Source organism: Paenibacillus sp. NPDC058177 (assembly GCF_042883835.1).
GTDB classification, from domain to species: domain Bacteria; phylum Bacillota; class Bacilli; order Paenibacillales; family Paenibacillaceae; genus Paenibacillus_AQ; species Paenibacillus_AQ agri.
The window spans coordinates 57,672-98,877 of the sequence record NZ_JBHVVB010000004.1; the positions used below are offsets into that span (position 1 = coordinate 57,672).

The window sequence follows — 41,206 nt, forward strand, 5'->3', positions numbered from 1 at the left end:
CCCTATTGTTCCTTCTTGCGTTTCTGGTGCGCCATGTGTGCGCCCTGCTGATGAGCCGGGTATCCTACCGGTTCGCGGAAGCGACCGGAAGCAGCATGCGGCAGCAGATGATGGATAAGCTGTTCCAGCTAGGGCCGAGATTGGCAGGCGACCGGGGCACCGGTACGCTGGTTACACTGGTATTGGAAGGCGTAACAAAGTTCCGCACTTATCTGGAGCTGATCATTCCGCGCATGGTTGGAATGTCAGTCACACCGCTAATGCTGCTCGTCTATGTGTACACACAAGACACGACAAGCGGCGTGATTCTCACCGTGACGATGCCGATCATTATTGCCTTTATGATTCTGATCGGAATGACGGCTCGCAAACAAATGGACCGTCAGCTCAAGTCCTATCGGACACTATCGAATCACTTTGTCGATTCCCTGCGGGGCTTGGAGACACTGAAGTTCCTCGGCCGCAGCCGTAGTCATAGCGAGAGTATCGCTCATGTCAGCGATCGTTATCGCTCAGCTACGATGCGCACCTTGCGCGTCGCGTTCCTGTCTTCCTTTGCTCTGGATTTCTTCACAATGCTCTCGGTAGCATCCGTGGCTGTCAGCCTCGGTCTGCGGTTAGTCAATGAGCAGATGACATTGGTCACAGGGCTGACCATTCTGATCCTGGCGCCGGAATATTTCCTGCCGGTACGGCTTGTGGGTGCGGATTTCCACGCTACGCTGGACGGAAAAGAAGCTGGTGAGGCCATGAAGAGTATTATTGACCGGGAGACCGTGCAGGCGGTTAAGCTGGCGGCGAGTGGAGCAGGGCAAGGGGTTGCTGAAAAAGGAGCTGCCTCGGGTGCTGTGGCTGGTAATGTAAGTAGTGCTGGACGTGTTGGTGCGGCTGGAATGACTGGAGCGACTGGAACTGCCCCTGTAGACCAACCGTCCGCTGCTTCCGACTTTGCTTGGACTAACGACGCCATTCTGCAATTAAATAACGTTGGGGTTAAGTATGAAGAAGGCGGATTGTCTTCGCTGGAAGGGATCAATCTACGGTTCGCAGGAGCAGCCAAGATTGGCATTATCGGGGAGAGTGGAGCAGGGAAATCCACGCTGGTGGATATCCTGGGCGGCTTTTTGCACCCTACTTCAGGGAGTGTTACTGTGGGCGATAGCACGTTCAGCTCGCTGACAGACGAAGCCTGGCGGAAGCAGACGGCTTATATCCCACAGCGGCCGTATATCTTCAGCGGCACGCTTGTGGACAATGTGCGCTTTTACTACCCGGAAGCTTCTATGGAGGATGTCCGTAGAGTAATTAGTGAAGCCGGATTGTCGAAACTGCTAGATTCGCTGCCAAACGGATTGGACGAAATGATCGGTGGCGGCGGTCGCTCCCTCAGCGGAGGTCAAGAGCAGCGGGTGGCGCTGGCTCGGGCGTTGCTGAGCAGTCGTCCGATTATGCTGCTGGATGAGCCGACGGCCCATCTGGATATTGAAACAGAGTACGAGCTCAAGGAAACGATGCTTCCGCTGTTTGCCGGGAAGCTGGTCTTTCTCGCGACACATCGCTTGCACTGGATGGTAGATATGGATCTCATCGTCGTGATGAAGCAGGGGCAAGTAGCTGAGACCGGCACCCATAAGGAACTGATCGCCCGCAAGGGTGCCTATTATGAGCTTATTCAATCGCAATTGGAGGGAATCCATTGAAACGAGAAGGATGGTTCGCCCCATATGTATCTTCATACTTCTGGCGGTTTGTGCTGATTATTGTCCTTGGGGCACTGACGGTGTTCTCAGCTTCTTCTCTGATGTATACCTCGGGGTTCCTAATCTCCAAGGCCTCCATCCCGCCGGAAAATATATTAATGATCTATGTACCGATCGTCGGTGTGCGCACCTTCGGAACAAGCCGGGCCGTGATCCACTATGTGGAACGGCTCGTCGGTCATGACACGATCCTGCGGATTCTGTCCAAGATGCGTGTCCGCCTGTATCATATACTGGAGCCACAGGCGCTGTTTCTGTCCTCACGCTTTCGGACAGGAGATATCCTCGGCATGCTGGCTGACGATATCGAATATTTGCAAAATGTATACCTGCGCACCGTCTTTCCTAGTATTATCGCGCTGTTGCTGTATGGTGCGGCAGTAATTGCCCTCGGCACTTTCGATCTGACCTTTGCGCTGCTGATGGGTCTGTATATTCTGGTGCTGGTGGTTGTACTGCCGCTGGTCTCGCTGCTGTTCACACAAAGACGGCAGCGTGAAGTAAAGCAGGAGCGCAACCGCCTCTACCAGAAGCTGACGGATGCCGTACTGGGCATGGGAGACTGGATGATTAGCGGACGGCAAAGTCAATTCGTGGCGACTTATGAAGCCGACGAACGGAAGGTGGCCCGCACCGATGGCTGGCTGCGAGGCTGGGCCCGCCTGCGGATGTTCATTGGGCAGGCCATTGTCGGCATCGGCGTGCTGTCGATGCTCTACTGGGCGGCGGGGGAATATGCTGACGGAGCCATCGCGGGAACGCTGATCGCAGCGTTCGTGCTGGTGGTCTTCCCGTTAGCGGATGCCTTCCTGCCGGTATCGGAAGCGGTGGAGAAGATCCCACAATACCGGAACTCGCTGGAGCGGTTGTCCGGGGTGGAGGATAGGGATGGGGCGCCTACTCAGGGTGCTGGAGTGAAACAGAATGGGCAGGGAACCCGTGCGGTAAGTGCTGGTGTATTGGAAGTAGCGCCAGTGGCTGGAGGCCGTACAGAAACATTAGATGAAGTACGTACGCAAAGTGCTGGAATAGCGAAAATCAAAGTGACTGTTGCTGGGCGCGACATTTCGACTACTACGGGGCAAGCTGGTAATGAAGGCCACAGCCAACATGATATTGCAATACAAACACACATCCGGCTGGAGAATGTCGGCTACCGGTACGGAGCCGATGATGATTGGTCTGTCCGCGATCTAAGCTTAGATCTCCCGCAGGGGAAAAAGATCGCGATCATCGGGCGCAGCGGAGCGGGAAAATCGACGCTGCTTAAGGTCATTCAAGGTGTGATTCAGCCGACGGAAGGTTCGGCTGAGATTAACGGGCGGGCCGCCGCGTCCTACGGCGAAGACATTCCTTCGCTGATTGCGGTGCTCAATCAGCGTCCGCATCTGTTCGACACCACGGTGGCGAACAATATCCGGCTTGGGAATCCGCAGGCTTCCGAGGAAGAAATTCGCGCCGCTGGCGCGCTAGCTAAGCTCGACAGCCTGATCTCTTCCCTGCCGGAAGGCTATAACACGCCCGTGCGTGAAGCCGGGCAGCGCTTCTCCGGCGGCGAACGGCAGCGGATCGCGCTGGCGCGTATCCTGCTGCAGAACACGCCGGTCGTCGTGCTCGACGAGCCGACCGTGGGTCTTGACCCACGCACCGAGCGCGAGCTGCTGGCGACGATGTTCCAGGCGATGGCCGGAAAATCGCTGGTTTGGGTTACGCACCACCTTGTAGGTGCGGAACTGATGGACGAAGTGATTTTTATGGAGAATGGAACTGTCGAAATGCGCGGCACTCATGCTGAGCTGCTGGAGAAGGAGCCACGTTACCGTAGGTTGTATGAGTTGGACCGGCCGGTAGAATTCCTTGGTTAGTAAGAAGGCATATAGATTTGGATCATGACAGAGATTCAGCGTGGAACTTTAACCGAAGTGGAATAAGTGGAAGATAGATAATGACAAAGCCCCGCCAGACAAAAGTCTGACGGGGTTATTTTTTCACAATCAGGGTCACCTTTTTATAGTTCCGTACATGAATGTTAGCAGGAGAAGTAGAGTGCACCCGACTTTTAATTCAATGGGAGCCTTAAGGGTAAGGCCTACTATTAGATATGAGAGGAGTATTCCTACATGCTCTGTCTGGTACTTGGTGAACTTTTGCTTGATAGTCCGGAATATAAAGACGCCTGCAGCGAACAGGCTGAAAGCAACATACAATATGGTTATGAGCATTGAAATCCTCCGAGTAGTATTTGCATCTGCATCTCTATATTATCGGATATAATTTCTAGTATTGCACCTGCTTCTAAGGAAATGACAGGAATCGACGGCGGGGAGTTCCCTTTTACCTGGAAGTGTGGTAGAACAGTAGAAGGAGTATTACGCCGCAGCGGCACAGAAAGGGATGCTTGGTTGAATGTATGTAGTGTGTAAGGAACACGTGGAGCTGGCCATTGACAGGTTTGTGGACGAGTACGAAGACGCACCGGATGTAGTGGATCTGAAGGAAACGGAGTTCTCTGACTGGGACCCGCCGGCGAAATGTGCGGAATGCGAGAAGAATGCTGAGTATTTGGTCGTGTAAAAGGCCTGTACGTAAATGATAAGATGACGAAAAGGACGTGAGTGCTCACGTTCTTTTTTTATGCCTCAATATAGGTCAAACGGTAGACGTCTAGACTCACAGCTCTCCAAGGATGTCGGTATCTATGGAGGTTTTGGTATTTGAGTGAGATGAGCAATGTGCTCTCCTCTTTTAGTGTGATTTTTCTATTTTATCAAAGCGGTTTCGCTGAAAAAAACTTGAGCTATAGCTTACTAAATAATAAGATTGCTCATTAAGAGTACTGGTGTCAATTTTAGAAGGCACTCTCACCATTGTTTTTTCGCCAAGCGCATTTATTACAACAATACTATCTTTGGATATCTCTGAGAATTGAACAATAGCGGCTGTACTAGCTCTACTGAATACCAAGAAAAACAGGACAGCACCTAAAATGATCAGCATAACGGGCATGTTTTGCTTTATTCTGTTCATGTACTCCCCTCCTTATTGGATATTATATACAACTTGTAGCCGTTAGTCTTATTTAAATGTACTTTGCACTGAATAAGTGATAGAAGAGCTCCCACCGATGAGACACTAGCAAGTGGCTCTTTTTTTTCCTCTAAGGCACCTAATGTCGAACTTTCGCCCATGCCCCTGCATAGCATATAGCACCTATTGAGTTACAGGTGAGAAGGGGGCGCACGATCATGGGGATTGAGTTGTCAGCGATCCACTATGTGTATCTGGTGTTCATTGTGTTCATCCTCGGGCTGCTGATCCGGCGGCGGGATACGACGATGATCTGTGTAGTTGGGATTTTTGCTTTGGGTCTGCTCGCGACGAATACGCTGAGCGGTTCGGTGTCGGGGATCTTCAATTCTTTTGTATATGCGACCAAAGAGCTGCTCGGTACGATCATGATTATCTCCATTATTGTAGCGATGAGCCGGATTCTGATTATTACCGGGATCAATGAGACGATGGTTGCGCCGCTCAGCCGTTTGATTCGTACGCCGTCCATGGCTTACTGGGGGATTGGGATCATTATGATGGTGACTTCCTTCTTCTTCTGGCCTTCGCCGGCGGTCGCTCTGATCGGTGCTGTATTGCTGCCTGTTGCCGTTCGTGTCGGTCTGCCTGCGCTGGGAGCGGCCATGGCGATGAATCTGTTTGGTCACGGTATCGCGCTATCCGGAGATTACATTATTCAGGGTGCCCCAAAACTCACCGCAGACGCAGCCGGACTTCCGGTAAGCAGTGTGATGGAGGCCAGTGTTCCGCTTGTGATTGTCATGGGGCTGGTTACGACAGTGGCCGCGTTCTGGCTGATGCGCAGAGATCAGAAGAATGGAACATGGCGGAATGGGTTGGTCACGGTAAAAGGAGGCAGTTCACTCACGGAGGTGGGAGAACAGCTAATAGGACCATTGCTACTTAGCCCTCGTGTCAAAAAAACGCTGGCCATCGTCATTCCGCTTCTATTCCTACTCGATGTCGTCGCGATGTTCGTTCTGAAGCTGCAAGGCGGGGATGCCACAGCACTCGTGGGCGGTACGGCGGTACTCATTCTGATCGCTATCACCATGCTGGCCCACCGCAACCGGGGACTCGAAAAGATCACATCCTATTTAATAGAAGGATTTGTTTTTGGATTCAAGGTGTTCGGTCCGGTGATTCCGATTGCGGCTTTTTTCTATCTGGGCGATTCGGCGTTCACCGAGTTGTTCGGAAAAGTGCTCCCGGAAGCCTCGCACGGAATCGTGAACGACCTCGGTGTCGCTCTGGCGGATCATGTTCCGCTTAACGGTGCAGTGGGCGCGGTCACCATGACCATAATCGGGGCGATCACCGGGCTGGATGGTTCGGGCTTTTCCGGAATTTCACTGGCTGGTTCCATCGCGCAGCTGTTCGCATCCGCCATTCATACCGGGGCAGCGACACTGACCGCACTAGGTCAGGTGGCTGCGATTTGGGTTGGCGGTGGTACGCTGATTCCTTGGGCGCTCATCCCGGCAGCCGCCATCTGCGGTGTTAGCCCGTTCGAACTGGCCCGCCGCAACCTGAAGCCCGTACTGCTGGGGCTGGCGGTGACGACGATTGTGGCGATGTTCCTGGTGTAGAGGGATCGTCTTAACTTGTAAAAAGCATCCGCGGGTAGCGGGTGCTTTTGTGCGTATACGTACGGCTGTCTTGAATAGCTGCACATTGTGGTACACTAAAAGAAAAGTGGAATTTCAGCGGGACTCCGCCGTGTGATCATCCGGGAGTGGGTCACAGGGTGAACTGAAATATGGACCTGATCGCCTGCTCGGACGTATACCTTTAAAAGATAATGATTTGACCGGTGGCAGCTAAGCCCCGCAACATAAGGGAGGTTCTCAAAATGGCGCATCCACAACATCCGTCCGCACAGTTAGAGACACTGGAGCAGCTTGATGCCGCACTTGCTGAAGTCACGAAGTGGGAAAAAGAGCAGAAAAAGCTGATGATCTGGGACCGCATGTCCCGCCTGCCTTTTAAACTGCTGGACAAGATTACGCCGAAGATTATTCACGATAAAATCGGCCAACTGCTCGACGAATTAGGAAGCTATATCCAGAACGGTGGCAATTATCTCGTAGCGGGCCGTAAGGTCGGGACCCTCGTGGCTTCCCAAAGTCAGGCCGCTGGCGGTTCGGAGCGGGGCCCCTATTCCTTGTCTGTTATGGATGCGTCAGCACTTCAGCTCATCCAGACTGGACGGGAGACAGCGACCATTCAGGGAGCGACCACTGGAGTTGGTGGTGTGTTCACTCTGGCAGTAGATATTCCGGCCACTCTGGGCCTGTCTCTGAAGGTCATTCAGGAGATCGGGCTCTGCTACGGATATGATCCGACCGATAAGGCAGAACGGATATTCACGGTAAAAGTGATGCAGTTTGCTTCCTCGGACATTGTGGGTAAGCAGGCGATCCTGGAAGAGCTGAACCTGCAAGCAGGTGGAAGCGGAGATATTCTTGAAGGCACAAACGCAGCCTTGTCCAAAATTAAGGGCTGGCACGAAGTCATCACCGTATACCGGGATAACTTTGGTTGGAAAAAGCTGTTGCAGATGGTCCCGGTAGCGGGAATCGTTTTTGGCGCATATACCAATCGCAAAACGATTGAGGATGTAGGCGAGGCTGCGCGCATGCTGTACCGGAAGAGAAGGATTCTGGCGCGGATGGTGGAGATGCGGGTAGTGGGCGAGTAAGTGGAGATAGGAGCTTGGAGTTGTAGGCGTAAGAGTTCCAGATTGGAATCGGTAGAAGCAGTTAATAAAGAAAAATTTGGGACAAGAGCGACCGGAAGTTCAGACATGCTACCTTAGTGACGCCCGGGCCTTTCGCTGGAGCTACACCCCATGAAAGAAGATAGATTTTAGACATAGTATTGTAAGCAAACAGATGGAGGGTTTTATGTTAATTCAGATTATTGGCGTAGGAAAATTGAAGGAAAAGTACTTGATCGATGGCATCGCGGAATATGCGAAAAGGCTGACGCCTTACCTCAAATTTCAGGTGATTGAGGTGGCGGATGAAAAAGCACCCGACTCTCTGAGCGAAGCAGAGGTGGTGCAGGTGAAGGGGCGCGAGGGCGAACGTATCCTCGCGCAGATCAAAAGCGAGGCGCATGTTATTGCGCTCGCGATCGACGGCAAGCTCTGGAGCTCGGAAGAGCTTGCCGGAGAGATCGACCGGCTCGGCACCTATGGGACGAGCCATGTTGTTTTTGTTATCGGAGGGAGCCATGGGCTCTCCGACGATGTTATGCGCCGCGCCCAGCAGCGCATGAGCTTCGGGCGCATGACGCTGCCTCATCAGCTCATGCGCCTGGTGCTGGTGGAGCAGATTTATCGCGCGGTGAAGATAAATCGGGGGGAACCGTATCATAAGTAGGGCGAAAAAATCGACCTTAGGCGCTTGCTGGGCGCAGAACGGGGCCTCCAGGCTCTTTGGGAAGGTCCGGTAAGGTTGTTTGAATCGAACAATGCCTGTTTGCAGGGCCAAATTATCATTTATGATATTTAAGTCGGAGAGCTCGATTCACTCTTTCCTTGCTCTTTCAAGCAGCGAATGATTTCCTTTCCAAGGTGGCGAGTGTTTTTAGCTTGTCCACTGGAAAAATGGGTGTCCAGTCCGAGATGCAATTCAATATTTATTCTTTTTAGCATCGGCAAAGCTACCTCGTTCTCTTGGGTTTCAACATTGTATACCCTGATTGTTGAACTGTCGTACTGTTCAATGCGGTAGAGGACATCATCCATACGTGCAAGAATGAATTCTTTGATTTCTCCCGGATCATTCGATTTTATTGTGGAGGGATTTTTAAGTTCCTCCTGACTATCAAGAACATGTCGAATGAATGCTTTAAGAGTATGTCTCATGTAGTCAGAGATTGGATCTATATTTCCAATGGATTCATCTTTAAGTACTGAGCGGATGATGGATATAATAGATGAGTCTCCAGTCCACTTTAACCATGCCTTCCGATGGTTTTCTAAATCACTATCCAGCAAAGTGTTGAACTCGGATTGTAGTGGCCCAGTTGTAATATCAGGGGTCAGGAACACCATAGTAATGTCGGTGGTGTTCTGAGCTTGTTGGCTCTTCAAGTCATCTAATACTGCTAAAAATTCACTCCTTAATTGTATAGAATTAGAAGATTGGGAGTGGATTTTGTTTTCAATGATTATGCGGTGAACTTCATTTTTATCATTTAAGGTGCTTCCTCCTTTGGTATATATTTGGATCACCAAATCTACAAACCACTTCTTACCTAAATAAGAGTAAGGTTCTTCAAGTAAGACCTCGGCTTCCAGCGGATTTTTCGTATCTAACACATTATTAAATCTACCGTTACATCCTTCAAAGTTATTAAGTGTACTTAAAAATCTCTTGAGAAACAAATCACCTAAACCATGAGGCTGTCGAGGAGAAAGTAAATATCCGAGCATCGCACTCATATTTTCCTCATTTAGACGCCCTTTTCCCATGCTTAGTGCCTTGAAAATATTCATTCTGTTCACTCCTTCATTAATATATTAGATTCGATTAATGAGTAATGCATCCTTTTAAAATAGTGAAGTAATATCAAACTCTTAAGAAGTTTAGAATATTGTGTACAGATCAATATGTTTAAAATCTCATTCACTTGACAAATAAAAGGTTAAAGTAATATATTTGATGAGAATATATTACCATTGACAAGGACGGCGGTATAGATGAAACTGGCTTCATTCTACAAGAACAGCTTAGTTCCTACCTATGAACGGATAAATGTATTAAGTAAAGCAACGGTTGAGGTCATCAAAACACTACAAGAAAATACCCCCAATGCTGCGCTTGTTGATGATGCTAAGCCATTTGTTCGTCGACAGGATGTAATGAATGCCATTCTTAAGGCTGTGAATGATTTACCAAAGGAATGGAGAATGTCCGCAAGCAAGAAGAGAGCTGGCGGGAATTTTAATTATGTTGTCGTTCATTTTGAAGATCTCAACCTTAATCTCATACCGATCCATCTTCTTTCTCATGCAAAACTTCCTAAACCAAGCCGATATCGTGGTGATATTTCCGCGTTCAATCTTGCAATAATGAAGGATCGCGGAATGGTATCAGAATTGGAATTTCAAACTTATATTGATTTTGACAATGAAATTTCGTTAGTCACCGAGCCAGAAATTCCATCAAACATAAAAGATATTCCTTTCGGTTTGCTATTGATATACGACGGCACTGACCCTAAAGCACCGATTCGACTTGCTGCCTTAACTCCTGATCAGGAGCGCTATATCTTTTGTGACAACATAGACTTACTGAAGGAGTATAGTCCATCCAGAGACACTGAACTTGAGATTAAAGTACCTATTGAATTGAAGAAGCGGCGTAAGCTAAGAATAGATACATCTCAAGTGAAGGAATATCAAGATACTCCAAATGTGACCATCAAAAAGGATAAGGATAGAGCGAATAAAATGAGTGATGACGATGCAAACGCAATTTAATCCTAAGCGGTTATCCTCGGCAAGAATTGCACGGGGGTACACCATCAAAGAATTATCTGAGCGAATTGGAGTAAGTAAACAGGCTATTTCACAGTTTGAATTAGGGCAGGCCATTCCTAAAGCTGAAACGATGATGCTCATTATAAATACACTGGATTTTCCCAAAGGTTATTTTTCTGAAACGGAAGAGGAGCAGTATGTTGGGAACACCTTTTTTCGGGCTTCAACTTCGATTCCGAAACGAGTCAGAGAAATGCAAAAGGAACGTGCTGGATGGGTTTCGAAAGTGTATTCTATTCTCAATCAATATGTTGAGTTTCCTTCACCGAACCTGCCTGATCTTTCGGATTTTCCGGAAGGAGAATGGGATTCAGATCGAATAGAGGAACTGGCAATCACGATGAGGAATCACTGGAAACTCGGTGACAAGCCCATTAATAACTTAGTCAACGTTTTAGAAAGCAATGGCATTATTGTGGCTTCAGTTGAACTGGGGGATGTTAAGGTAGATGCGTTTTGTCAGCCTAGATCGGGTAGATCATTTGTAATACTTGGAGAAGACAAGAAATCTGCTGCTAGAAGACATTTTGATGCTGCTCATGAATTAGGACATTTGTTAATGCATTTAGATATTCATAATCAGGATAGTTTGACTAAAGAAGAGTTCAAACTAATGGAAACCCAGGCCCATCAGTTCGCCTCGGCTTTTCTTTTACCAGAGGATGCATTCTCCTCCATGGTTTCAAGTGAAACAACGCTTGATGGGTATACTGAATTAAAGAAATATTGGCGCGTTTCCATTGCTGCAATGATACACCGTGCCAAGGACTTAGGGATAATATCGATGAGTCGGTATACGTCATTGCAAAAGCAAATCTCTATGCGCAAAATGAGACATAAAGAACCGCTTGACGATGTATTGCCGATTCCATACCCAACGTTGTTTAAAAAAGCATTTGAGGTCATATTACAATCGGGTATTGATGGATTTGAATTGGTTCAAAAACATGTTCGTTTGAATCCTAAGGATGTAGAAGCTCTCTGTGAGTTGACTCCAGGGACATTATCCCTTAGGAGAGAAGATTCCATTATTAAGCTTAGATATTTAGGGAATCTTCAAAACTAAATCAGAAGTTCAAGGTATAGAAAAGGAGAAGCATTCTGCTTCTCTTTTTTCATGGAACAAAATAACTGGTAAAACGTAATTGTAAATTAAAGGAGTGATATAATGAGTTACACTATTGAGTTAATAAAATCAATGTTCCCAGATTCATCTGCATCTGCCATTATTATTTTAATAGCATTGGTTTTCTGGATGTATAAGGAACTTAGAAACACATATCTTGAAAATAACAAATCAAATCAGCAGCGTTTAGACAAAGCGCTTGATACCTACTCTGATTTAGAATTTGAGATTTACAAGTTTTTCAACGAAAGATCCGATCTATTTACAGTCACTGAGAAAATATCAAAAGCGATTTCAATCCTGCCTTATGAATTCATGCAAAAATACATAGAAATTAAAGAGACATCAGAGGAAGACCTAAAAAAGGATTTATTATATGAGTTTCATAAAGAGATTGAGGAGGAAATTGTAAGACTCAAATCAAGACAACTTGATTCAATTACATTAAGAAAGGATAAGGACATAGTTACAATCGTTGAGCGTTACATAAAAACAAAGATTGCTCCATTTGGAGTCCCCTTTATCCATACCTACTTCAATATATCTTTCCTTATGTTATTAGTATTGTTTGTTATATCTCTACTAAGCGCAACATCACCAAAAGAACAAATTTTGATATTTTCACTTGTCTTTGCTGGATTATTTTATCTTGTTTTTTTATACCTTATTATCACTGAAGGCTTTATCAAAAAACGATTCAAGCATTCCTTTACAAACTGGATTTTATTTCTAATATTTGCAGTAGGGATGCCTTCATCCATGATTTTTATGGGGTCATGGTTCAGGGGTATTGTGGTTTTAATATTGATATTTATTTATGGGATTTTCGTGGGGAAAAAGTGTATGAAAGAACCCCCATTATAAGCTTCAAGCCAATAGATACTATAGTATATCTTCCAAAGTTATGATTTTCACGCAAAGATAAACAGATGATATTTGGCAAGGATACCCTTAAAACTTGCCGCTTCAGTCAGCGAGAGAACCAGAGCACAAGGAGGGCGAAATTTTAAGGTGAGCTTATTGCTTTTGAGATAGTTAATAGCTATTTGTTTTCAGTTGAAAAATAGGAGCGATAATTCCGATGGCCGACCTAATATTTCCAAATAACAATGTCCCAATCGAACCAACCGAGAATCCGATTGTATTCATATCTGATTTGCATTTTGATTATACGAAAAGAAAATTCAAGGCAAAGGCAGCTTCGCAAATGAAAAGTGATTTCATTACCTTTATAAAGGAGCGTTATGCTGACAGCATAATATGCTTGGCAGGAGATTTTTTCGATAGCTATAAAAAGACACTTTCGTTTGTGAAAGAGCTAGAGGAAAATCAAATATTGGGTTTTTTCGTACTTGGAAATCACGATTACTGGAATAACGGTACAAAAAGCCATCAGAATATTATCAATCTCTTTTCTGATGAAACGCAAGATAATCAATATTTCAAGTTTCTTGTTACTGGTCGCAAATACTATTATAAAGATATTTGTGTTATTGGTGATACTGGTTGGACCAGTTTTCGGCGTGGAAAGCGTCAAGTAACCCTGAAGCAGTTTATGGGTCTTCCTGATGCACAAAAAGTAAAAGATTTTAGCCCTAAAAAGATTATGTCTTTACACGATGAGTGGGTGTCTTTCGCTAACGGTGTATTAAACGAAGAAGAGAAGGTATTGATAGTTACCCATTTTCCAATGATTGATTTTACGAATAAAGATAAAGACTGCTGGTGGAGTTCAACAACAGCACTCAAAGGTGCAAATAGTTGGCGAATATTCGGGCATACCCACAGAACCGAACAGCAATACAACAATGTGTCATCGCAGCGTGGATACAACAATAGCGATGCTGAGGATCTAGAACGGAGAGGGTTTAAGCAATACTATGTCTATGCATTTGGAAAATTAGAAAAATCGGCTGACCAATATAGCCTTATTGCTTCAAGTAATTTTGAGTCCATATCCAAATTCCACTCACCTATCGTTGTGTCGAACGTCAAAAACGAATTGGCATTAATTGCGACCATAAAACAAAGAGGATATAAGCGATGCGCTTCAAACAAGCATAATTTTGCGGTTCTTGCTAATTCACCAGAAGCTTATCTTGAAGTAGTAAAAGAGATAACGGATGGGTATTTAAGAGATACATATATCGGATATTCTATTTCTGGACGTATATCAAGGCAAGTGGTGAAAGCTATCTATCACTCAATTGCAATAATTGAAAGCGGAGATTTTTCAGACATAAGGGCTTTTATGACCGCTGCTGTAATAACAGGATATGTTTTTAATAGAATGCCCCTTTCTATTGAAGGAATGCGCCCATTGGATGATTATGATGTAGTGAGGTTTTGGTTAATGCTCTTAACGATGAAGCAATATGGAATTGATATGGGGGTGATCGATACTGTGAGAAGTGACAAGAAAAAGCATATCACATTTTGTAATGTTGATGTGTATTTGCCAGCAGTAAATAATTTGTCGCTCAATGAAGATGAGGTGAAAATGTTGATGGATAAAACACCGTTATTACCTCGATCAATTGTACTTTTAGAAAATCAAAGCTCCTAGATATGTTGTCTGTAGCATCTAAACTAGAGAGCATTGCGTAATTGCCTCCCACTCCTAGAGCCATAAATAGATGTGTCTCACCTATGGTAAACGTAATTAATGTAGAATAGGCGAAGAATTGTAGCATTGGCAGGTCGAAATCCAGCAATGTAATTGAATAAGATTAGTCGCATGTTCGATATAATTGGTTCCATAAATGGTTTTTATCCCAAATTAATAACAGGAGTAATGAAATGAACCAACATCAAGTAGGATTAGCAGCTGAAGCACTTGCGGCAACATTGTTTGCATGGTGTGATTTTGATGTGTCGGTACAATACGGTGCGAACCAGCCTGAGTATGACTTGGTAGTCGTACAGGGAGACAGAATGCTAAAAGTATCGGTCAAAGGTAGCCAAGATGGGGCTTGGGGGTTAACTCAAAATTATAAGAAAGATAGAACATACCATGAAGCGGCTGATGTATGGTTAGCGAAACATAAAGAGATGACAGTGCTTTGTCTGGTACAGTTTAAAGGTGTAGATTTGATAAAAGGGGAACTTCCCCGTAGTTACCTAGCTACTCCGGCTGAGGTAGTCCAACGTTTGAAGGATAGTAGAAATGGGCTAGGAGAGACTATTCTTAAGGAAAATCACATATGGAAGTCTGGGAAGGCAGTGGGAGTTCATGATAAAATACCAGATGAGTGGAAATTTAGTCGAGCTCGAGTAGAAGAACTGCTGAACCGAATGAACAAAAATTAAACATGTCATTATTGACGCTTGTAGAATTTTCTTTATAAAGAAGCGCTTAGTTTACAGGCTGATGTACTAAATATATATGTGCAGTTTATTTCTAAGACTTAGGGCTTTCTCATTAATAGAGAAAGCCCCTTCCGCTATGTCAGCAGAAGGGGCTACGCTTAAAAAATGCTTCTCGGTGTCCTCGTTGAAGGCTAGTTCGACGCTGCCGACTCGCTTTCTGTCGTCCAGCGTGATCCTCTTCACGATTAGGTGAAGCAGTGTCTTGCGCTGCTGAAATGGGGAATGACGTAGCAGGGTATCAAAGTTTGTCATCAAGGATCGCACAAGCTCATAGGATACGGGATCAGCCTGATCGTCCCGAAGCTCAAGTTCCAGCTTTGACTTACGCGTAAGCCCGGTATCCAGCTCCTGGTTTAATATGCTAAGGCGCTCAGAAAACATATCTCGGTCAATATCGTCTATTTCATACAATTCGAGATACTTACGTTTTTTATCCTCCAGACTGGTGATACGTGTTTGTACTGCTGTTAACTCATCACGTAGCGGTTTAATGCGTCCAGAACGTTTTTCATTGACGCTGCGAACAACTCTTTGCAGAATCTCTGGATTGACCACGGCTTGTCTGATTCGATCAGTTACAGCTTGTTCTGCCTCGACCTTTCGGACGCTATTGGCGTGGCACACGGCGCTTCCCTGGCTTCGGAATCGTCCGCAGGAGTAGTACATCCGAATGATCTTCTTGCCATCCTTCGACCGATTGATTGTGCGGCTGGCGGTCATTGCAGCGCCGCATTCAGGACAACGAATTAGCCCGGTTAGCAGGTATTCACCCTCGAAACGCTTCTTTGGCATCGTTCCTTTCTTCTTACGTAGAAGCTGAACCTTGTCCCACAATTCCTGGCTAACAATCGGTGGATGATGACCGTCAACTAGAATGGTCTCTGAGCTTTTTCCCTTACGCCGTTTCTCTGCCCAGTTCTCGTACTGGTTGTAACGAATTTTGCCTACGAACATCGGGTTATCCAGTAAGTCACGAATCGCGGTAGTGGAGAATGGTTTACCACTTTTAGTTTTACGTCCCCTGTGATTCAGCTCATTGGCAATAGTCTTGAGTCCATGTCCAGCGGCGTATTGTTCAAAAATGTAGCGGACAATGCTGGCTTCTTCCTCAACGATGATGACTTCTGTTCTGGTTTCCCGCGAGCCACCTTTACCTTCAACAATGGTATACCCCAGCGGTACCTTACCATTGTGTAGTCCCATTCTTGCCCGCTGGCGGTGCCCCATCTTTACGTTGTCAATTATCGTATTTCTCTCCAGTTCCCCTACCGCGCCCATCATCTGTAAGGCGAAGCGCCCCATAGGAGAACTGGTTTCAAAATTTTCTGAGTAGGAGCGGAACGAGATGTTGTTCTTCTCCAGCAATTCAACAATATGAAGCAGATCGATATTCTTACGAGCCATACGATTGAACTTCCAAACAATAACTTCGTCAAACTTGGATTCCTCTGCATCTTTCAAGAGCCGTTGAAGCTCATAGCGTCCCTTCATGCTTTTTCCACTCACGCCGCGATCCACGTATTCATCCATAACTTCTGCACCAGTTGCTGTGCAATAGTTTCTTAGAATATCGAGCTGTGCATCAATGGAATAACCGTTTTCCGCCTGTTCTTCCGTACTTACCCGGGCATAAATAACGACCTTTTTGAATGGCTTGTACTTCATTTAATTGTTCTCCTTCTTTATTTATCACAGGTATTTCTAGATGGAGTAGTGCTGACGAGCCTTGAATCACCATTCGGGAAATATCTCTGTCAGCCGGAAGGGTGACCTTAGCCAGCATACTGTGGAACAGTGCTTTTTGTTGTGTAGGTGCTGCTTGTTGCAGGACTGACTTAAAATCAGCAAGCACGCGGCGAATGTGATGGAGTGGAATAGGCTGCTCTGACTCAGCAGTTATTTTTTGTTCTATCTCCTCACACTCCTGCTCCAATGCATCCATCTCTGATTGAAGTTTTTGGAGCTTGCTCTTTAATTCTTTGCTATCAATGTGGCCATCCTCAAAAAGCTCGTAACAGCGAAGATTCCGCTTCTTTAGTGAAGCTGTCTTTGTTTCATTTTCTTTCAATTGTTGTCGAAAGGGCAGAAGACTTTTATCTCGTCTATCATTGATCTTCATTACCAATTGTTCAGCAATGGCAGGGTTAGCAATGAACTGCTGTACATGCTTGCGTACCCAATCCTCGACTTGATCTGCCCGAATATGATGGGGCTGACAAGCTTTGTAGCCCCCCGAATTATATCTGCAACATACATAATAGTAAGAGACATAGGGGGCCTTGTTTTTTCGCTTACGTGAGACATGGGATGCAATCATACTACTTCCACAAGCTGGACATTTCAGCAAACCAGTAAGCAGAAACGTATGGTCAATATGCTTGGAAGGCAGGCGGGAGCGGAGAGCCAATTGCTGCTGTACCTTATCCCATAACTCTTTTGAAACAATCGGTTCATGTTTGCCGTCAACGATCTTCTTGTGTTCCTGCGTTGCCCTGTCAGTGTAAGCTATCTTGCCGATATAATTGACATTCGTTAGGATGCCTCGTACGGAGATGCTTTGAAACAATTTACCCATCTTGGTTTGATGTCCGTTTTTGTTTAAACGATTCACGATTGCTTTTAGACCCAGACCGCCGGAATACCATATGAAAATGGTACGGACCAGTTCTGCTTCGTCAGGAATGATCTCAACATAGGATAGATGACGGTTAACAGGATGAGGGACCCAACGATACCCAAGCACCTGATTTCCACTGTTCCATTTACCAAGCCGGTTACGGCGTTGCATGCCTAATGAGGTGTTCTGGGCACTCTGCTTACGCTCATGCTCGGCAATGGAGCCGAGCATCTGAAGCGCAAATTTGCCCATAGGAGAATCGGTTTGGAGATTTTCTGTCAGGCTGTGAAGTGTAATGCCATGTTGATCAAAGAGTTCAGTGATGTGTAATAAGTCCTTTAAGTTTCGTGAGAGCCGATTTAAACGAAGACAGATGACCTGCTGGAAGTGCCCTTTGCGAGCATCCTCCAGCATTTCAGTTAATGATGGTCTACCGGAAATGGACTTCCCTGAGCGTCCTGCATCGACATAGAGCTTGTAAATGTCCAGCTTCCTTATTTTGCAGTAATTATAGAGTGCAGATTTTTGTGCTTCCAGGCTAAATCCTTGGACTTGTTCTTCCGTTGATACGCGAATATACAAAGCTACACGCTGTTTTTCAATCATGGGCGTACCACCTTTAGGCAGCGTCTGGATGCGACTGAGAAACGAGGTTGTCTGCCTCATTGGTAGATTCGACAGTTTGGAGATAATGACAGATCATGTCGGCAAGGATGTCGATGAATAATGTAAGATCGTAATCATCTTGGTTTTCCATTTAAATTGCCTCCTATATGAATTAGGTAGTCTAAGTAGTTAGAATTACAGCTAGAATCTCCAGTACATTGTGTCTAAAAATTCATTCGTTAGATAGCGGTCTAATTTCCACTGAACCTCAAGGTAATCTCCATATTCCTTGATCGAACAAGGCTGATGAGTCTGATTCATTAAGTCATCTTTTATAATTTGGATGAAGATAGGCTGAATATGGGTTGGTAAGCTGCTAATCTCAATATCCATATAAGAATCAATTTTTGCATCCATAGTAGCTTCTTCAGATGACCAAAGAGGATATCCACATGATTTCAATAGTAAGTAGAACGGCTTGGCCATAAGCGTATCTTCCTTGTTATAGGCAACAAGCCGAATAGTGGGTCTGTCAGTCTCAAAAAGTCCTTTTAACTCATTACATTGCTGATCCTTACGAGAGTACAACTCTAAACAAGCTTCGTGTTCTAGAGTTGAAATTGGTGAATCAAGAAACCAACGTGCCACATGCAGCTTAGATTTATAGGGAAGAAAAACTTGGAATGGCATTATACAATTAGGATGTGACGGCAGTTTAAACATATTTTTACGGAAGTTACGTTTTGAAACTATTCCTGAAAAAAGCATAAGATCAATGGCTTTTACGACTATCTGCCCGCAATTGGATAAAGTATAGAAATTAATGATTTCTTGATTATCATCACTTACAATGTAAAAGTTTTTCATATAGCATCCTCATTTCACTAATTAGTTTTGAATTACAAGCAATTAAAACTTACCTTGCTCTTTCATGCTCACGAAGTTTCCATTCCCAAGAATGATGTGATCCAGTAGGTCGATACCGAGTAAACAGCCACTATCACGCAAACGCTCCGTCAGTTCGATATCCACTGGGCTTGGATCAGGTTCTCCCGAGGGATGATTGTGACAGGCGATGATGGAGGCAGAATTGGCGAGGATCGCCAGCTTGAACGTCTCCCTGGGGTGAACCAACGATGAATTGAGTGTCCCTGTAGACACCAGATGGATCGCGGTCGGCTCATTTTTGGTGTTCAGACAAAGAATGGAGAAGACTTCCCTGTCACATTCACCAATGAATTGGCGAAACAATTCAGCAGCATCTTGAGGCTTGCGAATACGTCTTCCAGGGTAAAGGATGGGCGAGGCTTCCCTAACCATTCGTAAGCCGACTACCTGGATACGTTTAGCTGGGGCACATTCCTGTTTTGTAGGTCTAGACGTGCCCCTCGCCCTGTTACTGTAGGTGGTGGTGTTATAGTTACTGTTCATCCATGAAACCTCCAAGAAAAATGTTATTAATATCCATGTCAAAGGTATATTAAATGGATGAAAAGTGAACAGAAGCGTTTTTGCCCCCGAAGGATTGTTCCTGCCCCGGAGCTTGCTGCTCGAAACTGCAACGGGCACATGGATTTTGATGTCATGCCCCCGAAGCCCCCGATTTTCCGGGGGACAGTGAACGTATTTGTTGTCAGGGGGGGGATGCTCTTCTTTTCTTTTTTTGTTTTTATTTTCTCGGGGGCTTTGGGGGCGTTCGCTCCGAGTTTCTTGCTCTGCATGGGTTTATGCACGCCCCGAATCCCCAAGTCCCGTGGGGCATGGCCCCCGCGTCTGGGGCGAAGATGTTAAAACTCTTCTAAAATATCAAATTCGTCAGTACCATCTTCGGGTACTCGCATCTCTAACAGAGCATTGTTTTTGGTCTTGGGTTCAGCTTTTTCATGAAGGCTCTCTTTTTTCAACCAAAGCAATCTCGGGCGCTTTTTGTTTACTACTTTTTTTACAAGATAATGCTTCCGTGTTTTTCCATTCTCTTTGGATAATTCCGTTTGCGTTAGACCTGCCTCGGCCAGTTCCTTCCAAAGTGTAGTAGGTGAGACGGGAAACTGCTCTCCACGTCTGGACAAGAACTGGCTTACCTCGTTATAGATAAGATCAGGAAGAAAATAGCAGTATTCTTCATCCTCCCAGCCAACATGAGAACTGTTTTTGGGTATAGTCCTCGTTACAATTTGTTTATGGACATCATGACAGTGAATGCTTTGGTTAGCTAATAATTGGGAGACAATTGTTATGAATCGCATGGAGGGTTTAATCTCCGTAACTTGTCGTCCTTGTTCGTCAGCAATATCGAGAAACAGCTTCCACCCTTTATTTCTAAGCTCTTGTCCCATTTCGGCAGTGACTGCTCCAACGCTTTCAGCGTATCTAAGTCCCAGGTCAAGTCCCAAGTATAACCAAACCGCTGCTTCTACCAATCTGCCGTGAACACCTAAATGGGAAGCGGCTTTTCTCTTTTCAAAAAACAACTGTCTCAACTCACTGTGGTCAGGCCCATTCATGGCTTCTCCTACCCAATTCAGGTAGCCCCTCATGGCAGTGCTCAGTTTTTCAAAATCGATCTGAGCTTGTGTTAACAGTTTCAAATTGACATCTGTTTTGAGCAGTTCTGCTGGGAACAATCGGGCTACGCTGGAGCCGCCGCTGAGCAAATCCTCTGCCGTGACAAGTGCATTACCTCTTGGTGGGTAGTCTGGTCTGAGCGACGTATCCTGATTCATACGTCCCCGACCCACCCGATCACCGTAGCCTCTCAAGACCTGCTGAGCTAAGGATTCCATCTTTGTCTTTTCACTTGGCGAACTTGTAGGATGATAGTCATCAATGAGAAGAAGAGAATCCTTCGTATGAAACCCCCGCTTTTCAACGGAGTTAGCTGTATCCTTAAAACTAGCTGGTGGGTGCTCTAGCAAATTGCCAAAGTGACAAAGGAATAACTTAGCTAAAGTTGTTTTACGGCTACCTGTGTAGCCATGAAGCCAGACTAGAAACTTCGGTTCAATTCCGAGCCAGCGAAGCCATTCACAGAGTGGTGATAAGTACGTCAGTGCCCACAGAACAAGCGTTACCCGGTGTGGTGCGACATTTAGTAGTCTCAGGCTCGCTTCCATTGCTTTTTTATTGCTGGTGCTGCATCCGGTCAGTTGATAGTTTTGAAGTCGTGGCTCCAGTTCTACTTTGACATTGGGAACACCTAATGCACCGCCAGCGTGTAAGTACGCCCACTTACCGTCAATGTTGATCCAGCCTAAATGGGTGAAAATCCGTTCACTTATCACAGCCGAAGCCGTAGATTGTATGGCGAATCGAACCAAGTCGCGAGTTGTAGAGCCAGGAAAAAGAGTAGGCTCAGGCCCCCACATGACTAGCCACTTCATGCTTTCAAAATCCTGAGCAGGAACTTGAATAGAAGGTAGACTTCTCTGTGAGTGTGTGAGTATCCCATCAATCTCATAGAACATTAATTTCTCCGGCCCATTGTCTTTCTCAATGGACTTCACAATTCGTGCTGCAAAATTAGCAAGCGGAATATACTCCGTTTCATCTTCATTTTTGTACTTAACTTTGCAAAGGCGTTGTTGGTTTATGGCATGATTGCCCTTCATTAGACGAACGTATCCTTCTAAGGAGGGTTTGTTTGCCTTGGTTTTCTTTTTCTTAGCTGAAGGTAGCAACGTGACAGGAGAATTTGTTGGCTCCTCCATGTGCTCATCCAAGTGAACGCTAGAGTGACACTTTGCGATCTGCTCCAGACCACAACCGAATGTAGAACATCGGGTAGGGCCGTAAGACGTATTTAGTCGCTCTGCGTCCATTTCAAAAATTCGGCGTTCACTGTGCTTGTCATGCTTCTGGCTCAGTTGTGAAAAGGCCATGGCAGTATCGGTGTATCCCGCTTTTGTCAGCATAGATACGATGTAATGCCACTGTGTTTCACTGCAACCTTGTAATCTCTGTTCCGACAGGGCTTCCTCCATCACTTTGCAGTGGGTGGAGAGGAGTTCTAGATTATCCTGACTTGGCAAAGACTGTTCAGGTTTTGCTTTGCTGGAGTGAGATGTAACCCCGGTCGGACGTAGCGTTGACACTTCTGTGGAGGCTACTTTTTTGCTGAGCTTGCCTTTTGTCATCTGCTCCAGTATGGCTGTTGGGAGATCTGCTAGTGGGAGATCACCAGGGCCTCTGCCATCAAGCCAAAGGTATTGACCGCCACTGTGATGTGTGGACGGTGGAATGGCTGTCATTTGCCCATCAGCCAGTAAAGCGAGTTCCTCATGCTCGGCTTCTGGATTGCTGTCAGTTAACTTTCGTAGGCTTACACCTTGTGGTACACGAAAGAGGTGACGTGAACCTCCGCCAGGAGTGGAGAATTGCCAAGTGGGAGGGAGGTTGTAATCAAAGAGTTGCTCCATTTTGGCTTGACCATAAGCACCGTCAAGATCGAATCCAACAACACCTACTTGTCCACCCAGTGTCATCCCGAGGTTAAAATTAGGACGCTTGCTAAACCATTGTTTTAGCGTATCGGGGTTGTCGGTGGCTTTTTCCTGCCATTTAGTGAGCAGGGGAACTTTGCCTGGTCGGGAGCAGGATTGCTTATGTTTATCAGAAACGCCTTTATGGTCAGCAGGGCACAGAGGTAGATACCTAGGTCCTAGCTCAGCGTGCGCCATGACTAATGCTGCTTCGGCTGTAGTCAGGGAATTTAGATGTGCGGCGGTGAGATTTTCATTGATTTGAACTTCAATCATTTTTGCACCTATTTTCGCGTAATTTTATTGGGGAGCGTTGGCCCCCCGTACAATGCAATGATCCTATTAAGCTGAACGTTTACGTCTCCGCTGGTTTGAAAGTGGGAGGTTTTGCGGCTCATCCTCATCGTTGTCATCATCGGAGTGGCTGCCGAGGTCCAGTTCGTCATCATCGACGTTGTCATCATCAGAGTGGCTGCTGAGATCGAGTTCCTCCTCATCGTTGTCAGCATTACTGGACAAGATGATACTTGGAGTATCAATAGATGTAGCCTCATTATGAACCATTTTGATAAAGGCAACCGTGTCTGATCCAACCTCTAGATATTCGACATTATGGAACGAGATCGAGGATACGTTAGAGAAGTCTAGGTTAAAGGATTTTGTAATCTCGTTAACCAGTGGACTAGAATAAATGATTGCTTTATTGGCGGCTTTCATTAAAGGGAAATAGTTGTATTCATCCGTAAATCCTTCTCCTATAGCGATTCCTTCGTCGTTAAGGGCGACTTGAACACTTCCTGGAGTACCTATATCTTCAATGACTTGAACGTCAATAGCGAGTCGAGCACCGTTTTTATGATTTACCACGGACAAGACACTTTTTTTAGAGACGGGTCGGCTAGTATGCCTGCTAACCGCTGGTCGGAAATTCATCATTTCGAGGGTAGATACGTTGTCCTTTGTTCCATTTTTTTGTACCATTTTGCATTCTCCTTTTAGATGGTTTTATTAGAGACACAAAGGCACGAAACCAAAAAACGCGCCAGCAAAAATACCCTCAAAAAAGGTAATTTTACTGGCGCGTTTATAAAAATCGTATGAAAACACTGTGTGTTACTTCATGACGATTATATTCGCTTTTGTCGTGGCTTTTCGAATACGTTGTATTCCTTCATCGCCCCGGCCAACGTGTTTTGTTTTGTAGATTGTATTTTGTCATGAGTGAGTTTTCTTGTCAACCCATTTCTAATATTTTCTTTTAAGTTGCGATTCTGTACTTCTATGATCCTACGTGTTGTAAGCTGAGCGTCACAGCTCCATACATAAATATAATATACATTTATTTACTTATTTGTGTGCGGACAAGGACAAAATAGTGCCTATAGTTAGAAAAAAAGAAGCCGTCTTATACTCGACAGCTTCCTCTTAGCGTTACTCGTAATCAGCCAATCCCAGATAATGCAGGGAAATGATATTTTCATAGCTAGACATGAAGCCTATTTTATCCTGATGCTTCATTGTTTGCGTAGCATATTCAACCTTAGCATCATGGAAGCTCTGCAATCTCGTTTTACCTTCATTTAGGCCAGCATAATACTGATAGATGAAGTAGTACGGATTATTTTCCTGTAGCATCTCATACGTGGCAGGCACATAATCATTTAACCACTGTCCTTCTGAGTCTTGCTCTACTGGAGCCCAGATGTAATTGTTTAGTCCGCTATTGGATGCAGAGACTGTCTGTACGATGGGGTTAATCATTTTACCCTGCGTCATGCCATCATAAATCATGTCATCTGTGTCAAATCGATTCGCTGGATTAATTCCCCAAAAGAAGGCGGTGTAATAGTTAGCATTCAACTGCTTATTGACGGTTTCACGGTTCATGAAGTATTCTTTCCCCTGCTTCGCCCCTTCATTATCTATAGGACTGCTGACCATCAGATTGATCGGTCCGCTTTTGTTCTCCGCAATCAGGTTTTTGTTCAACTCCTTAGAGTAGGTACGGAGCTCTGTTTTTTCAAACAGGTTAAACTCTGACTTTAAGCGATTGATGAAAAAAGCAGCATCATTTTGAGTGAAACCATCTTGAATATTGCTTGGAACAGACAAAACAACGGTCGGAACTGCTTTCTCGGCAATCTGTTTACGGTAGTCATTATACCGATCTATGTATTTGGCGATTTCACCCTTTGTCAGCGGCAGGCGAGATACAGGCCATTCAGGTGCGAAGCTGAAAGGTATGTTTTGCTCAAATACATCAAAGATAGCAACGTCCGTATTTAGATATTTGCTATCGTTCTTGAAAGTAGAGTAACAGAAGTCGCTAAAATACTTCGTTCCTTGGATAAATTCAACGCCGTTCCATCGCTCGGTAGCAGGAATGACCTGAACTTTATGGATATAAGAGAAAGCGGGCACATCATCCTCTATTCCGAAAATCTGCACACCAGTTACGCTGCCGCCGATCTGCTTCTGCTTGGCTTTTAGCGCATCGTATACCTGTGAAGCGTTGCTGTAGGCCGTGCTATCAAACAGGACGTTACGGCTATCTCTGAACTTGTTGATGTAAAGTTTGATTGCCGTTAGATCCGCAACCGTGACCTTCTTGCTGTTATAGACAAAATAGTAAGTCCCATCTGGGGCGATGGCTCCAGTGCTGATGGTGACCTTCTTGTTGCTTTCATCCCATTTGACATCGGCTCCGAAGCTCTCAGCGACAAAACGTGTTGGTACAAAGACTCTGCCATTGATTTTGGTGGCGGGAACGTCCATTTGAACGGTCTTCCCGCCCATGGTAGCAGCGCCTGCATCCACATGCAATGTCATGTTATTACCTTCTTTGGTGCCGGTGATGGTCTGCGTTTCGTTGTTCCAGGTCACCTCCGCTCCCAGACTTTCAAAAATGGCACGAATCGGCACCATCACACGCCCATTGAGCTTCTGTGGAGCAACATCGAAGTAGATGGGGCGACTGTCGATGGAGACGGAAATCTCCGAGCTTGCTGCATTGGTTTTGGTAGAGATGGCGAGAGAAAGTATAGTTAGGGTAACTATGGTTAAGATGATCGTGAGTCTAATGCATCTTTTCAAATGGTATGACCTCCTGTAGGTGCGACAGATTAGCTATATTTTTCTTGTATCAGTTGATGATACGTAGATTCTGCTTCTTGTTGGGAGACAGTCCGCATTAGTAGATGCGTTTCTGCTTCAAAGACAAGAATTTGCTCAGTCAAAAAGCATAGTCCATTTGCGGTAAGTAGTAGAAACCCTATGGCCTGCTTCTCGGTTATTTGTAGTGCCGATAGCTGTTGCAGCCGATTTTTATCCATCACAGAATTAGGGGTGGTACGACGCATACGTCTTTTGGAGAAAAACCACTGGAGCAATGCCATAAAGCCACTCTTGCTTTGATAAAGCATATCCTTTCGGGTGTTGAATATAGGCTCAACTTGTTGCGGCGTGTATTTAGTCATATTTTCTGCTGTTGTTAGGACGAGATTTAGAGCGAGGGAAGGTTCTAGGCCTTCGATGCTTTCAGACATCTTTGTTACATAGCCTAGAAACACGTCGGCAGCAATGATGTTATCGTTGATGGGCAATTCTTTTAATATTTGAACTTTCATATTGGCATACCTCATTTCGTACATATTATTGAATGTTGTCTGTTTGAGTGTTCTCATTGTCTTTTGGTTTACGTTTCCCTACTGCGACTAAAATTGAGATGACTGCCACAACGCCAATGATCCACCCATAGTAATTGGCAATGAAGGAGAAGAGCCAAGTGACAACGGCAGCGGCAACCAACATACAGCAAAGGAAGACAAAGAAGAATCCCTTAATTCCAAAGTAAGTAACGCGGAATATTTTGTTGATGATGATGAAAAATACGATAGCGATAATAAACATTGCAATAGTTTGGGCTGAGTCCATTTTGAATTCACCTTTCGAATAGTGGTAGTTAATGCTTAAATTATGGTTAGTACTAATTAATAGCACCTATTGAAAATACACAATCAATTTGTCTCTGCCCTGTCACAAGAACACCTCACGATCATTTTTATATATTATGTATCTAAAGATACGGTGAAAATAAATTAATGTATTTAATAATACGATATTATCATAAAAATGGTATTCTTGGTAGTTGGTTATCGTAGGTGAGTCTCTCTTACGCTTATCATGAGGTGATAAACTCATGGTTCATAAAGCCAAGAGCGATCAAGAAGCTGCTGAAGCATTTGCCAAATTGGTAGGAGAGAAGATTCGGGAGCTGCGTACGGGAAAAGGCATGTCGCAAGAAAAATTAGGTGAGCTTGCGGAACTGAACTCCAACTACATTGGTCAGATAGAGCGGGGAGAGAAAAGTATCTCGGTATATACTTTGAAAAAGGTTGCTAATGGATTATCTCTCTCGATGGAAGAGTTGTTCGGAAAGATAGACCCTGCCAATCATACAGATGCACTAGAAGAAATCGTTGCCCTGATACAAGAGAGACCCATTCAAGAGCACGCTAAAGCTTTGGCTTTATTGCGAGTAGCTTTTGATTGGAGAGATGAATCGAATTAGAGCAGGCTAAAAAGCCTGCTCTAATTTCATTAGTCATTACGATATTTGGGACTTATTTTTACGACTATATCCAGGTTCTTTTTGTGAAAGTTCATATCTCTGGTAGACTGGTTGGCTTGTTGTGTAAATGCCTCAGCCGTTGCAGGATCATCAAACAGGAAGTAATCTCTGCCTTTCTGTTTGCCGAGCATGGCAATGAAGGCATAATTGTAGCTGCTTGGATTGCAGATACCGCCGCTGCCTAAAGGGACCAAATTCATGATGTCCTGAATGGTCAGTTGTTCGGAGGTTTCAGGTTGCTTTTCTAGCACCAGCAGAAGGCAAGCGAAAAGTCGATCTGCATTTGCTCTTTCGGTAATCAGGTTCAGGTTAAATCTTTTGCTGCTGGCTGTTTCCCAGTCCAGTGCTGTTATGATCGGTTCGGGTTGATTGGGGGAACTTTCGGCCACTTTGCTGAGAACATCGCGGTATCCATAGGCAAACAAAAAGCGACCTAGTTTCAAGGAAGCCTGATCGCCAAAGATGGATTGTGTCTTGGGCAGGATCTGACGGTAAAAGTCAGTGTATTGCTCCACAGATTCAGCAACGTCTTCAGGTTCTACACATTCGTCTGATAGTTCAGCTTCTATGAGTAGGTCGTTCATACCTTTGATTCGGCGGGAATCAGTAAGCTCGACTTGATCGGAACATAGAAGATAAGTAAGAAAGGCGATTGTATTAAAGGTGTCTTCACCTTTTCCAAGCAAGTCTGTCCAATAGGAGATAACAGATGGTGATTCAGGTTTGTACTGTTCCACAAAGTTCTTCCAATGGCTAACGACAGTCAGATGCAGCTTTTTATAGGGGTAGGGAATGCTCTGCTGCTGCCATTTGCCGCAAGACCATGACAGGGCAGCACGTAGTGTATCAGCTTCGATGTTGGCAGGATCAGCGAACTGCTGTCTCCAGACTTCTAACGGCTCAATTGGATATTTGGCAAAAGGAAAGCGGCCAAGGTGTTGCTCATGATGTGTTTTCACAAGCGCAGCCAGTGATTTTTTCTTGGTGTCAGTCAGTTGCAGGGACATGTGAATATTGCTCCTCTTGTTGGTTTAATAGGCTTCTTCAGAGTTGGATTGGAGCCACTGCTCCGTCTCTGTTGAATGGATACCTTGTAACGTAAAAAACGTCATGCTGCATTCGTTGTCCAGCATGACAAAGATTTTATATAAGGCGTGTTCCTCATTAAAAATATATCGTTCAATGTATTCTGGGTAATATGCACCCGAAGGGCATGAGAAGGCTGTTTGATCGTGTTGAATGGGAGAAAGATGATCAGTGGGTTCCAGAATGGAAAACCATTGACCGGGTGGCGGGAAGGACTCGTCTTCAAATACGGAGCGAAGTTGTTGCATGTAATCGTGGATGAATGTAAGGCAGTCTTCTGGGATACCACTATTCTGTAGTAGGTTTGCCCAATGTGTATCAGATGTTAGGTCGATCATCTTTGTGATTCCTCCTGATAGCTATTCACTTGTGGGCTATTGCCATAGCGAGGATAGTTGTTAGCTTTTGCTGCTGCAAGAGCTTCAGCCGAAACATAGAATGGTTTGGTCAGTTGAGATACCCAGCTTAGCGCGAACTCAATGGGACTTCCTTCGATAGTTGGAGGGCTTTCGGCCCATTCTTCTTCCAAGGTGAACTGTATGCTGTCCTCACTGATTGTTACAAACAAATCTGTGCCGTCATAATATGGATTTACTGTGGCTCCTTCCTGAAATGTAAGAGCGACCCGCACTTGGTGTACGGGCCGCTCTTTTTCGTGGACTTGAATTTGTTTTTTTGCGATTGCCAGAAAATGAATTTCGCCTCTTGGGTTGAAGGTTGACTCCAACAGAGATAAGAGTCCTTTTTGTGCTTCATTCATTGTGATTACCTCCATAATTAGTATTCAAAGGTATGATATAAAAATAAAATTTGGTTTATTACAAATTTTAATTAAATGTGAAATTATTTTCTATGTATTAATACAATACACAGCCAACGGAGTAGATGTCTTGTAAATAAGTACTATTTTTCTAGTTTTTATATTCCATTCAACTTTTCGTTTTATCTTCTTCTCAGAAGGGTAAGATGGTATTAAAAATGTAATGAGTACATAAGGGTGTATAAGATCATTTTTATATTAGCGATGGGGGGATTTAAATGAGCGACTTAAATTTTTCAAAAGAAGAAACAAAGCGACTGTCCGAATTACTTAAGTATGCATATGATGCTATTGATTATTGGTTTGAAGGCTGTGATGTAGATGACACAACATTTAATGAAAATATATCCAAAAAAACTGAATGTGAATACTTTATAAATAAAATAGATAAGCAGGAGTGATACTGCTTATCTATTATTTAAGATAACTTAGTTTATGGATAGTTTCTGTTTTATAAGATTTAGTAGCTGATTGTAAGGAGATGACTGTTCTGAACTTGAAACTTTTAGAAGTTCTGTTTTAAACCTATTTTGTGTCACACCCACTAGTGTTCCAACTTTTGTAGAGGCAATATTGACAACTTGTTTACCTGGACAGAGAGAAATCCAATCCCAGGTGGTTTGGTTATATCTGAGTTCGGAATCTTGGAAGCGTTGATACGCAGAGGATTTCAATGATCTAATTTGATGTTCACTTAGCAAATTATCGATGTAATTCTTATAATCATTTTCAGTATCGACTGGAATTTCCCTATGTTTTACGTTAATGTGATAATCAAGTATGTCACTTCTAACTTTATTATTTAGATAAAGTTGTTTTAGTGTAGGTATTTGTTGATCTGCAACGTCTTTTAATATATCTTCAATCACGGTTGAAGTTATTGATTCTGGTACTGCTGATAGTTTTTTTGCAGTATTTACCCAAATATCGATATCGAGTAGATAATTCTCAATTTCATGTCGGTCTAACAAGATAAACTCCGGATTACCAATAAAACCCTGAACCTTCTCGTCGTTTGTTACGTCACGATCTAACAAAAAAACGAAGTGTAGATTATAGATATGTTGTTCTACCTCTTTTATTCCATTGTAAATCTCAATGAGTCGTTCGCAATTACCAATTTTTTCTATTTTAACATTGTTTTGTTGACACATTGGTGTTAATAACTCGATTTCCTGCTCTCCCTCAACAAAAAGAATTTTACTATATAAACTACTCACTCCTAATTCTCTTAGTTTTTTTTCACAGGTTTCATACTCCAACAATGTTACACCAGTATTTTCAAGTGCAAAATTACTACCGATATCAAATAACGACATAATTAAAACCTTTGAGTGTGTAAAGAAGAAAGCTTGTGAGATTTTGTTGGATGACGAAGTAGGTAGGTACGCATTAACCTTTGAAAGAAGAGGACGGGATCCTTGCAAACCCTTAATAGTTTCTATATAGCTCTCTTCCTCGTTACATAATTGATTTAGTAGTTTGGCAAATTTGCAGATTAGATCCTCGTGCAAATGGTTTTCTGGCTCATCGACTAGTAAGATACTTATGCGCCCTACCAAGTTTAAATAAAGGAACAAATAGAAAACAGTCTTCTCACCAGCACTAAGGTGCCGCATGTCATATTTTTTCCCTCCGGTTTCATTATTTGTAACTAAATTAACAATCTCATCAGGCCTAAAATTGTTTAAAGAAAAATTGGAAAAAGATATGTGAGGGAAGAGTTGTTTAAAAAGTAATGCTGCTAGCTTGAAATAAAGATCTTGTTTTCCTTTTGTTGGTATCAATCTTTCATATGCGTAGTCCATTAACAAATTTTTATAAAGTAAATGGAACGTCTCGCGTGGCGAGAATATCATATTCAGTGTTAACCAGGATTCTCTACTTAAAGCCAGTTCATTCTTTGTAGTAATGTTTAATTCGGAAAAAGGAGTGTTTGTTTCATTATAGTGCTTATTGGATTCGATAAAGACAATTACTTCAGTGGGATTCTCTAGATTCCAATATTGATCTAGCCTTTCGCTGTCCTCGGGGCTTATAGATAAACTCCAATTAATTGTCTCAGAAGTTGATTCCGCATTAAGGGTGACTACAACGACAGTATTTTCATCTAAAATAAAGTGTACTGTTATAGCCGCAGTTTTGGCACATAGCGTATCGTTCAATTTACTTAAGAAGATCTCTCTTGCGTTAAATGTGAAGTTGTGTTCAGGAAAATTCTGCTCAAGTTTTTGAAAAAAATACCCTTGTTGTACAAGAAGCAAGGAGTCAGCTATAGTCGTTTTACCAGAACCATTTTTACCGCTTATAGTATTCGTGTTTTGAGCTTGAGAAAAATCAAAAGTAGTTTCTTCGGAAAATTTTTTAAATCCTTTAATTATAAGTTTTTTTAGTTTCATATTTCTGTCCACTCCGTCCCATTTTACAAATAACAACAGTATTCACCATTTTAACACAAGGTAATATATGGGGTCTATGGATATATAATTTCAGATAGGACTAATTTTGCATTCGATATTTTGTTGTTAATCATTATGGTATCGCTGTATTGGGAGACGCACGCGGTATAGGAAGTTGAAAGATCTAATAAACCCGAAGTGAATTCTGCACAGCTGGAATGAATGGTTGCAAAGGCAGATGTGGACGTACATCTGGAAGCGGTGTAAGAAGCCAGAAATGAAGGTTTAGAACTTGAAATATCGGAGTAGCAGGTTTCTCCATGGGTGTCGCTCTGTAACAAACAAAGTATCACCAGGTGGTTAATGACTTTCCTGCACAGTGCAGGTGTGTACAACAATTGTGCTTATCATGTTGACAGCGTTATATCGAACGTTACTTACGGTGATGCGAGAGGTCGGCTACTCAATTAATGGGTAGCCGACCTCTCGATTTTTACAACTGCTGGTTAATTTGAAAAGCAAACCTCATCTACAAGTAGGTCAATCATTTGTTGGTCAGGTAAGATGTTCGTATATCTTGATCCTAATTCCATCAAATGCTCACATGAAGGGTATCTAATCATTCGCAAATCTGTAGCATTTACCTGTGTGTTTCCACTAAATTGTCTAAAGTACCTGTCAACAAGCGTTGAATTTAAATACAGGGAGAGTCCTTTGGCCAAAATAAGATTAAATCCCGTTCCGTTTGTATGATAGAAATTTATTTTATTTTCAAAAGCAATCATCGTAGTAGAGTCGTTCTCTTGATATACAGCTGCCACCACTCGTCGAAGTTCTTCTTTTGATGTCATTCTCTTTACTACTACATAATTTCCGTTTGGTCGTAATCGCTTAATATTTGTATCTGTGTATAACAAAGAGTTATACTTTTTTACATTTTCTTTAGGCCATTTAACAAATCCTTGTCCTTGACTAAAGTGCTCGGGATATACAAGAGGCACACTGTTGTTATTAAATTCTTTTAATAAGGTTTCCTTTGGTTCCCTAAAATCGACAACCGGCCCTGTTGATAGAGTAAGTTCAAGATCATGAAGTGTAGATGGCAGAGAGTGCATTTTAGTTTTAATCTCATCGTCTTCATTATTTCGTACTAGCCTAAAGATAGAAAGTGGATCATCAGGATGAACTAACTCGGCAAAGGAGACTTGATTAACCTGAATATCTTCGAGATTTAGAGTGTTACTAAAAGTTAATGTAACTCTATCTTCTACCTTAGGGGGCTTCTTGATTGCATGGTAAATGACACTCTCTTGCAGTACTTCCTCCCCTGAGAACACTTTTGAACGGGAATCAAAAAGGTGAAAATGATTGATTGTTGTATCACCGGTCAAATCATTTCTAAAGTTTTTAAAGTATTGTCCGTTGCAAAAGCTTCTTGGTGTAATAGCTACGAATTCTCCTTTTGGTACCAACCAGCGTTTTGCCAAAGAAACGAAGGCTGCATATTGATTGGAAACATCTACTCCGATGGAGAGAAGTAAACGATTTTCTTCTGAATCACTGCTGATTTTCTTGTAGGGTGGATTTAGAATTGCTAAATCAAATTTGTTTGCCTTTCGAGCGGCAGGAAGAGCTTGAACACTTGAAGATATAAAATTTTCTCTAATGATTTGAAAATTAAATTTAATCCCGTTTAAAGTACATAGTTGTTCGCATATATATAACGTTTCTTGCAGTGATGGAATGAGACTTTTATCTATTTCATAAGCAACTAAAGTGATTTCTTCAGGTTTGTTTTCCCAAGAGCATATTTCATAAATTACAGCTGCACCTAAAACACCTACTCCGGCTCCAGCATCTAAAAGTTTAATTTTTTTATTTTTACCAGAGTTAAATAAACTGGCCATGAAAGCTGCGGTAGACACATCGGTAAAAAATTGTTCGAAAGCTTCCTTATCTTTGGTTTGTATAAGCTTTTTTGTAGCAGTCATGATGTCATTTATTAGTTGAGGAAAACTATTGGGTGATACGGTTTCTTGGTTAAAGACCAGTTCTCCTCCTTGAATTAGAAAAGCCACTATAGATACAACTCCTTAGGATAATATTGACAATGGTAAAGTAATATGAGATTATATATCTGCAACGTTGCAGATGAGATTTCTCAAGGAGGCTCAGATAATGCTAACTATTGGTACTGTAAAAGAGATTCTTCAAAGAGTTGGATTTCCTGAACAAAATTGTACAGACACAACTGCCATATGCATAATTGCATTACAGGATAGAAAACCTCGTCAAGGACTTATATTAGGACACCAGTGTCTAGCCGAAGGAGCAAGAATCACCGATATTCTAGAATTTGCACGAAATGATCTCGGAAAAAATTATGCTGAGAATTCACGTGAGGCTGTAAGAAAATATAGTTTAAAGTATCTTGTGGATTTTGGTCTAGTTCATGTTAACAAAGATGACCCGACGAGACCTGTTAATTCAGGTAATACTAATTATACACTTGTAAAAGAGTTTAAAGACTTGCTAAAAACATATAAAGATCCATCTTTATTTTCGAACAAAATACAAAGCTTTGTCAACGAAGCAGCTATTAATAGAAAAAAGTACCTTAAGAGCCTGGAAAATCATAATATACAGATTGAAGTGCCGTTTATGTTATCCCAACCATTATTATTGTCACCTGGTGATCATAATATTATTGAGAAGCTAATTGTGGATGAGTTATTCGCTGAAGACGCTCGAAAAACCTATCTAGTGTATCTAGGTGATACTAAAAACAAAAAGAAGTATATTAATAAGGAATTAGTTAAGAAAATACGCGTGTCTGTGGACGAGCATGCTAAACTACCAGATGTTATTGGATTCGATGCATTCAATGAGGAAGTTATGGTTTTTGAAGCGGTTGCATCATCTGGTCCAGTTGATTTTTTACGAAAGAAAGAGTTGGAAATTCTGTTTGCTAGATGTCCATATCCTTTAAGGATGAGCACAGTTTTTTTGAAACGCAGCGTATTTCAGAAATTCTCCAATAATATTGCTCCTGGGACCAGTGCTTATATTGCTGAGACAAAAATGAAGGTAGTATACGAGACGTTTTAAAACTTTGAACTGCTAACAATTTTGTTTAGACAGGGAAAAAGAGATAAATAACAAGGGGATGAATACATGGCTTTTAATGCAACAGTTTTACGTGTTTTAATTGCTTCTCCTTCTGATGTCGCAAACGAGCGAGATAAAGTTGAAGAAGCTATTATTGAATGGAATAGAATACATTCGGAAGAGCTTAAGATTGTACTGCTTCCAGGTAGGTGGGAAAATGATATTACACCTACTTACCACGGTGATGATCCTCAACAGATAATCAACGAACAACTTGTCAATAAATGTGATATTCTTATAGGCGTTTTTTGGACTAAACTAGGAACGCCAACACTTAATTATACTTCAGGAACTCTTGAAGAAATAAATATATTTATTGAAAGTAAAAAGGAAGTCATGCTTTACTTTGTAGATAAGGACATTCCACGATCAGCTGATTTCCGGCAGGTAGAACAAGTTGATGAATTCAAATCTAAATATCAGAATATGGGGATTTACGCTTCTTTTGATGAACGTAAAATAATTAATCACCTCTATGCAAAGGTCAATAGTATAAAGAAACAATACTTAGATATGAAAAATGAACTCAACGATCTACAAAGCACAATTAATGAGAAAAATCCTTATTTATCCTTATCATCTTTAGAAGTAAAAGATAATATAGGGGATGTCTTTAGGAAGGGAGAATCACATGATCAATATAACATATCTGTGAATAATCCCTTTTCACAGAACCCACTGATCAAGGAAGTTAGCAGCAGCAGCCCTGCAACATTTGTACAAATTCTTAAGAAGGAGTTTGGATTAGACTGGTTAGAGGGAGCAGTGAAGAGAAAGCCCGAAAGGCTAAATTTTATGATGGGTTTCCCCTATCAATTTAATCCTTCTCCCAAACCAGGTGATCAATTTTTAGTTTGCATTAATGATGGAAGTAATATTACGTCTTACCTTACCGCAGAAGTCGAAAGTCATTCTTCCAACAGAATAGTTAAAGAAATCGTGCTGGAAGATAGAGAAGGCAAAGTTGATTTTGGATTTTCCAGTGAAGTTGGTTTTCGTGAATACCTGAATAGATATAAAGGAAATAAGAATATTTTTTGTATAACTTTAAAGAATATAGATTACAGCACCAAGGAAATTCCAGAAGATCAATTGCAGTTAATAAAATATGGGCTGCATATTCTTAATGAGAATAAGACTGAAGAGATACCGAAATTAGGAAAAGCAAAACTAAGATATTCGGACGCTTTTGGTGATGTTTTTTGATGCTTCTCAATAATGTAAAGGCACCTAAGAAGGGTGCCTTTTATTTCGCTCTATAGATGATACGGTGAACCGTACCACAAGTAAGACGAAATTTTTCGCATTAATTGATGGCTGGGCGAGGGAAACTGCCTGGCTTATTTTATTTAGTAACTCTAGATTAGAAATCAGATATAATAGAGAAAGGATTAACACAACAAAATTCGAGGTGCCCTTCAATGATCCTGAGTACCAAGCTTCATATCCCGCAGACGCGGCGCGATGACCTTGTTGAGCGAGCGACGATCACCGAGCTATTAAATAAAGGATTAAAGAGCAAACTTACATCCGTAACGGCTCCCGGGGGGTATGGAAAAACAACAGCTTTGAGTCAGTGGCTGCAGCAGTTCACTGTACCTGCCGTATGGATTTCCTTGGGCTCTCAAGATAATGATCTGATAGAGTTTTGGAGCTATACGATCGCTGCAGTCAATAGTAAGAACCCCCAATTTGCGGAAACGGTTACCCCGTATTTGTCATCCTTAAAGTCGGGAGCGTTCGAGCCATTCATCTCAGCTATGATTCGCGAGCTTGATAGCTACTCAGATGAATTGGTCATCATTTGGGACGATTATCACACGATTGATCTTGCGCCTATTCACGCATCGGTGGCTTATTTTCTTGCGTATTTGCCCACACACATCCACCTTTATATAACAAGTCGGTCTGAAATGCCCTTTCCTTCGGCAAGGCTGCAGACGACTGGCCAAATGGTGAAAATCACGATTCAGGAGCTGCGATTCCAACTTGCGGAAGGAATTCGTTACTTTCAGGATTGCATGGGATTGTCGCTGTCGGGAGAAAAGATAGCAGATCTGGTCGACCGCACGGAGGGATGGATCAGCGGACTGTATCTTGCGGCTATTTCGCTGCAAAGGAGCGACAATTATTCGGATTTTATCCGCGCCTTTAACGGGGAACACCGCAACATATCCGATTTTTTGTTTCAGGAGGTTTTTAGTCTCCAGTCTAGCGAGATTCAGTCCTTTCTATTGGAAACTTCGATTGTAGACAGGATGAACGGCCCTTTGTGCGAGACGATTACCGGACAAGCGAATTGTCAGGAGCTGCTGGAAATGCTGGAACGGCATAATTTGTTCATCGTTTCGTTGGATGATCAGCGGGAATGGTATCGCTATCATCATTTGTTTTCCGAGTTTTTACGGAGGCTTTTCCGGCAGAGGTATGCGGGACAATCGAAGGAGTTATATGTCAAGGCAGCCCGTTGGCTGGAGGAGCTCGGGTTTTTGGAAGAAGCAGTTGAGCAACTATTTATGGGTGGGCTTCAACTCGAAGCAAGCGCTTTGATCGAAAAGCATCTGCAAAACCTTCATGCGAGGAGGGGGGTGCTGCATCGATGGTTGCGCGATCTACCGGAGTCCTGTTTTGTTGGAAAACCGAGAATTCAGTTGCTTTATGTCAAAGTGATGGTAGAAACCAATGAAATGGAGCTGGCACAAGCAAGACTTCGCTTCATGGAGGACAAGCTGTCGGATCCTGAATGGAAACCTTACGCAGGCAACGTTCATTTTTTGTCCGCGGCCGTTTCCTTTTATCGAAGAGACTTTCGACGGGCTAATGAATATTTTGAGATATTTGATCGGCAGACGCCTGAGGGAAGCTACGTTCAGATGATCGAAGCGAACTCGTTTTCGATGTATTTTGATACCTTATTGAGCTTTTTTAATGATTTGCATGATGCGGAGAGATTCTTTAATAAATGGATCAAAGTATGGGAAGAGAGAGAAAATTACCCCTACGTCGGGTTTTTCTACAACACGTACAGCTTGCTGTTATATGAATGGAACCGCTTGGAAGAGGCTGAGGCTTATGCGGAGAGGGTACTGAGGTCATCGTGCATGCAGCCTTATGCGCTTATTTTGTTAAGCGCTGCTGTTAATGCTGCACGGATCTGTCAGGCTAAGGGGGATTCGGCTAAAGCGTTCGAATGGCTTGAGTGGGCTAAACCTAAGATCAATTCAGTGGACAAAACCATGTTTATGAGGAGGATAGAGGCGGAGAAGGCAAATTTGTCGCTTGCGAACGGCTCTATGGATGAGCGTTGGCTGCAAACATGCGGCATCAAGCATACCGATACGATCCCGCTCGGTCCGATTAAAGAATATCTTATTTTGGCAAGCGCGCTTATGGAACGCCGGGAAGTCGATGAAGCTCTGCAACTACTAGAACAATTGTACCTGCTTGTCGATAAGGCTGATCGGACCTGGGATAAGGTCAAGGTGGTCATTCTACAAAGCATGGCTTTTTATCGAAAAGGAGCGTTGACGAACGCTATAATGAAGCTGGAAGCGGCGCTCCAATTGGCGGAACCGGGGAAATACATCCGCAGTTTCTTGGATGAAGGGCCAAAGATGACTGAGCTGCTGAGTGAGTATATCCGACAAAGGCAGATCAACACAAACCGTAAGTCTGCGAGCATGCTCTATGCCAGGGAATTGCTTCTGATTATTTCGGATTATACGAATGAAACTGCAGGCTCGGCAGTCCCTATCACGAAACAGGAATTAAAAATATTACGGATGATCGACATGGGGCTGTCGAATAAACAGATTGCGGAACAGCTTCAAATCACGGTCGAAACGGTCAAGAGCCATCTGAAAAGTATGTACAGAAAACTTCAAGTGAACAGCAGAGAACAGGCTCTGGAGCAAGGAGAACAATTAAAATGGTTGTGAGAGCTATTTATCGCAATTGAAGAGAATGACCATTATACAATAAATATTGGCATGAGGGATATCCCCCATTATTTTACCGTTCCTCCCCCTTAGATGGGGGATTTTTTTTGTCTTGAAATCGCCTTATATTAGGACGACAGTGACAATGATCGACAAGAATGGCGAGGGAATGTTGTTATTTGTCGTCTATAGTCATCTTGTATCGCTGCATCGCCGGTTGCAATCATTATTACAAATAAAGAGGTGTATACGAATTTATGAAACGATCGACATCAAGACTCAAGAGGTGGTCTTCCCGATCAGGGAAGATCGTTCTGGCATTTGTACTCGTCTTGACGCTCATCCCATTCATGGGTGCAGGAACGGCAGTCCATGCTGCCTCGTCAACTTGGCCAGCGGTGGGACAAAGTGTACAACCGTCCAACGTGCAAACTTTGCTCAAAGTGGACAGCACGTTGTATGCGGGGACGGGGAATTTCGGCAATGACGTATGGTCGAACAGTAATGGTACTTGGACACAGATGAGCGGCTCGCCGGCCAATGTGCGAAGCTTTCTCGTTGATGCGGATGGCACGTTGTATGCGGGGGCTTGGGGTGACGGCAATAACGTATCAACGTACACGGCTAGTGGTGGGTGGAAGCAGATGCCTGGCTCGCCGAGCAATGTGTATTCCTTGATCGATGTAAACGGTGCGATTTATGCGGGGGCTTCGAATGGCTCTAGCAACGACGTATGGACGTACACGGCTATTGCCGGTTGGACGAAGATGATGGGTTCGCCGGGCGATGTACAAGCCTTGACGTATATTAATGGCACGCTATATGCAGGGACTGGAAGCAACGGCGTATGGTCGAACAGTAACGGTAGCTGGATGCAGATAAGCAACGGCGTTAGCAATCCCAAATATATAGCTTCGTTGCTTAATGTAAACGGCATGCTGTATGCGGCGGGAACTCAATCTGGAGACAACCGCAGCGTTTGGACGTACAATAACAGCAACGGTACATGGACGCCAATAGCCGGTGCGCCGGCCAGAGTGAAAACCTTGCGCTTCGTGAGCGGCACGCTGTATGCGGGAACTGCCTCCGGTGCCGGTTTCGACGACGTATGGACGTACACGACTGGCGACGGTTGGGCGAAGATGAACGGCGCACCGGGCAGTGTATATGCCTTGCTCGATGACAACGGGACGTTGTATGCAGGGACGCAGACCGGAAGGAACGACGTATGGACGAACAGTAACGGCACGTGGGCACAGATGGGCGCTTTGCCAGGCAGAACCAACACCTTGCTTAGTGCCAATGGCACGCTGTATGCAGGGACGGATGACGACAATAACGCCGTATGGGCGTATACGACCAGAGGCGGATGGACACAGATGAGCGGCTCGCCGGGATATGTGTATGCCTTAATTGATGTAAACGGTACGCTGTATGCGGGGACTTCTAATGACGACGATGACAACGATGTATGGACATATGACACGTCTGCTACTACTCCAAAATGGACGCAGATGACAGTAAGCAATGCGCCAAGTAACGTATATGCCTTGCTCAATGTAAACGGAACGCTGTATGCGGGGACGAATAACGGCGACAATGACATATGGACATATGATACTGCCGCGACTATGCCTGAATGGACGCAGATGACGACCGGCAGCGCGCCGAGTTACGTAAATACGTTGCTTAATGTGAACGGCACGCTATATGCGGGGAATGCTGCTGGTGGCAATGACGTATGGACATATGACACGACTGCGACTACGCCCGAATGGGCGCAGATGACGACCAGCCATGCGCCGAGTTATGTGACATCCTTGCTCAATGTGAATGGTACGCTGTATGCGGGGACTAGTAACTTTGACAATGACATATGGACCTACGATGCTAACGCGACTATACCCGAATGGACGCAGATGACGACCAGCCATGCGCCGAGTGGTGTGAATGCCTTGCTCAATGCGAACGGTACGCTGTATGCGGGGACAGATAACGATAGCAACGACGTGTGGATGTACAGCAACGGCGTATGGGAACAGGTAGTCGGTTCGCCGAGCCAGCTACATGCGCTGCTGGAAGTCGGGGGAACGCTATACGCAGGGGGAATAAACGGTGTAGTACAACTAATCGCTCCTGAAACACCTGCGAATTTGCAATCCAGCAGCACCACATCTGTATCAACTATCCTTTCGTGGGATGCCGTATCAGGAGCGACCGGTTATTACCTCTACGAGAATGGAGACAATCCGGCGATTGCCACAGTATCCGGCACCACTTATACGGTGAGCGGACTGACACCGAATACCTTTTATACGTTTACGGTGAGCGCATTCAATGCAATTGGTGAATCGGAGCAGAGCGATGCAGTCCCTGTTCAGACACTGAGCGCAGACGCAACGCTGACCTCGACAATAGGAACGGTAAGCACAGGCGGAACAGCGGAGGAAAGCATCACGAATGTTCCGTACGCCACGACGTTGAATGAGTTCAAGGCAGCGATCACGCCGGCAGAGAATGCATCGTTTGAAGTCTATAATGCAGACGGAACAACCGTAGCGACGGCTTTGGCAACCGGCAAGAAGG

At 43.9% G+C, this 41,206-nt stretch carries 34 protein-coding genes (1 of these 34 running past the window's edge); 17 read left to right on the top strand and 17 right to left on the bottom strand.

Annotated elements, in window-relative coordinates:
- The 3 genes from cydD to ACFVU8_RS17515 form a co-directional block, all read left to right on the top strand.
- Positions 1-1,700, top strand: partial view of a thiol reductant ABC exporter subunit CydD gene (gene cydD / locus ACFVU8_RS17505; RefSeq protein WP_387428836.1) — the 3' portion only. The gene continues 166 nt to the left of window position 1, outside the view; 1,700 of the gene's 1,866 nt are visible here — the last part of the coding sequence; its start codon lies off the left edge, out of view; its stop codon occupies positions 1,698-1,700.
- Entirely contained in the window at positions 1,697-3,625 is a 1,929-nt protein-coding gene (locus ACFVU8_RS17510) for an amino acid ABC transporter ATP-binding/permease protein (protein ID WP_387428837.1), read from the top strand. The genes cydD and ACFVU8_RS17510 overlap by 4 nt, the downstream gene beginning before the upstream one ends.
- Before the next feature lie 541 nt (positions 3,626-4,166).
- Positions 4,167-4,334, top strand: coding sequence for a CxxH/CxxC protein (locus ACFVU8_RS17515; protein ID WP_066377900.1), 168 nt, complete (start codon positions 4,167-4,169; stop codon positions 4,332-4,334).
- A gap of 171 nt (positions 4,335-4,505) precedes the next feature.
- Here ACFVU8_RS17515 and ACFVU8_RS17520 read toward each other — a convergent pair whose 3' ends face one another.
- A complete protein-coding gene (locus tag ACFVU8_RS17520; protein ID WP_387428839.1) occupies positions 4,506-4,787 on the bottom strand; it encodes a hypothetical protein in 282 nt (93 codons plus the stop codon).
- Between the two features lie 218 nt (positions 4,788-5,005).
- On the opposite strand from ACFVU8_RS17520, the gene ACFVU8_RS17525 reads away from it, so the two are divergent.
- The 3 genes from ACFVU8_RS17525 to rlmH all read left to right on the top strand — a co-directional run bounded on the left by ACFVU8_RS17525 (position 5,006) and on the right by rlmH (position 8,215).
- A complete protein-coding gene (locus tag ACFVU8_RS17525) occupies positions 5,006-6,418 on the top strand; it encodes a hypothetical protein (protein ID WP_387428841.1) in 1,413 nt (470 codons plus the stop codon).
- A 263-nt stretch (positions 6,419-6,681) separates the two neighbouring features.
- Positions 6,682-7,530, top strand: a complete 849-nt coding sequence (locus ACFVU8_RS17530; RefSeq protein ID WP_387428842.1) for an EcsC family protein — start codon at positions 6,682-6,684, stop codon at positions 7,528-7,530.
- Between the two features lie 205 nt (positions 7,531-7,735).
- Positions 7,736-8,215, top strand: coding sequence for a 23S rRNA (pseudouridine(1915)-N(3))-methyltransferase RlmH (gene rlmH, locus ACFVU8_RS17535; RefSeq protein WP_066377914.1), 480 nt, complete (start codon positions 7,736-7,738; stop codon positions 8,213-8,215).
- A 128-nt stretch (positions 8,216-8,343) separates the two neighbouring features.
- Here the strand turns inward: rlmH and ACFVU8_RS17540 are convergent, their stop codons facing one another.
- Entirely contained in the window at positions 8,344-9,336 is a 993-nt protein-coding gene (locus ACFVU8_RS17540) for a PD-(D/E)XK nuclease family protein (RefSeq protein ID WP_387428845.1), read from the bottom strand.
- Positions 9,337-9,540: 204 nt separating this feature from the next.
- On the opposite strand from ACFVU8_RS17540, the gene ACFVU8_RS17545 reads away from it, so the two are divergent.
- From ACFVU8_RS17545 to ACFVU8_RS17565, 5 genes are all read left to right on the top strand, one after another.
- On the top strand, positions 9,541-10,323 hold the full coding sequence (locus tag ACFVU8_RS17545; RefSeq protein WP_387428847.1) for a hypothetical protein: 783 nt from the start codon (positions 9,541-9,543) through the stop codon (positions 10,321-10,323).
- Complete coding sequence (locus ACFVU8_RS17550; RefSeq protein ID WP_387428849.1) at positions 10,307-11,449, top strand: helix-turn-helix domain-containing protein; 1,143 nt, start codon at positions 10,307-10,309, stop codon at positions 11,447-11,449. Before ACFVU8_RS17545 ends, ACFVU8_RS17550 begins: the two co-directional genes overlap by 17 nt.
- A gap of 102 nt (positions 11,450-11,551) precedes the next feature.
- On the top strand, positions 11,552-12,373 hold the full coding sequence (locus tag ACFVU8_RS17555) for an MFS transporter (protein ID WP_387428851.1): 822 nt from the start codon (positions 11,552-11,554) through the stop codon (positions 12,371-12,373).
- A gap of 217 nt (positions 12,374-12,590) precedes the next feature.
- A complete protein-coding gene (locus tag ACFVU8_RS17560) occupies positions 12,591-14,075 on the top strand; it encodes a metallophosphoesterase (RefSeq protein ID WP_387428854.1) in 1,485 nt (494 codons plus the stop codon).
- 233 nt (positions 14,076-14,308) lie between these two features.
- Positions 14,309-14,818: a hypothetical protein gene (locus ACFVU8_RS17565; protein ID WP_387428857.1), complete on the top strand. Its 510-nt coding sequence runs from the start codon at positions 14,309-14,311 to the stop codon at positions 14,816-14,818.
- A gap of 66 nt (positions 14,819-14,884) precedes the next feature.
- On the opposite strand, the gene ACFVU8_RS17570 is transcribed toward ACFVU8_RS17565, so the two are convergent.
- The 10 genes from ACFVU8_RS17570 to ACFVU8_RS17615 form a co-directional block, all read right to left on the bottom strand.
- Positions 14,885-16,543, bottom strand: a complete 1,659-nt coding sequence (locus ACFVU8_RS17570; protein WP_387428859.1) for a recombinase family protein — start codon at positions 16,541-16,543, stop codon at positions 14,885-14,887.
- Positions 16,461-18,101, bottom strand: a complete 1,641-nt coding sequence (locus ACFVU8_RS17575) for a recombinase family protein (protein WP_387428862.1) — start codon at positions 18,099-18,101, stop codon at positions 16,461-16,463. Before ACFVU8_RS17575 ends, ACFVU8_RS17570 begins: the two co-directional genes overlap by 83 nt.
- A 13-nt stretch (positions 18,102-18,114) precedes the next feature.
- A complete protein-coding gene (locus ACFVU8_RS17580; RefSeq protein ID WP_387428864.1) occupies positions 18,115-18,252 on the bottom strand; it encodes a hypothetical protein in 138 nt (45 codons plus the stop codon).
- A 50-nt stretch (positions 18,253-18,302) separates the two neighbouring features.
- Positions 18,303-18,968, bottom strand: coding sequence for a hypothetical protein (locus ACFVU8_RS17585; RefSeq protein WP_387428867.1), 666 nt, complete (start codon positions 18,966-18,968; stop codon positions 18,303-18,305).
- Between the two features lie 42 nt (positions 18,969-19,010).
- Positions 19,011-19,532, bottom strand: a complete 522-nt coding sequence (locus tag ACFVU8_RS17590; protein ID WP_387428870.1) for a JAB domain-containing protein — start codon at positions 19,530-19,532, stop codon at positions 19,011-19,013.
- 356 nt (positions 19,533-19,888) lie between these two features.
- Positions 19,889-22,855, bottom strand: coding sequence for a bifunctional DNA primase/polymerase (locus ACFVU8_RS17595; protein ID WP_387428873.1), 2,967 nt, complete (start codon positions 22,853-22,855; stop codon positions 19,889-19,891).
- Positions 22,856-22,921: 66 nt separating this feature from the next.
- Positions 22,922-23,560, bottom strand: coding sequence for a hypothetical protein (locus ACFVU8_RS17600; RefSeq protein ID WP_387428874.1), 639 nt, complete (start codon positions 23,558-23,560; stop codon positions 22,922-22,924).
- Between the two features lie 450 nt (positions 23,561-24,010).
- Entirely contained in the window at positions 24,011-25,672 is a 1,662-nt protein-coding gene (locus ACFVU8_RS17605) for a copper amine oxidase N-terminal domain-containing protein (RefSeq protein ID WP_387428877.1), read from the bottom strand.
- 29 nt (positions 25,673-25,701) lie between these two features.
- Positions 25,702-26,205: a hypothetical protein gene (locus tag ACFVU8_RS17610; RefSeq protein ID WP_387428879.1), complete on the bottom strand. Its 504-nt coding sequence runs from the start codon at positions 26,203-26,205 to the stop codon at positions 25,702-25,704.
- Between the two features lie 25 nt (positions 26,206-26,230).
- A complete protein-coding gene (locus ACFVU8_RS17615; RefSeq protein ID WP_387428882.1) occupies positions 26,231-26,512 on the bottom strand; it encodes a hypothetical protein in 282 nt (93 codons plus the stop codon).
- A 265-nt stretch (positions 26,513-26,777) separates the two neighbouring features.
- Here ACFVU8_RS17615 and ACFVU8_RS17620 point away from each other — a divergent pair, with 265 nt between their 5' ends.
- Positions 26,778-27,149 (top strand): helix-turn-helix domain-containing protein, encoded by a 372-nt coding sequence (locus tag ACFVU8_RS17620; RefSeq protein WP_387428884.1) that lies wholly within the window; start codon positions 26,778-26,780, stop codon positions 27,147-27,149.
- A gap of 29 nt (positions 27,150-27,178) precedes the next feature.
- Here ACFVU8_RS17620 and ACFVU8_RS17625 read toward each other — a convergent pair whose 3' ends face one another.
- The 3 genes from ACFVU8_RS17625 to ACFVU8_RS17635 are packed head-to-tail and all read right to left on the bottom strand — an operon-like array spanning position 27,179 to position 29,055.
- Entirely contained in the window at positions 27,179-28,216 is a 1,038-nt protein-coding gene (locus ACFVU8_RS17625) for a hypothetical protein (protein ID WP_387428886.1), read from the bottom strand.
- 24 nt (positions 28,217-28,240) lie between these two features.
- Complete coding sequence (locus ACFVU8_RS17630; RefSeq protein ID WP_387428887.1) at positions 28,241-28,633, bottom strand: hypothetical protein; 393 nt, start codon at positions 28,631-28,633, stop codon at positions 28,241-28,243.
- Positions 28,630-29,055 carry a hypothetical protein gene (locus ACFVU8_RS17635; RefSeq protein WP_387428890.1) on the bottom strand — a complete coding sequence of 142 codons (426 nt, stop codon included), beginning with the start codon at positions 29,053-29,055 and terminating at the stop codon, positions 28,630-28,632. The genes ACFVU8_RS17630 and ACFVU8_RS17635 overlap by 4 nt, the downstream gene beginning before the upstream one ends.
- A gap of 278 nt (positions 29,056-29,333) precedes the next feature.
- Here ACFVU8_RS17635 and ACFVU8_RS17640 point away from each other — a divergent pair, with 278 nt between their 5' ends.
- Positions 29,334-29,516, top strand: a complete 183-nt coding sequence (locus ACFVU8_RS17640; RefSeq protein ID WP_387428893.1) for a hypothetical protein — start codon at positions 29,334-29,336, stop codon at positions 29,514-29,516.
- 27 nt (positions 29,517-29,543) lie between these two features.
- On the opposite strand, the gene ACFVU8_RS17645 is transcribed toward ACFVU8_RS17640, so the two are convergent.
- Together ACFVU8_RS17645 and ACFVU8_RS17650 are read right to left on the bottom strand one after the other, a co-directional pair.
- On the bottom strand, positions 29,544-31,514 hold the full coding sequence (locus tag ACFVU8_RS17645; RefSeq protein ID WP_387428896.1) for an AAA family ATPase: 1,971 nt from the start codon (positions 31,512-31,514) through the stop codon (positions 29,544-29,546).
- A gap of 506 nt (positions 31,515-32,020) precedes the next feature.
- Positions 32,021-33,592 carry an Eco57I restriction-modification methylase domain-containing protein gene (locus ACFVU8_RS17650; protein WP_387428898.1) on the bottom strand — a complete coding sequence of 524 codons (1,572 nt, stop codon included), beginning with the start codon at positions 33,590-33,592 and terminating at the stop codon, positions 32,021-32,023.
- 100 nt (positions 33,593-33,692) lie between these two features.
- On the opposite strand from ACFVU8_RS17650, the gene ACFVU8_RS17655 reads away from it, so the two are divergent.
- The 4 genes from ACFVU8_RS17655 to ACFVU8_RS17670 all read left to right on the top strand — a co-directional run.
- Positions 33,693-34,622 carry a BsuBI/PstI family type II restriction endonuclease gene (locus ACFVU8_RS17655; protein WP_387428901.1) on the top strand — a complete coding sequence of 310 codons (930 nt, stop codon included), beginning with the start codon at positions 33,693-33,695 and terminating at the stop codon, positions 34,620-34,622.
- 66 nt (positions 34,623-34,688) lie between these two features.
- Positions 34,689-35,888 carry a hypothetical protein gene (locus ACFVU8_RS17660; protein WP_387428904.1) on the top strand — a complete coding sequence of 400 codons (1,200 nt, stop codon included), beginning with the start codon at positions 34,689-34,691 and terminating at the stop codon, positions 35,886-35,888.
- 215 nt (positions 35,889-36,103) lie between these two features.
- Positions 36,104-38,620 (top strand): winged helix-turn-helix domain-containing protein, encoded by a 2,517-nt coding sequence (locus tag ACFVU8_RS17665; protein WP_387428907.1) that lies wholly within the window; start codon positions 36,104-36,106, stop codon positions 38,618-38,620.
- A gap of 257 nt (positions 38,621-38,877) precedes the next feature.
- Positions 38,878-41,206: fibronectin type III domain-containing protein (locus ACFVU8_RS17670; RefSeq protein WP_387428910.1), on the top strand; the 2,329-nt coding region annotated here is incomplete at its 3' end.

Excerpts from the sequence above, each read along its gene's own strand:
- ACFVU8_RS17515 (WP_066377900.1), top strand. The coding sequence starts at position 4,167 with ATGTATGTAGTGTGTAAGGAACACGTGGAGCTGGCCATTGACAGGTTT.
- ACFVU8_RS17520 (WP_387428839.1), bottom strand. The coding sequence starts at position 4,787 with ATGAACAGAATAAAGCAAAACATGCCCGTTATGCTGATCATTTTAGGT.
- ACFVU8_RS17525 (WP_387428841.1), top strand. The coding sequence starts at position 5,006 with ATGGGGATTGAGTTGTCAGCGATCCACTATGTGTATCTGGTGTTCATT.
- ACFVU8_RS17530 (WP_387428842.1), top strand. The coding sequence starts at position 6,682 with ATGGCGCATCCACAACATCCGTCCGCACAGTTAGAGACACTGGAGCAG.
- rlmH (WP_066377914.1), top strand. The coding sequence starts at position 7,736 with ATGTTAATTCAGATTATTGGCGTAGGAAAATTGAAGGAAAAGTACTTG.
- ACFVU8_RS17540 (WP_387428845.1), bottom strand. The coding sequence starts at position 9,336 with ATGAATATTTTCAAGGCACTAAGCATGGGAAAAGGGCGTCTAAATGAG.
- ACFVU8_RS17545 (WP_387428847.1), top strand. The coding sequence starts at position 9,541 with ATGAAACTGGCTTCATTCTACAAGAACAGCTTAGTTCCTACCTATGAA.
- ACFVU8_RS17550 (WP_387428849.1), top strand. The coding sequence starts at position 10,307 with ATGCAAACGCAATTTAATCCTAAGCGGTTATCCTCGGCAAGAATTGCA.
- ACFVU8_RS17555 (WP_387428851.1), top strand. The coding sequence starts at position 11,552 with ATGAGTTACACTATTGAGTTAATAAAATCAATGTTCCCAGATTCATCT.
- ACFVU8_RS17560 (WP_387428854.1), top strand. The coding sequence starts at position 12,591 with ATGGCCGACCTAATATTTCCAAATAACAATGTCCCAATCGAACCAACC.
- ACFVU8_RS17565 (WP_387428857.1), top strand. The coding sequence starts at position 14,309 with ATGAACCAACATCAAGTAGGATTAGCAGCTGAAGCACTTGCGGCAACA.
- ACFVU8_RS17570 (WP_387428859.1), bottom strand. The coding sequence starts at position 16,543 with ATGAAGTACAAGCCATTCAAAAAGGTCGTTATTTATGCCCGGGTAAGT.
- ACFVU8_RS17575 (WP_387428862.1), bottom strand. The coding sequence starts at position 18,101 with ATGATTGAAAAACAGCGTGTAGCTTTGTATATTCGCGTATCAACGGAA.
- ACFVU8_RS17580 (WP_387428864.1), bottom strand. The coding sequence starts at position 18,252 with ATGGAAAACCAAGATGATTACGATCTTACATTATTCATCGACATCCTT.
- ACFVU8_RS17585 (WP_387428867.1), bottom strand. The coding sequence starts at position 18,968 with ATGAAAAACTTTTACATTGTAAGTGATGATAATCAAGAAATCATTAAT.
- ACFVU8_RS17590 (WP_387428870.1), bottom strand. The coding sequence starts at position 19,532 with ATGAACAGTAACTATAACACCACCACCTACAGTAACAGGGCGAGGGGC.
- ACFVU8_RS17595 (WP_387428873.1), bottom strand. The coding sequence starts at position 22,855 with ATGATTGAAGTTCAAATCAATGAAAATCTCACCGCCGCACATCTAAAT.
- ACFVU8_RS17600 (WP_387428874.1), bottom strand. The coding sequence starts at position 23,560 with ATGGTACAAAAAAATGGAACAAAGGACAACGTATCTACCCTCGAAATG.
- ACFVU8_RS17610 (WP_387428879.1), bottom strand. The coding sequence starts at position 26,205 with ATGAAAGTTCAAATATTAAAAGAATTGCCCATCAACGATAACATCATT.
- ACFVU8_RS17615 (WP_387428882.1), bottom strand. The coding sequence starts at position 26,512 with ATGGACTCAGCCCAAACTATTGCAATGTTTATTATCGCTATCGTATTT.
- ACFVU8_RS17620 (WP_387428884.1), top strand. The coding sequence starts at position 26,778 with ATGGTTCATAAAGCCAAGAGCGATCAAGAAGCTGCTGAAGCATTTGCC.
- ACFVU8_RS17625 (WP_387428886.1), bottom strand. The coding sequence starts at position 28,216 with ATGTCCCTGCAACTGACTGACACCAAGAAAAAATCACTGGCTGCGCTT.
- ACFVU8_RS17630 (WP_387428887.1), bottom strand. The coding sequence starts at position 28,633 with ATGATCGACCTAACATCTGATACACATTGGGCAAACCTACTACAGAAT.
- ACFVU8_RS17635 (WP_387428890.1), bottom strand. The coding sequence starts at position 29,055 with ATGAATGAAGCACAAAAAGGACTCTTATCTCTGTTGGAGTCAACCTTC.
- ACFVU8_RS17640 (WP_387428893.1), top strand. The coding sequence starts at position 29,334 with ATGAGCGACTTAAATTTTTCAAAAGAAGAAACAAAGCGACTGTCCGAA.
- ACFVU8_RS17645 (WP_387428896.1), bottom strand. The coding sequence starts at position 31,514 with ATGAAACTAAAAAAACTTATAATTAAAGGATTTAAAAAATTTTCCGAA.
- ACFVU8_RS17655 (WP_387428901.1), top strand. The coding sequence starts at position 33,693 with ATGCTAACTATTGGTACTGTAAAAGAGATTCTTCAAAGAGTTGGATTT.
- ACFVU8_RS17660 (WP_387428904.1), top strand. The coding sequence starts at position 34,689 with ATGGCTTTTAATGCAACAGTTTTACGTGTTTTAATTGCTTCTCCTTCT.
- ACFVU8_RS17665 (WP_387428907.1), top strand. The coding sequence starts at position 36,104 with ATGATCCTGAGTACCAAGCTTCATATCCCGCAGACGCGGCGCGATGAC.